This window comes from Pseudomonas sp. TMW22091, assembly GCF_022496705.1.
GTDB lineage: Bacteria > Pseudomonadota > Gammaproteobacteria > Pseudomonadales > Pseudomonadaceae > Aquipseudomonas > Aquipseudomonas saxonica.
The window spans coordinates 173,014-213,506 of the sequence record NZ_SCFI01000009.1 but is presented as its reverse complement, the minus strand read 5'-3'; the positions used below and the strand labels follow the sequence as shown (position 1 = coordinate 213,506).

General features: G+C 55.2%; 35 protein-coding genes (1 of these 35 running past the window's edge). 18 read left to right on the top strand and 17 right to left on the bottom strand.

The genetic code is table 11. The features are described from left to right. Nucleotides 1–211 precede the first annotated feature (211 nt). From msrQ to mrcB, 9 genes are all read right to left on the bottom strand, one after another. On the bottom strand, nt 212–826 hold the full coding sequence (gene msrQ, locus EQV93_RS17520) for a protein-methionine-sulfoxide reductase heme-binding subunit MsrQ (RefSeq protein WP_240892052.1): 615 nt from the start codon (nt 824–826) through the stop codon (nt 212–214). Then, nucleotides 826–1,839, bottom strand: a complete 1,014-nt coding sequence (msrP, locus tag EQV93_RS17515; protein ID WP_122783672.1) for a protein-methionine-sulfoxide reductase catalytic subunit MsrP — start codon at nt 1,837–1,839, stop codon at nt 826–828. The genes msrQ and msrP overlap by 1 nt, the downstream gene beginning before the upstream one ends. 63 nt (nt 1,840–1,902) lie before the next feature. After that, nucleotides 1,903–2,760: a CDP-diacylglycerol--serine O-phosphatidyltransferase gene (gene pssA, locus EQV93_RS17510; RefSeq protein WP_122783673.1), complete on the bottom strand. Its 858-nt coding sequence runs from the start codon at nt 2,758–2,760 to the stop codon at nt 1,903–1,905. Between the two features lie 142 nt (nt 2,761–2,902). Further along, the gene (gene ilvC / locus EQV93_RS17505) at nt 2,903–3,919 is read right to left on the bottom strand and encodes a ketol-acid reductoisomerase (protein WP_122783674.1); all 1,017 of its coding nucleotides are present in this window, start codon (nt 3,917–3,919) and stop codon (nt 2,903–2,905) included. A gap of 51 nt (nt 3,920–3,970) precedes the next feature. Further along, nucleotides 3,971–4,462 (bottom strand): acetolactate synthase small subunit, encoded by a 492-nt coding sequence (ilvN, locus tag EQV93_RS17500; RefSeq protein ID WP_019410366.1) that lies wholly within the window; start codon nt 4,460–4,462, stop codon nt 3,971–3,973. Between the two features lie 2 nt (nt 4,463–4,464). Further along, on the bottom strand, nt 4,465–6,189 hold the full coding sequence (locus EQV93_RS17495) for an acetolactate synthase 3 large subunit (RefSeq protein ID WP_122783804.1): 1,725 nt from the start codon (nt 6,187–6,189) through the stop codon (nt 4,465–4,467). Between the two features lie 432 nt (nt 6,190–6,621). Beyond that, on the bottom strand, nt 6,622–6,951 hold the full coding sequence (locus EQV93_RS17490; protein ID WP_122783675.1) for a YqcC family protein: 330 nt from the start codon (nt 6,949–6,951) through the stop codon (nt 6,622–6,624). Further along, entirely contained in the window at nt 6,951–7,688 is a 738-nt protein-coding gene (locus EQV93_RS17485) for a tetratricopeptide repeat protein (RefSeq protein ID WP_122783676.1), read from the bottom strand. The genes EQV93_RS17490 and EQV93_RS17485 overlap by 1 nt, the downstream gene beginning before the upstream one ends. A 16-nt stretch (nt 7,689–7,704) precedes the next feature. After that, nucleotides 7,705–10,029 (bottom strand): penicillin-binding protein 1B, encoded by a 2,325-nt coding sequence (gene mrcB / locus EQV93_RS17480; protein WP_146387034.1) that lies wholly within the window; start codon nt 10,027–10,029, stop codon nt 7,705–7,707. 117 nt (nt 10,030–10,146) lie between these two features. On the opposite strand from mrcB, the gene EQV93_RS17475 reads away from it, so the two are divergent. From EQV93_RS17475 to EQV93_RS17465, 3 genes are all read left to right on the top strand, one after another. Continuing rightward, nucleotides 10,147–11,703: a bifunctional aminoglycoside phosphotransferase/ATP-binding protein gene (locus EQV93_RS17475; protein WP_240892051.1), complete on the top strand. Its 1,557-nt coding sequence runs from the start codon at nt 10,147–10,149 to the stop codon at nt 11,701–11,703. A 90-nt stretch (nt 11,704–11,793) separates the two neighbouring features. Beyond that, a complete protein-coding gene (locus tag EQV93_RS17470; protein WP_122783679.1) occupies nt 11,794–12,135 on the top strand; it encodes a pentapeptide repeat-containing protein in 342 nt (113 codons plus the stop codon). Nucleotides 12,136–12,387: 252 nt separating this feature from the next. Further along, entirely contained in the window at nt 12,388–12,660 is a 273-nt protein-coding gene (locus tag EQV93_RS17465; protein ID WP_122783680.1) for a TfoX/Sxy family protein, read from the top strand. Between the two features lie 230 nt (nt 12,661–12,890). On the opposite strand, the gene EQV93_RS17460 is transcribed toward EQV93_RS17465, so the two are convergent. From EQV93_RS17460 to EQV93_RS17450, 3 genes are read right to left on the bottom strand one after another with little or no spacing between them, the layout of a single operon-like run. Then, nucleotides 12,891–13,658, bottom strand: a complete 768-nt coding sequence (locus EQV93_RS17460; protein ID WP_122783681.1) for a heme ABC transporter ATP-binding protein — start codon at nt 13,656–13,658, stop codon at nt 12,891–12,893. Continuing rightward, nucleotides 13,658–14,641: a FecCD family ABC transporter permease gene (locus EQV93_RS17455; protein WP_208727529.1), complete on the bottom strand. Its 984-nt coding sequence runs from the start codon at nt 14,639–14,641 to the stop codon at nt 13,658–13,660. Before EQV93_RS17455 ends, EQV93_RS17460 begins: the two co-directional genes overlap by 1 nt. Nucleotides 14,642–14,691: 50 nt before the next feature. After that, entirely contained in the window at nt 14,692–15,567 is an 876-nt protein-coding gene (locus EQV93_RS17450) for a heme/hemin ABC transporter substrate-binding protein (protein WP_240892050.1), read from the bottom strand. Between the two features lie 164 nt (nt 15,568–15,731). Here EQV93_RS17450 and EQV93_RS17445 point away from each other — a divergent pair, with 164 nt between their 5' ends. Next, nucleotides 15,732–16,070, top strand: a complete 339-nt coding sequence (locus tag EQV93_RS17445; protein WP_146426045.1) for a Rieske (2Fe-2S) protein — start codon at nt 15,732–15,734, stop codon at nt 16,068–16,070. Here EQV93_RS17445 and sfsA read toward each other — a convergent pair. Together sfsA and EQV93_RS17435 are read right to left on the bottom strand one after the other, a co-directional pair. Then, entirely contained in the window at nt 16,053–16,760 is a 708-nt protein-coding gene (gene sfsA / locus EQV93_RS17440) for a DNA/RNA nuclease SfsA (RefSeq protein ID WP_122783685.1), read from the bottom strand. The two genes, EQV93_RS17445 and sfsA, sit on opposite strands and share 18 nt — an antisense overlap. Continuing rightward, nucleotides 16,760–17,932, bottom strand: coding sequence for a pyridoxal phosphate-dependent aminotransferase (locus EQV93_RS17435; RefSeq protein WP_146387026.1), 1,173 nt, complete (start codon nt 17,930–17,932; stop codon nt 16,760–16,762). The genes sfsA and EQV93_RS17435 overlap by 1 nt, the downstream gene beginning before the upstream one ends. A gap of 323 nt (nt 17,933–18,255) precedes the next feature. On the opposite strand from EQV93_RS17435, the gene dksA reads away from it, so the two are divergent. The 14 genes from dksA (at nt 18,256) to EQV93_RS17365 (ending at nt 37,191) form a co-directional block, all read left to right on the top strand. Continuing rightward, on the top strand, nt 18,256–18,696 hold the full coding sequence (dksA, locus tag EQV93_RS17430) for an RNA polymerase-binding protein DksA (RefSeq protein WP_122783687.1): 441 nt from the start codon (nt 18,256–18,258) through the stop codon (nt 18,694–18,696). A gap of 173 nt (nt 18,697–18,869) precedes the next feature. Then, on the top strand, nt 18,870–19,766 hold the full coding sequence (gene gluQRS / locus EQV93_RS17425) for a tRNA glutamyl-Q(34) synthetase GluQRS (protein ID WP_122783688.1): 897 nt from the start codon (nt 18,870–18,872) through the stop codon (nt 19,764–19,766). A gap of 77 nt (nt 19,767–19,843) precedes the next feature. Continuing rightward, nucleotides 19,844–20,020, top strand: a complete 177-nt coding sequence (locus EQV93_RS17420) for a hypothetical protein (RefSeq protein ID WP_003176118.1) — start codon at nt 19,844–19,846, stop codon at nt 20,018–20,020. Beyond that, the gene (locus tag EQV93_RS17415; protein ID WP_167654290.1) at nt 20,004–22,958 is read left to right on the top strand and encodes a sensor histidine kinase; all 2,955 of its coding nucleotides are present in this window, start codon (nt 20,004–20,006) and stop codon (nt 22,956–22,958) included. The genes EQV93_RS17420 and EQV93_RS17415 overlap by 17 nt, the downstream gene beginning before the upstream one ends. Before the next feature lie 22 nt (nt 22,959–22,980). Next, complete coding sequence (locus tag EQV93_RS17410) at nt 22,981–24,414, top strand: sigma-54-dependent transcriptional regulator (RefSeq protein WP_122783690.1); 1,434 nt, start codon at nt 22,981–22,983, stop codon at nt 24,412–24,414. 742 nt (nt 24,415–25,156) lie between these two features. After that, nucleotides 25,157–26,548 carry a polynucleotide adenylyltransferase PcnB gene (locus EQV93_RS17405; RefSeq protein ID WP_122783691.1) on the top strand — a complete coding sequence of 464 codons (1,392 nt, stop codon included), beginning with the start codon at nt 25,157–25,159 and terminating at the stop codon, nt 26,546–26,548. Between the two features lie 3 nt (nt 26,549–26,551). Next, entirely contained in the window at nt 26,552–27,061 is a 510-nt protein-coding gene (gene folK / locus EQV93_RS17400; RefSeq protein ID WP_240892049.1) for a 2-amino-4-hydroxy-6-hydroxymethyldihydropteridine diphosphokinase, read from the top strand. 197 nt (nt 27,062–27,258) lie between these two features. Continuing rightward, nucleotides 27,259–28,059 (top strand): 3-methyl-2-oxobutanoate hydroxymethyltransferase, encoded by an 801-nt coding sequence (panB, locus tag EQV93_RS17395; RefSeq protein ID WP_240892048.1) that lies wholly within the window; start codon nt 27,259–27,261, stop codon nt 28,057–28,059. Continuing rightward, nucleotides 28,056–28,916 (top strand): pantoate--beta-alanine ligase, encoded by an 861-nt coding sequence (gene panC, locus EQV93_RS17390; protein ID WP_240892047.1) that lies wholly within the window; start codon nt 28,056–28,058, stop codon nt 28,914–28,916. The genes panB and panC overlap by 4 nt, the downstream gene beginning before the upstream one ends. Nucleotides 28,917–29,176: 260 nt before the next feature. Continuing rightward, on the top strand, nt 29,177–30,841 hold the full coding sequence (pgi, locus tag EQV93_RS17385; protein WP_122783695.1) for a glucose-6-phosphate isomerase: 1,665 nt from the start codon (nt 29,177–29,179) through the stop codon (nt 30,839–30,841). 53 nt (nt 30,842–30,894) lie between these two features. Next, the gene (locus EQV93_RS17380; protein WP_146387015.1) at nt 30,895–31,764 is read left to right on the top strand and encodes an oxygenase MpaB family protein; all 870 of its coding nucleotides are present in this window, start codon (nt 30,895–30,897) and stop codon (nt 31,762–31,764) included. An 80-nt stretch (nt 31,765–31,844) separates the two neighbouring features. Then, nucleotides 31,845–33,026, top strand: a complete 1,182-nt coding sequence (locus EQV93_RS17375) for an acetyl-CoA C-acetyltransferase (RefSeq protein WP_240892046.1) — start codon at nt 31,845–31,847, stop codon at nt 33,024–33,026. Between the two features lie 108 nt (nt 33,027–33,134). Then, on the top strand, nt 33,135–34,148 hold the full coding sequence (locus EQV93_RS17370; RefSeq protein WP_240892045.1) for a class I SAM-dependent rRNA methyltransferase: 1,014 nt from the start codon (nt 33,135–33,137) through the stop codon (nt 34,146–34,148). Between the two features lie 109 nt (nt 34,149–34,257). Beyond that, a complete protein-coding gene (locus EQV93_RS17365) occupies nt 34,258–37,191 on the top strand; it encodes a DUF748 domain-containing protein (RefSeq protein WP_240892044.1) in 2,934 nt (977 codons plus the stop codon). A 226-nt stretch (nt 37,192–37,417) separates the two neighbouring features. On the opposite strand, the gene EQV93_RS17360 is transcribed toward EQV93_RS17365, so the two are convergent. The 3 genes from EQV93_RS17360 to rpsO form a co-directional block, all read right to left on the bottom strand. After that, nucleotides 37,418–37,771 (bottom strand): BON domain-containing protein, encoded by a 354-nt coding sequence (locus EQV93_RS17360; protein ID WP_122783700.1) that lies wholly within the window; start codon nt 37,769–37,771, stop codon nt 37,418–37,420. A gap of 289 nt (nt 37,772–38,060) precedes the next feature. Beyond that, entirely contained in the window at nt 38,061–40,166 is a 2,106-nt protein-coding gene (gene pnp / locus EQV93_RS17355) for a polyribonucleotide nucleotidyltransferase (RefSeq protein WP_122783701.1), read from the bottom strand. Nucleotides 40,167–40,390: 224 nt separating this feature from the next. Beyond that, a protein-coding gene (rpsO, locus tag EQV93_RS17350; protein ID WP_122783702.1) for a 30S ribosomal protein S15 crosses the window boundary here: on the bottom strand, nt 40,391–40,493 show its final stretch. Its footprint extends 167 nt past the window's final position; 103 of the gene's 270 nt are visible here — the last part of the coding sequence; its start codon lies beyond the right edge, outside the window; it ends in the stop codon at nt 40,391–40,393.

Sequence of the window (40,493 nt, the reverse complement as noted above, 5' to 3'; positions counted from 1 at the left end):
ACTTGCGCTTTCGATCTCTCGTTAGCGGGAGGCGAATTCTACAGCGTTACACGCTGCTGTCAACACCTCATTTCCTGCTTCGATGACTTGAAGCTGACACCGCCGAAAACCGTACAACTCATTGAATATCAAGGAGTTTTCCGTTTCGACTGCGCCGGAAGTGGGGCGAATTATAGGCCGTTAGAATTCTGGGTCAAGCGGTAATTGTTAATTAAGACGCTATAAATGGCTTTTTCTTCTGGAGGCGCGGAATACGGCGCTTCACCGCAGGTATTCGTAGGGCTAGAAGACAACCCCCTATACATGCATAGACCGCCCACTCCTTGAGGTCTGCCCGCACAATCCAAAGCATATGCAGCAAGCCCAACCCCAAAACCAGATACACCAAGCGATGCAGCTTTTTCCATCGAACTCCCAAGCGCTTTTGACTGTAACGATTGGATGTTACGGCCAGCGCAAGCAGACAGAGGAAGCCCAAGCTACCGACAATGATGTAGGGACGCTTGCGCAACTCCACACCTAGCTGCGACCAATCCAGCCCAAGAACAAAAAACAGGTAGGCACACAGATGCAGTACAACGTAGGTAAAGCACCACAAGCCAAGTTGTCGCCGTACAGCAATCCACCCTGACCAGCCAGTAAGCTTATGCATGGGTGTCATGCTTAATGTCACCAGCAACAGGATCAGTGTTCCAAGCCCCAGTCGATCTACGAGCACCTTTCCCGGGTCTGGTCCCAAGGCAAAACTCCAAGCCTCGTATAACCAATACAGCGGCCAGATGCACACAGCCATGAAAACGCAAAGTCGCCAAACCAAGAGTCGCATCAATAGTTCTTCCGCAAATCCAACCCACTATATAAAGAAGCGACTTCATCACCGTAACCGTTAAACATTTGTGTATCACGTACGTTGGGACTGAAAAGACTGCTCGGTAAGCGCCGCTCACGCGCCTGCGTCCAGCGCGGGTGGTCGACCTGAGGGTTTACATTGGCATAAAAGCCATACTCATCCGCAGCGATGCTCTGCCAAGTGGTTTTCGGCTGCTCCTCGACCAGACTGATTCGCACAATCGACTTAACGCTTTTAAACCCATACTTCCATGGCACGACTAAACGCAGTGGCGCCCCATTCTGATTGGGCAGCTCTCGCCCATACATCCCCACCGCCAGTATTGCCAACGGGTTCATGGCTTCGTCCAGTCGCAACCCCTCCACATACGGCCAATCGATCAACGCAAAACCAGAGCGCTGTCCTGGCATCACCTTGGGATCCTGCAATGTTTCAAAACGGATGTACTTTGCTTTGGATGTCGGCTCAACCTGTTTGAGCAAGGCCGATAACGGAAAGCCCATCCACGGAATCACCATTGACCAGGCCTCAACACAGCGCAATCGATAAATTCGCTCCTCCAACTGATAGGGTTTCATGAAATCTTCGAGCGCATACCGACCAGGCTTGCCCACCTCTCCATCCACCACCACTGTCCAAGGCTCTGTTTTTAGCGCCCCCGCATTTTGAGCCGGGTCACCCTTGTCGGTGCCGAACTCATAAAAGTTGTTGTAGTGCGTTGCGTCCTTGAAAGGGGTAATCGCCTCATTTTTCACCGTAACGGCTTGCCATTTGGTTTGCGCAAGTTTGTCGACAAACCAGCTCGGCGCCTTACCCGGCTCGACATCGGCATAACGGGCGGCATCGGCGGCACTGGACCAACGCGGAAGCACGCCCACAGCCAAGCCTGCAAGCGAACTGCCCAATAATGCACGACGGGATAGATAGAAGGATTCAGGCGTTACGTCCGACTCTTTACTGTCGGACGCTTTAGGCAGTTTGATGAGCATGACAACTCCGTAGTATTGGAGGACTGATGCACCAATAGACTACGGAGTATGGGAGAAATTACATCACTCGCGGGTTTTGTTACGACGTAGATGCAGCAAATACTGGATAGGGCCCGATGCGGCATACGCCAAAAATGCGATCAGCAGAATACGCGGGGGATCGCTGAACACGACGGCAAACACCAGCACCACAGCAAGGATGGCTACAAACGGAACTCTCCCCTTCAAGTCCAACTCTTTAAAGCTGTTGTACTTGATATTGCTGACCATCAACATACCCGCTGCCGCAACCAGCAGGGCCACCAGGAAGGACATCTTGGAACCCTGGATACCATAATCACTGAATGCCCATACGATGCCCGCAACCACACCCGCAGCGGCCGGACTTGCCAAGCCAATAAAATAGCGCTTATCTGCCGTGCCAACCTGGGTATTGAAACGCGCCAGACGCAAAGCCGCGCCAGCGACGTAGATAAAGGCAACCATCCAGCCGACCTTGCCCATATCACCCAACGCCCAGCCAAAGGCCAGCAATGCAGGAGCGACGCCAAAGGCGACCATATCGGACAAGGAATCATATTCAGCGCCAAAAGCGCTTTCAGTATTAGTCATTCGAGCCACGCGACCATCAAGGCCGTCCAGCACCATCGCGACAAAAATAGCGATGGCAGCAAATGCAAAATACTTGCTTGCACCCGCAGCATCACCAGCACTCATGGCACTTTGTGCGCTCATTGAGTTGATGATGGAGTAAAAGCCAGCGAACAAGTTCGCCGTAGTAAAAAGGTTTGGCAGCAGATAGATACCACGATGCCGGACCTTACGGCCCTCAGCGTCATGCCCTTCTTCGACATGCTCATCGACAGGCAGCAGGCTATCGGCGTCTGAAGCCGCTTTTGGCTCTTCGGGACGTTCGCTCATGGACATTACCTTGCAACGATATGAAAAGTTTCGATAGAGGCTTGCGGCCAAGACTCACCCGCAAACGATCCTGCTTTATACCAGAAGCGGCCGCTGAAACGAAAAAACGCGGCCGAGGCCGCGTTCTTTTTAGGCGTAAAACTTAGTTTTTTGCTTTGTCGACGATCTTGTTCGCGCCGATCCAAGGCATCATCGAGCGCAGTTGCTCGCCGATAACTTCGATACCGTGGGCCGCGTTATTACGACGCTTGGCGGTCATCGATGGGTAGCCGGTAGCACCTTCAGAGATGAACATCTTCGCGTATTCGCCATCTTGAATGCGCTTCAGAGCATTACGCATGGCTTGACGGGATTCAGCGTTGATCACTTCCGGCCCGGTCACGTACTCACCGTACTCCGCGTTGTTGGAGATCGAGTAGTTCATGTTGGCGATACCGCCTTCGTACATGAGGTCAACGATCAACTTCAACTCGTGCAAGCATTCGAAGTAAGCCATTTCTGGCGCGTAACCTGCTTCAACCAGAGTTTCAAAGCCTGCTTTAACCAGCTCGACAGTACCACCACACAGAACAGCCTGCTCACCGAACAAGTCAGTTTCAGTCTCGTCCTTGAAAGTCGTTTCGATAATGCCGGTGCGACCACCACCCACGCCCGAAGCGTAAGACAGGGCAACGTTCTTGGCATTGCCCGACGCATCTTGGTAGATAGCGATCAGATCAGGAATACCGCCGCCTTTTACGAACTCGGAACGAACGGTGTGACCCGGTGCTTTCGGCGCGATCATGATCACGTCCAGGTCAGCGCGCGGTACCACTTGGTTGTAATGGATCGCGAAGCCGTGAGAGAAGGCCAGCGTCGCGCCTTGCTTGATGTTCGGCTCGATTTCATTCTTGTACAGCGAGGACTGGAACTCGTCCGGAGTCAGGATCATCACGATGTCAGCAGCAGCAACGGCGCTGGCAACGTCAGACACTTTCAGACCGTGAGCTTCAGCTTTGGCGACAGTCGGCGAACCTTTACGCAGACCAACAGTAACGTCCACGCCGGAATCTTTCAGGTTGCAGGCTTGAGCGTGACCCTGGGAGCCGTAACCGATGATGGCTACTTTTTTGCCCTGGATGATCGAAAGGTCGCAGTCTTTGTCGTAATAAACTTTCATGATTTTCCCTTATATATCCAGGCCACTCGGCCATGTACTACTTAATTGGAGTTAGATGCTGAGTACTTTGTCGCCACGAGCAATACCGGTGACGCCGCTGCGCACGGTTTCCAGGATCGATGCAGTGCCAATCGACTGAATGAAACTGTCGAGCTTGTCGCTGGTACCTGTCAACTGCACGGTGTAAACACTGGCGCTTACGTCAACGATCTGCCCGCGAAAAATATCCGTGGTGCGTTTAATCTCTGCACGCTGAGCGCCCGTCGCCTTGACCTTGACCAACATCAGTTCTCGCTCGATGTGAGCACTCTCTGACAAGTCCACCAGCTTGACCACTTCAATCAGCTTGTTCAGGTTTTTAGTGATCTGCTCAATAACTTCGTCATGCCCCACCGTAGTCAGCGTCAGACGCGACAAGGTCGGGTCTTCAGTCGGCGCTACGGTCAGGCTTTCGATGTTGTAGTTACGCTGAGAGAACAGCCCGACAACGCGAGACAGAGCACCGGGTTCGTTTTCAAGAAGCAAAGAAATAATGTGCCGCATGATTAAGTACGCTCCGTCTTGCTCAGCCACATGTCGCGCATGGAGCCATCTTTGATCTGCATCGGATAAACGTGCTCACTGGTATCAACCTGAATATCGAGGAACACCAGGCGATCTTTCATGGCGAAGGCTTCTTCCATCTTGGGCTTCAGGTCTTTCAGGTCAGTGATTCTGATACCCACGTGCCCATATGCCTCAGCCAGCTTGACGAAGTCAGGCAGCGATTCCATATAAGAGTGCGAGTGACGACTGCCGTAGTTCATGTCCTGCCACTGACGAACCATGCCAAGCACGCCGTTGTTCAAGCTGATGATTTTTACTGGCAGGTTATATTGCAGACAAGTGGACAGTTCCTGAATGTTCATTTGAATACTGCCCTCCCCCGTCACACACGCAACGTCAGCATCAGGGAAGTTCAGTTTCACACCCATTGCAGCCGGGAAACCAAAGCCCATCGTGCCCAGACCGCCTGAGTTGATCCAGCGATTAGGCTTGTTGAAACGGTAGTATTGGGCCGCAAACATCTGATGCTGGCCTACATCGGAAGTGACGTAAGCATCGCCTTTGGTCACTTCGCAGAGCATTTCGATCACAGCTTGAGGCTTGATCTTGCTGCCGTCACCTTTGTCATAAGGGAACAGACCGCGATCACCGCGCCACTCATCGATCTGCTTCCACCAGCTGGCAACGGCCTCAGAATTGGGTTTTTCACCAATATCCTTAAGGATTGCGACCATTTCGGTCATCACGCTCTCTACAGGCCCAACAATAGGCACATCAGCCTTGATGGTTTTGGAGATGGAAGCCGGGTCGATATCGACATGAATAATCTTGGCATTCGGACAGAATTTGGACGGGCCGTTGATGACACGATCATCAAAGCGCGCACCAACGGCCAAAATGACATCCGCGTTATGCATGGTCATGTTGGCGGTAAAGCTGCCATGCATCCCCAGCATGCCGATGAACTGACGGTCAGTGCCAGGGTAAGCACCCAACCCCATCAGCGTATTAGTCACTGGCACGTTGAGCATTTTGGCCAACTCGGTCAGCGGCTCAGAACCACCACCCAGGATAACGCCGCCGCCCGCGTAGAGAACCGGACGTTTAGCCGCCAAAAGCATCTCAACAGCTTTGCGAATTTGCCCCGAGTGCCCGCGTACTGCCGGACTGTAAGAGCGCAACTTGGCTTTTTTCGGGAAGACGTACTCGAACTTCTCAGCCGGGTTGGTCATGTCTTTAGGGATATCGACAACGACCGGACCGGGCCGACCGGATTGTGCGAGATAGAAAGCTTTTTTCATTACCTCCGGGATTTCAGAGGCATGCTTGATCATAAAGCTGTGCTTCACGATCGGCCGGGAGATACCGATCATGTCGGTTTCTTGAAATGCATCGGTGCCGACCATGGTGCTAGGCACCTGACCTGAAATGACCACCATCGGAATGGAGTCCATATAGGCCGTAGCGATACCGGTAATGGCGTTGGTCGCACCCGGCCCGGACGTAACCAGTACAACACCGGCTTTACCGGTGGCACGGGCATAACCGTCAGCCATATGGGTTGCAGCCTGCTCATGCCGAACCAGGATGTGGGTCACTTCCGGTTCTTTGAACAGCGCATCGTAAACATGAAGGAGAGCACCACCTGGGTACCCGTAGATGTGTTTGACACCTTCGTCGCGCAAAAAGCGGACAAGCATCTCACCGCCAGATAAAAGCTCCACGTTGTTCACCTCTAAAACGCCAGAATACCGTTCACAAAAATACGAACGGGTCTTAATAGGTTTACTTCTCAGCAGAGCATGAGCGACGGTAGTCGCCGACTACGTCAGCACTGACTGAGCAAGCATTGGGAACTCCCCAAGTGTTGCGGGGCTTTCCCACCCAGCGCGAGGTAACGCGTTGCGGGTGTAACAAGTCGGCGCGGGTGTGCGCCTCATGATCTGCTGAGAGGGTCTGCTTCTGGCAGTCCCTGTACAGCGGTCGTTGGATTCTTGTGTTTCAGCCTCTGCAAGTCAAGCAATAATTGCGCTTTTTTCCAACAAAGCGCATGAGAACTCATAATAAGCTGTCTTGATGAGGGATAAAACGCGCGCGAATGGCGCAAAGCGGTAGAAATATGCGCTCGACTGCCGGAAAAACCGGCAGCCAGGCAATTAACGAGCGTCGACGATCAGTTGATCGAACTTTTTCAGCGCCGTACGCAATCCAAGGCTCTCTAGCGGACGGTCGGCATATACCATTTCAGCCATTTCGAGGATCCCGGACGCGTTGGGCAAGGGAAGGTTGCATTCGAGAATCTGCTTCATTCTGGTTAGAAAAACCCACTGCAGCCATTGATGAAAATCCAGCGTATCCACTGAAAATGGCTCAACACTCGCCAAGGCTTCAGCACTGGGAGCTACATCATCCCACCAGCCCTGCACGCGCAATTCGCGCTCAATCAACAATAATTGGTCAGCCAGGGCCGCGATACGATTGTCCATCAGAGGCTTACCTTCGCTTTTTGACGCGCAGATGCAGCGCCGGCGGCATCACCTTGTTTTTCGCGAGCCTGGGCAATCAGCCCCCATAGACTTGCCTGCAAGTCCGGGCGACCACTGGCGAAGGTCAGACCGCGGCGGGCAAATTGCTCCGCCTGTGCAGCATCCCCTTGAGCCAAGCGCACTTGAGCCAAACGATAAAGCACTTGCGGCTCACGAGGTGCTACTCGCTGCGCCCGCTCCAGGCTCGAAGAAGCGCCATTCAAGTCGCCACTGGATTGCTGTTGCTGAGCGGTTGTCAGCAGCGCCAGCACTGGCCCGTCCAATTGCTCATCGGCTGCCAGAGCACCACTGCTGGAAGGGATTCCGCTGGGGCTAACAGGAGCCGGGGCCGTGTAGGTCGTACTCGGTGTGTAGCTCCCCGTGCTGATGGGTGCGGAGGCTGGCCCAGGAGTAATCGGCCCCGGCGTAAAAGGCGCACTGCTTATAGGGGTCGAAACAGCCGCCCCGCCTCCCGGAATCATTACAACGACACCCGAGTCCTGAGGAATCGCCTGCGCCTGGGCTGCACGAGCAGCCGTCGCCTGCGGATAATTACTGGCTGTGCGCTGAGCCGAAACACGCTCGTTATTTGACACAGGCACACCCGAGTCGACCACAGGGATTGAACCCTGCGGCACGCTCGCGCAACCATTAAGCAAAGCAAAGGCTGAAACAGCCGGAATCCACCACTTGTTCACGTCTAATCCTCTTTGCTTAATTCAACCAGCCCTTGACCCAATCCATCACGGCTTCACCCGGCGCAGGTTCCTGCGCACCACAACTGGCACCCGCTGGCGGCTCACTGCCGCGAATATACGGCATCTGCACTGCACCCGGGCAGTTGGCATCGGAACCTTGGCCGGTGTGCGGGTCAATCCAGGCTTGAACAATGTTATCCGGCTGCGGCATATCCAACGGTAATGGGTCCGCTTTTTTCATAAAGCTGGTCCACACCTGCAAGGCACCGGTAGCTCCCGTAAACGGCGTTTTGCCGTTATCGTCGCGGCCCAGCCAGACAACGGCCAGCACATCCTGACTAAACCCGGCGAACCAGCTGTCTCGTGAGTCATTACTGGTACCTGTCTTGCCCGCCACAGCGAGGCTTCTCGGCAACACGTTATAGACCGAGCGCCCAGTACCCTCGCGCATCACATGCTGCATGGCGTTCTGAATCAGAAAGATTGAAGCCGGGTCAAAACGCTGCTGGATCTGGAATGGGTAGCGCTTGAGCGGCTCGCCTTCTGCCGTCAACACACTGCGAATACCGCGCATCGGCGTATTGAAACCGCCGTTGGCCAGCGTCTGATACATAGTCGCCACTTCAATAGGGCTCAATGCGCCAGCACCCAGCAACATGGACGGAAACGCAGGGAACTCACGCTCAACGCCCAATCGTGCAAGGGTTTTAAGCACATTGGGTACGCCGACTTCCTGCCCCAGTCGTACGGTGCCCAAGTTGTAGGAGTTCATCATCGACTGATACAGGAAAACTGTACCGTGCGAGCGGCGATCATAGTTTTGCGGTTTCCAGATCTGGCCATCCGCACCTTTTATCGACAGCGGCTCATCTGACAGCCAACTGGTCAACGTGTACTGGCTCGGACGCTCAAGAGCGGTCAAATAAACCGCGGGTTTGATCAGCGAACCAATTGGACGCACGGCATCCAGTGCGCGGTTGAAACCTGCATACCCCTGCAGACGACTTCCAATCAGTGCCTGAACCTCACCCGTTTCAGGATTGGTCACCACCATTGCAGCCTCAACTTCATCCGAGCCTTTGCGCCCGGACAAACGCTTGAAGGTTTCACCGACGGCAGCTTCTGCCTTCATTTGCAGGATCGGGTCGAAACTGGTGAAGATTCGCAGCCCTTCCTCAGTCAAATCTTCGTCGCGATAATCCTCACGTAACTGGCGCTTGACCAAATCGAGGAACCCCGGGAATGAGCTGTCAGCCAAGCTGCCCCGCTTGGTCACACCCAAAGGCATTTTCTTGGCGGCAGCCACTTGCTCTGCCGTCGCGACACCTTGTTGTTCCAGCAAGTCGAGCACAAGGTTACGACGCTCCAGAGCACGCTCCGGATAGCGACGGGGATTGTAGGCCGAGGGCCCTTTTACCATCCCGACCAATAACGCAACCTGATGCAACTTGAGCTCAGCGAGCGGCTGGCTAAAGAAGAACTGGCTGGCCAGGCCAAAACCATGGACTGCTCGCTGACCGTCTTGACCGACGAACACTTCGTTCAGATACGCTTCAAGAATCTCACGCTTGTCGTAATGCAACTCAAGCAACAACGCCATCATTGCCTCGGTCAACTTGCGACTCAGACTACGCTCGTTAGTCAGGTAGAAGTTTTTGACCAACTGCTGAGTCAAGGTACTGCCGCCCTGGCGCATTTGCCCGGATGACGTATTGACCCACATGGCTCGGATGATCGACTTCGGCGACACGCCAAAGTGATGGTAGAAGTCCCGATCCTCAACCGTTACCAGCGTTTCAAGCAGGAACGGCGGCACTTGATCAATATTGATCAAAATGCGGTCTTCGAGGTTTTTAGGGTAAAGGCCGCCTACCAGCAAAGGTTCAAGGCGGACGACGGGCAATTTTGAACCGTTGGTCGACGAAAGTTCTGCGACGTAATCGCCCGAGAACCGCACCCGTACAGGCTGTGCTTTTTCGGCACCCTCATAAAATTGAAAACCTCGGGTATTGAGGTCAACTGTGTTGCCATTGACTGCTGCAACGCCGGGGCCATTGACTACGCTTTCGCGACGATAGCCGAGCGCATCAAGCTCAGTAAGAAAGTCATTTTTGGCCAGCTTCTGGCCGACGAACAGCTCCAACGGGCGAGCGTACACCTTGGCAGGAATGGTCCAGCGCTTGCCGGAGAACTTTTCCTGAACAATGGCATCGAGGTACATGGCAAAACCTGCCAGTACAACCAGGCCTACCAGACTGAGCTTAAGAGCCCAGCCCAGCCAGCGCCGAGGACCACCGGAAGGACGTTTGGAACGGGTGCGAGAAGATCGGGTTCGAGTCATGGCGCGAGATTATACGCACTTTGTTCATGTTCATCATGCGCAGCCCGGCGGTTTGCAGTACCGCTATCAGCAGCCATAATGGCGACCATTATTTTTCTAAACCTTGAAGGATCAACCGTGAGCCAGAACTTGATTGCCGCCCTGAAAAACCCGGATCTGTACCCACATGAAGTCGATGGATTTCAGGTTATCGAGACGCACATTTCCTGGGTCATCCTCACCGGCTCATATGCCTACAAGATGAAAAAACCGGTTAACTTCGGATTTCTGAACTTTACCGATCTCAGTGCCCGCGAGCACTTCTGCAAAGAAGAGCTGCGCCTGAACCAGCGCTTGACCGAAGGCCTGTACCTTGACGTATTGCCCATCACTGGCACAGCCGAGGCGCCTATTCTGGGTGGTGAAGGAACAGCCATTGAATATGTACTGAAAATGCGTCAATTCCCGCAAAGCCAACTGCTAAGTACGTTGCAAGCCAACGGCGAATTAAATGCCGCTCATATTGATGAGATGGCCCAGCAGATTGCACGCTTCCACGCCCATGCCCCTCATGTTCCTCTGGAACATTACCAAGGCACTCCAGAAGCGGTAATGGATCCCGTAATCCAGAATTTCGAGCAAATTCGCCCGTTTCTTTCGGACAAAGCTGACCTGCAACAACTGGATGCACTCCAGGCTTGGGCACAGGCGAGCTTTGAGCGTCTGAAGCCGTTGCTAATGAAGCGTAAGGCCGAAGGTTTTATCCGCGAATGCCATGGCGATATTCACTTGGGCAACGCGACCCTGATTGATGGCAAGGTGGTTATTTTCGACTGCATTGAATTTAATGAGCCCTTCCGCTTCACCGACGTATATGCCGATGCAGCGTTTCTGGCCATGGACCTTGAGGATCGTGGTTTGAAATCCTTGGCCCGACGTTTCGTCAGCCAGTACCTGGAGCTGACCGAGGACTACGAAGGGCTGGAACTGCTGAACTTCTATAAAGCCTATCGCGCTCTGGTGCGCGCCAAGGTCAGCCTGTTCAGCATGCCTGCAGAAGCCAGCCCTGTTCAACGGGCCGCCACTCTTCGCCAATACAGCAACTATGCCAACCTGGCTGAAAGCTACAGCACCATCCCTTCACGCTTTCTAGCTATTACTCACGGGGTTTCGGCTGTGGGCAAAAGCTCCGTCTCAATGCGTCTCGTCGAGTCGTTGGGAGCGATACGTATACGTTCAGATGTAGTCCGCAAGAAGTTGTTTGGTAATCAACAGTCTGAAAATGCTGTAGGTGCAGGCATTTATAACGCTGAGGCTAGCGATGTTACCTACACCAAACTTCACGAACTGGCTGGAATCGTTCTCCGTGCAGGTTTCCCGGTTGTGCTGGACGCCACCTATCTCAAACGTGCGCAACGTGATGCCGCGGCCAAAGTAGCGGAAGCAACGGGTGTCCCTTGCCTGATTCTGGATTGCACCGCCCCCGATGCCGTCATCGAAGGCTGGCTGGCCCATCGCAGAGCCCTTGGCACTGACCCGTCCGATGCCACACTGGAAGTGGTCAAGGCTCAACAAGCTAGCCGGGAACCGCTTGGGGCTGATGAAATCTTGCACAGCAAGCGTGTTGAAACCCACAACAGCAAAAGTCTCGACACCCTGATTGCTGACATCCGTCAGCGCTTGCCAGGCCTGTAAGTGGACGGGGGCGCCGTTAAACACTGTGATTTAACGGCGCCCCCCACAGCGATACTATAATGCCAGTATCGACCACGCAGGAGCCTCCCCATGAGCCACCCTTCATTACTTGCGTCAGCCCTCTACACACTGCTGCATGAAGACAACATCAACGGGTTTAATCAACAGCGCCCTGATGGGCCCGTCGATATGCGCGGGGGGGATTTTCGAGGTCTGGATCTGCGTGAGCTCAATGCGAACGCCATTGATTTTACTGATGGCTACTTCCGCTCAGCTGATTTGCGCGGCCTGGACTTGCGCACAGCTTGCATCGAAGGCGCCAGCCTGGCTCACGCACAAATTTCGGGTGCGTACTTTCCCGTAGAACTGACAGCCGATGAAATATTGATGTCAGTTAATTTTGGAACACGGTTGCGCTACCGCACCCGGTAATACAAATACGACACTTCGCCGCTTAACCACATTCGGGAGTCAAGCGGGCAGGCATGATCGACGCAAGCGCTCTGCCTTCTGCATCCTCTGAGGTGCTTGCGGCCTCTTCTTTAGCTCAAAATTCATCTTATGGCACGGTTTGCTTGTTCCAAAAACGACTAATGAGCAGCGTTATTCCTACCTGCCGCTACACTTGAGTAAAAATCGTGTCGCCCCGTAAACGCTGAGCTCACGCCGTCGCAAGGAGAGCTGATGAACGATGAACTTCAGCATTTGAAGAATCTTGGTAAAACGTCAGCGCAATGGCTTCACGCTGTGGGCATTCATAGCGCATCGGACCTGAAGCGTCTGGGCGCCGTGGATGCTTACCGGGCAGTCAAAGCTAGAGGCTTCAGAGCCTCCAAGGTATTACTGTATGCCATAGAGGGTGCATTGCTGGATGTGCACTGGAACGATATTCCCGCCGAGCGAAAAGAAGCGCTTAATCGGCAAGTCGATCATTTGTCGACGTCGCGAAAAGGCTGAAACAACCGTTTACACGCTTTTGGATAAAGCTAAAAAACAGTTGTTGACATGGAAATGAGAATTGTTATGATTACGCCATCTGGTCGCGAGACCAGCCGATATTCTGAAAGGCCCTTGGTTCGGACTCTCAGAAAATCTCCTCATCAGGCTAATCACGGTTATTTGACCCGGCTCTTGCCGGGTCTTTTTTTGCCTGTGGAAAGCGCCCGCCAACCACTAAAGATTTTGTTTCAGCGCGCAATAATCAGCGGATGACCCAACTCAGGGTGCGGTTGCACCAGTACATCCAGACCGAAGACGGCTTTGAGCAAGTCGGGTTTCAACACTTCCTGTGGACAACCCAATGCACTGGGGCGCCCCGCTTCCAGCAGCAACAAGCGATCGCAGTAACGTGCAGCCAGGTTCAAGTCATGCAGAATGATCAGCACAGCCGCCCCGCGATCTGCGAATGCTCGAATGGCTTTTAACGTCGTATGTTGGTGCAAAGGATCCAGCATGGAGGTGGGCTCATCCAGCAACAACGTTTGACCATTTTGCCCAGGCCATAATTGCGCCAGCACGCGCGCCAAGTGAACCCGCTGACGTTCACCACCTGATAACGCCAAATAGCTGCGACCCGCTAAATGTCCAACATCCGCAGTCTCCAGCGCCTCATGGATTATTTGTGCATCGCGCACGCGCCCTGTCTGATGAGGCAGGCGTCCCATACCCACCACCTCCTCCACTCGAAACGCAAAATCCAGTGTCGACGTTTGCGGTAAAACGGCCAATCGCTGTGCACGCTCAAGGCCTTTCCATTGATTCAGAGGTTGCTCATCCAGCCACACCAGCCCCTCTGTGGGGGCAAGCTCCCCGCACAATGCGGCCAACAATGTACTTTTACCCGCGCCGTTGGGCCCAAGCACCCCAAGCACTTCACCCGCCCGCACCTCAAGACAGACATCAGCCAACACGATTTTTTCACCGCGTCGGATGTGCAAATTTTCTGTGCGCAGCATCAGTGGCGACCTCGCAGCAGTAAATAGAGGAAAAAGGGCGCACCAAGAAATGCGGTAACAATACCAATCGGCAATTCCGCCGGCGCTAAAGCAAGACGTGCAATCAGGTCTGCAAACAGCAGCAGGGTTGCCCCCGCCAATACAGACGCGGGCAGCAACACCCGATGATCTGGCCCTGCCAGCAGTCGTACCAGATGGGGCACTACCAGCCCGACAAAGCTGATCATTCCAGCCGCAGCTACTGCTGCGCCGACCCCTAGCGCCGTACACATCACCAGTTCGCGCTTGAGACCTTCCACGTTGATGCCAAGATGACTGGCTTCGGATTCGCCCAACAACAACGCATTCAGCGCCTTGGCGCGGCGTGGCAACCACAACGCAACACCCGCGGTGACAACCAGCAACGGCCATAACCGTGCATAGCTGGCACCATTAAGGCTTCCCAAGTTCCAGAATGTCAGCGTTCGCAACGTCGCATCATCAGCCAGATAGGTGAAAAAACCCACAATAGAACCTGCCAGCGCGGTCAGTGCGATCCCCGCCAGTAACATCACGCCTACATGGGTCTGGCCATTACGACGACCGACGCGATACACCAGTGCGGTGACCGCCAGCCCACCAACGAACGCACTAAACGACAATAGATAAGGACCTGAAAATTCAGGCAGCCCGCCCAAGGTAGCGCCTGCCACAATCGCGATCGCCGCGCCCAAAGAAGCACCACTGGACACGCCCACCAATGCCGGGTCTGCCAATGGGTTGCGAAATAGCCCCTGCATGGCCACCCCCGACAGCGCCAGCACGCCGCCAACCGCCAGTCCCAGCAAAGTGCGCGGCAAACGAATCTGCCCCAGTATTAATTCGGCCTGCTCCAGCCCTTGGCCATGAATGGGCACTCCCATCAAGCGTAATGCCGCACGCAAGGTATCAAATAAAGGCAGGCTCACCGGCCCCAAGGCCAGTGACAACCAAATACTCAGCACGCACAACGCGCCCAACCCAATAAACAATGAGCGAGGTTTAACCAATGTCCTCATGGGTTTGCCGGCGCCTTGGGATAAAACTCAGCGGTCAACTGCTTCAAACTGGCCGGTAGACGCGGGCCAAGACCACCTACTAGCAGTGTTGGATCAAGCTCATAAATGCGCCCATCCTTAGCAGCCTGGATCGACGCCAAAATAGGGTTTTCTTTCATCAATGCCTTTCGAGCGGGTTCGCCTGTCAGTGCACGATCGGCAAACACCAACACCTCAGGGTTCAACCCTACCAGCGCCTCAACGGAAAATGGCTTATAACCCGAATGCGTCGCCAGGTTCTGCCCACCCGCCTGGGTCAACAGCCAGTCCGCTGCAGTGTCCTTGCCCGCAATCATCGGCTTACCGCCCGCGTGGCCCAACAGCAACAGCACACCTGGCGCTTTTTGATTGGCCTGAGCCCGCTTGACTTGCTGCAGATGCACTTGCAGTTGCTGCTGGTAATCCGCGAACAATTGCGCGGCCTGCGCCTCATCGCCCAACAGTCGTCCTAAATGCATAAGTGTCGCTTCAAGACTTGCCAGGTCGGGCTGGGCCGAGAACATCTCGACAGCTACCCCGGCCCCACGAATCTGCTCCAACACAGGCGGCGGCCCCATTTCATCAGTGCCTATCAAGACATCGGGTTTCAAGCTCAAGATGCCTTCTGCCGAAAGCTGACGCTGATAACCCACACTGGGTAGAGACTTGAGTGATTCAGGATGCTGGCTGGTAGTATCGACCCCAACCAATTTAGACTCCGCGCCCAACTTACTGACCCACTCCGATAGCGCACCTCCGACACTGACCCAGCGTTGTGGTAACTCGCTGGCCAAACTCGCATGACTGATCACAAGGCCAGTACAAAGGGCAATCAGGTGGGTACTCAAGCGCATACAGAGATGTTCCTTGATAGAGAGGGCACAACGGGCAAGGTTAGTTTTATGCAGCCACACTGAACCTTGCAGAGCGAAACTACATTTGATAATTGTTTGCATTTGCACGTCAACCTATTAACCCGCTCCACTGTAAGCCACGGCTAAACCCAGATGAGACTGCAATGATTTTTTTATGCCCTTCAGAGGCACTGCTTGAAGGTACTGCCCGAGGCTTTGAACACAACGACATGCGCCTGCTGGCAGTGCGCCGCGAGGGCCAGGTGTATGTTTACAAAAATCGCTGCCCGCATCGCGGCGTTCCATTGGAGTGGCAACCGGATCAGTTTCTCGATGCCAGCGCCAGCTTGATCCAGTGCTCGACTCATGCGGCTTTGTTTTTGATTGAAACTGGCGAGTGCGTTGCCGGACCATGCGCTGGACAGTCTCTGTCAGCCCTTGAATGCCGCGAGGATACTAAAGGGATCTGGATCATACCCTCTGTGTCAGAGGAGGACGTCTAAGCGGCGATCCACAACGATTGCTTCCGGCGTCAAGCTGACTCCGTACGCCAATACCTCGACTCCAGAGGCGACTGCCTCTCGCAACGCGGCAGCGTATCCTGGGTCTATTTCTTCAGCCGGGCGCACGGCGTCGATCCCAGTCAGATTGACGCAATACAACTGCACCGCCCGCACACCCTGGCGAGCCAGACTGGCCAGCTCCCGCAAATGCTTGGCGCCGCGCTGCGTTACGGCATCCGGAAATGCGGCTATGCGCGTGCCATCAAATCCTAGCGTCACGCTTTTCACCTCGACATAGGCAAAACCTTGCGGATACTCCAGGCGAAAATCAATCCTGCTATTTTCTTGCCCATAGGCAACTTCACGCTTAAGCGCCGTAAACCCCCTAAGTTCGGTGATAACACCTGCTAGCAACGCCTCCTCAATCAAGCGATTGGCACGCCCGGTGTTGACGCAGGCGAGCCTTCCTTGCGGTGTTTCGCTGATTTCCCACGTGCCTGGGAGCTTACGCTTGGGATCATTAGAACGACTGAACCAGACTTGCCCGCCTTCGACCATGCAATTGAACATCGATCCCGTATTAGGGCAGTGAATGGTCATCAACTCGCCGCTAACTGTCTCAATATCCGCCAAAAAACGCTTATAACGTTTAATCAGGCGCCCCTCTTCCAAGCCCGGAGAAAAGTGCATCAGCCCCTCCAGCTTTTCAAGCCACGGGCGATCCGATCAACCGCCTCCTGAAGGCGATCCAGATTTTGCGTATAGGCAAAACGTACGTGATGCCCAGACTGATAACGACCAAAATCCAGCCCAGGTGTAATGGCTACGTGCTCTGTTTCAAGAAAATGCTGGCAAAAAGCGAAGGCATCGCCACCAAACGCGCTGATATCGGCATACAGATAAAACGCACCTTCGGGCTCGACGGCAATGCCAAAACCCAACTCGCGCAACGCTGGTAACAAAAAGTCACGACGACGACCGAATTCGGCTCGACGGGCTTCCAGAATGGTCAACGTCTGCGGCTCAAAGCAGGCCAGCGCCGCGTACTGCGCCATGCTTGGCGCGCTGATGTAGAGGTTTTGCGCAAGTTTTTCGAGGTCGGCAACCGCCTCGGGTGGCGCGACTAGCCAGCCCAACCTCCAGCCTGTCATACCGAAATACTTGGAGAAACTATTGAGTACAAACGCGCTGTCATCCACCTCAAGCACGCTTGCCGCATCGCAACCGTACGTCAGGCCGTGATAGATCTCATCCACCACCAAGTGCCCGTTACGTGCCTTGATAGCCGTCGACAACGAAGCAAGCTCATCTCGACTCAAAAGGGTGCCGGTAGGGTTGGCCGGTGATGCAACCAATGCCCCAACACTGTCCTGATCCCAATAACGCTCTACCAGATCAGCCGTGAGTTGATAACGCACATCCGGCCCTACAGGAACGAGCTGTGCCGCACCCTCCACAAGACGTAGGAAATGCCTGTTACACGGGTAGCCAGGATCAGCTAGTAGCCAATGTTTACCCGGATCGACCAATAAGCTGCTGGCTAAAAGTAGTGCACCGGAGCCACCCGGAGTGATCAGAATTCGCGAAGCGTCGATATTCAAACCATAACGCTGGTGATAAAACCCCGAAATGGCTTCACGCAGTTCCGGCAGGCCGCGAGCGGCTGTATAGCGCGTCTTGCCTGCCGCCAAAGCAGCCTGGCCGGCGGTAATGATGGGCTCAGCCGTGGTGAAGTCGGGCTCGCCTATTTCGAGGTGAATGACATCGTGCCCCGCCGCTTGCAACTCATTGGCGCGGGCCAACAACGCCATGACATGGAACGGTTCGATCGCGCGACTGCGCGCACTGTAAGACTGAGCCATGAGCCTGCCTTTGTGGGTAAGCAAAAGCCAGATTCTACCCAAGCACTGTCACAAGGGAGAATGAATTAGAGTCTTACACTGCACATGAGTAGAACCAAACGGTGCAAGCACGGGTCACAGCTCGACTAAAATTATTTATTCAGCCACTAATCTCAAGCATCACAGGCTCCAGACACAACCACTGGCGGCAGGCTAGACAACAGGGAGTAGCGCGGCCCGATTTGATCTGGTAAGTTCGCCCGCTTGCAGCCGCAGGGCCGGCAGGTGTCGGTGATGTTGCAATCCTGCGCAATGGATTAGAAGAATGAGAGGCGGTCCATTTCATGCCCACACAAGCTAAGCAACAGAATAGTCAACTCAGCGGCTTCGAACCGTACGTTGAAACGAAGGGTGAAGAGTACATGGGCGAGCGCATGCGCAAGCACTTCACCAAGATTCTGCAAAAGTGGAAACAGGACTTGATGCAGGAAGTTGACCGCACCGTTGATCATATGAAAGACGAAGCGGCGAACTTTCCTGACCCGGCCGACCGCGCTAGCCAGGAAGAGGAATTCAGCCTGGAACTGCGTGCCCGCGATCGCGAGCGCAAGCTGATCAAGAAAATCGACAAGACGCTGCAATTGATCGAAGACGAAGAATACGGCTGGTGTGAATCCTGCGGCGTCGAAATCGGCATTCGTCGACTTGAGGCCCGCCCTACTGCCGACATGTGCGTAGACTGCAAAACCTTGGCTGAAATCAAGGAAAAACAAGTCGGCAAGTAATCGCCGGTTTGACCAAATGGGGCGTGCGAACGCCCCATTTTTGTTTCTGAAATTAAGTCCTGCCGGTTGGTAGCTGTTGTACCGGCTGCGATAAGGACTGTAGGCCCTCTACACTACCGGGACTGCTGTCGCCCCCCATCGCAGCCTTCGGCAGCGGCTACAGGATCTTTGCCATGACGGCTTGTTCAACCCCCGCTTACACCGGGCGCTTTGCCCCAACCCCCAGTGGCCATTTGCACTTTGGCTCATTGGTGGCAGCCCTCGCCTCTTACCTTGATGCCCGATCAGTGGGTGGCCGCTGGCTGCTGCGAATGGAAGACCTCGACCCTCCGCGGGAAATGCCCGGCGCTCAAGCCGCCATCCTCGATGCACTGGAGCGGTACGGCTTCGAGTGGGATGGTGAACTGGTACGTCAAAGCGATCGCCATGACGCCTATGCCCATGTCCTCGACCGTTTGTTCAGCCAGGGGCTGGCTTATGCCTGCACTTGTTCGCGCAAACAACTCGAGGGCTATAACGGTATCTATCCCGGTTTTTGCCGAAATGCCGGCCACTCAATCGAGAACGCCGCCATCCGATTACGTGTGCCTGAACTGCAGTACGCGTTCAAGGACAGGGTTCAAGGGGAATTCCGCCAGCACCTGGGTCGCGAGGTGGGTGATTTCGTGATTCGTCGCCGTGACGGACTTTATGCCTACCAGTTGGCGGTGGTACTCGACGATGCCTGGCAGGGCGTGACTGATATCGTGCGCGGCGCCGACTTGCTGGACTCCACCCCACGCCAGCTCTACATGCAGGAGCTACTGGGGCTGTCACAGCCGCGTTACCTGCACGTGCCATTGATCGTGCAGCCGGATGGCCACAAGCTTGGAAAATCCTACCGCTCGCCGCCCCTGACGGCCGATCAAGCCACACCGTTACTGCTGCGTGCCTTGCGAACATTGGGCCAGAAGACTGACGCAGGTCTTGAGCACGCCAGCCCGCGCGAAATCCTGAACTGGGGCATCCAACACTGGAATGCTGACCTGATCCCGCGCACGCTCACGCTGGCCGAAGCGCAATTACGCTGACACCTGTTGCAGGTTGTCAGCCATCCGTTACCATCGCCGCACGTTTCGAGCATGCGGCCAGTAAAAGAGAGGGCAGGATGTATATCTATAGATTGGTCCTGTTGCTGGTTGTGGGGATCTACCTGTTTTCACCCGCCATCATGGATTGGTGGATCGATGCGACAGGCGCTTGGTACAGGCCTTATCTGCTTTGGCTGATTCTGATTGTTGTGACCTTTATTTTGCAGAGCCAAAAAGATGCCGATGAGCTTTAGCCTCACCCAGATGATTCTCATCAGCGCCGCCTACCTGACGGTTCTGTTTGGCGTAGCCTGGATCAGCGAGCGAGGGATGATCCCGCGATCAATCATTCGCCACCCGCTGACCTACACGTTGTCTTTGGGGGTGTACGCCAGCGCCTGGGCTTTTTACGGCACGGTGGGGCTGGCTTACGAATACGGCTACGGTTTCCTGTCCAGCTACCTGGGCGTCTCTGGGGCGTTTCTTCTGGCGCCCGTGCTCCTGTACCCCATTCTCAAAATTACCCGCACCTATCAACTTTCCTCACTCGCCGACCTTTTTGCCTTCCGCTTTCGCAGCACGTGGGCCGGGGCACTGACCACGATTTTCATGTTGATTGGCGTCCTGCCACTGCTGGCCCTGCAAATTCAAGCTGTCGCCGACTCCATCAGCATCCTGACCCGCGAGCCTGTGCAACACCGCGTGGCACTCAGCTTCTGCGCATTGATCTCACTGTTCACGATTTTCTTCGGCTCAAGGCACATCGCAACTCGGGAAAAGCATGAAGGACTGGTGTTTGCCATCGCCTTTGAGTCAGTCATCAAACTTATAGCAATCGGTGGCGTGGGCCTCTACGCACTGTATGGCGTCTTCGATGGCCCGCAACAGCTCGAAGTGTGGTTACTGCAAAACCAGACTGCCCTCGCAGCTCTGCATACCCCATTACAAGAAGGGCCGTGGCGTACCCTGCTGTTGGTGTTTTTTGCGTCAGCCATCGTGATGCCGCACATGTATCACATGACGTTCACTGAAAACCTCAACCCGCGCGGGCTTGTCAGCGCCAGCTGGGGCTTGCCGCTGTTCCTGCTGCTAATGAGCCTCGCCGTGCCACTGATTCTATGGGCTGGGCTCAAACTGGGCGCCACCACCAATCCCGAATACTTCACCTTGGGTGTGGGTATTGCCGCCAACAGCAAATCACTGGCATTACTCGCTTATGTCGGCGGGCTGTCAGCGTCCAGCGGGTTGATTATCGTCACCACCCTGGCACTGTCAGGCATGGCATTGAACCACCTGGTATTGCCGCTCTATCAGCCACCTGCCGAAGGTAATATCTACCGCTGGCTGAAATGGACCCGACGTGCGTTGATCGTGGCCATCATTATGGCCGGCTTCGGTTTTTACCTGCTGATGGGTGCAGAGCAGGACCTGGCCAACCTCGGCATTGTCGCGTTTGTCGCCACCTTGCAATTCCTGCCGGGCGTACTGTCGGTGCTGTACTGGCCAACGGCGAATCGCCGCGGCTTTATTGCCGGGTTGCTGGCCGGGATTCTGGTGTGGATGGCCAGTATGCTGTTCCCGCTGATCGGCAATTTTCAGGGCTTTTACATCCCGTGGCTGAACATGATCTACGTGCTGGACGATACCAGCTGGCACATGGCAGCCATCGCATCACTCGCTGCCAACGTACTGATGTTTACGCTGATTTCTCTGTTTACCAATGCCAGCCCCGAAGAAGCCAGCGCCGCCGAAGCCTGTGCAGTGGATAACGTTCGACGCCCGCAACGACGCGAATTACACGCAGCTTCGCCACAAGAGTTTGCCACCCAACTCGCCAAACCACTTGGGGCGAAAGCGGCGCAAAAAGAAGTCGAACAAGCCTTGCGAGACTTATTTTTGCCCTTCGACGAGCGTCGCCCTTATGCCTTGCGCCGCCTTCGCGACCGTATCGAAGCCAACCTTTCCGGCTTAATGGGCCCCAGCGTCGCTCAGGACATGGTCGAAACCTTCTTGCCCTACAAATCAAGCGGCGAAAGCTACGTCACTGAAGATATTCACTTCATCGAAAGCCGGCTCGAGGACTACCACTCTCGCCTGACCGGGCTGGCCGCAGAACTGGACGCCCTGCGCCGTTACCACCGTCAAACGCTGCAAGAGTTGCCGATGGGTGTCTGCTCGCTGGCCAAAGACCAGGAAATCCTGATGTGGAATAAAGCCATGGAGGAGCTGACCGGCATCCCCGCACAGCGGGTGGTGGGTTCGCGCATGAGCACTCTGGGCAACCCATGGCGTGAACTGCTGCAGGGGTTTATCGACTTGCCCGACGAGCACTTGCACAAGCAACATTTGGCTCTTGACGGTCAAACCCGCTGGCTGAACCTGCACAAGGCAGCCATTGACGAGCCGTTGGCACCGGGCAACAGCGGTTTGGTGTTACTGGTCGAAGACCTGACCGAGACTCAAATGCTCGAAGACAAACTGGTGCACTCCGAGCGACTGGCCAGCATCGGACGGCTGGCGGCGGGGGTGGCTCATGAAATCGGCAACCCTGTGACCGGCATCGCCTGCCTGGCGCAAAATCTGCGTGAAGAACGCGAAGATGACGAAGAACTGACTGAAATCAGCAGCCAGATACTTGAACAGACCAAGCGCATCTCGCGCATTGTGCAGTCCTTGATGAGCTTCGCCCACGCCGGCAGCCACCAGCACAATGACGAACCCGTCTGTCTGGCTGAAGTGGCACAGGATGCGATTGGTTTGCTGGCGTTGAACCGGCGTAATTTTGAAGTGCAGTTCTACAACCTGTGCGACCCCGACCATTGGGTCGAGGGCGACCCTCAGCGATTAGCGCAAGTGTTGATCAACCTGCTGTCGAACGCCCGGGATGCATCCCCTGCCGGCAGTGCTGTCCGGGTCAAAAGTGAAGCCGGTGAGCACACCATTGATCTGATCGTAGAAGACGAAGGCACGGGCATTCCGAAGAACATCATGGACCGATTATTCGAGCCGTTTTTCACCACCAAGGACCCCGGCGAAGGCACCGGTCTGGGCCTTGCACTGGTCTATTCCATCGTTGAAGAGCATTATGGACAAATCACCATCGACAGCCCGGCTGACATTCAAAGCCAACGCGGAACCCGTATTCGGGTCACCCTGCCGCGTCATGTCGAAGCGACGTCCGCTGTGAACTGAGACCGTCGAGAGAACTGAATCAATGCCGCATATTTTGATCGTCGAAGATGAAACCATCATACGCTCCGCACTGCGCCGCTTGCTGGAGCGCAACCAGTACCAGGTCAGCGAAGCGGGCTCGGTACAGGAAGCGCAAGAGCGTTTCAGCATTCCCTCGTTCGACTTGATTGTCAGCGACCTGCGGCTGCCCGGTGCCCCCGGAACTGAGCTGATCAAGCTTGGCCAAGGCAAGCCAGTGTTGATCATGACCAGCTATGCCAGTCTGCGTTCTGCCGTGGACTCCATGAAAATGGGAGCGGTGGACTACATCGCCAAACCGTTCGACCACGACGAAATGCTGCAAGCCGTGGCGCGTATCCTGCGTGATCGCCAAAGCACTCAAAGCACACCTGTCGAGCGCCCGGCCAAGGCCGGTAATGCGGACAAAAATACGGTCGATAACAGCAACGGCGAGATCGGCATCATCGGCTCTTGCCCGCCCATGCTGGACATGTACAGCAAGATACGCAAAGTCGCACCTACCGACTCCAATGTCCTGATTCAAGGCGAATCGGGAACGGGTAAAGAGTTGGTAGCCCGTGCTTTGCACAACCTGTCGCGACGCGCCAAAGCACCGATGATTTCGGTCAACTGCGCGGCCATCCCTGAGTCCTTGATCGAATCAGAATTGTTCGGCCACGAGAAAGGCGCCTTTACCGGCGCCAGCGCGGGACGTGCAGGCCTCGTTGAAGCGGCCGATGGCGGAACATTGTTCCTCGATGAAATTGGCGAATTGCCCCTTGAAGCACAGGCGCGTTTGCTGCGGGTGCTGCAAGAAGGTGAAATTCGTCGGGTAGGTTCGGTGCAATCACAAAAAGTGGATGTGCGCCTGATCGCTGCAACTCACCGCGACCTCAAGAGCTTGGCAAAGGTGGGTCAGTTCCGCGAAGACTTGTACTACCGATTGCACGTCATCGCCCTCAAGCTTCCCCCCTTGCGCGAACGTGGTTCAGACGTTAATGAAATTGCCCACGCTTTTCTGGCACGCCAAAGCGCGCGCGTTGGCCGTACCGACCTGAAATTTGCCCCGGATGCCGAACGTGCCATTAGCCAGTACTCATGGCCAGGTAACGTTCGAGAACTCGAGAACGCCGTAGAGCGTGCCGTTATTTTGTGCGAAAACCCGGAAATCTCTGCCGATTTGCTAGGTATCGACATTGAGCTGGGCGACCTGCGTGACGATGACTTCATTGGTTTGGGCCCGCAGCACAGCATCAGCAGCGGTAACACCAGCCATGACCCAGCCGAAGACCTCTCTCTTGAAGACTACTTCCAGCACTTTGTGCTTGAGCACCAGGACCACATGACCGAGACCGAGCTGGCACGCAAACTGGGTGTCAGCCGTAAATGCCTGTGGGAGCGCCGTCAGCGCCTGGGTATTCCGCGTAGAAAAACCGGGGTGACCACCGAAGGGTAACGCTCCAGGTAACACACAGAAATGTGAAAAAACTGTTACCGCACCTTAAAGACGTAACAAAAGCCGGGGCTTACGGTAACGAAGCTCCGGTTTTTTTTGGCCCAGAAAAAGGCTAAATCCCCGCAAAGCCCTTATTTTGCTGGCCCACGCAAAAGTTGGCACGCACCCTGCTATATGTATCCGTACAAGAACAATAAGAATCACAGCAGCACACAATAAAAATAAGACGTATCGGCTCACGCATAACAAGAACAACACGGCGGAGGCGCAGCTAACTGATTGTTTTGGAGAGGCGTTGTTATTGGGGCTAGCCCCACAACCCGGCAGAGAAGAACAAAAACTGCACTTAAAGCAGAACCTGAACTGGTTGGATCATTGATCACAGCAACACAGCGACCAAAGCAATCCGTTTGCTCTTATCTCCCGATTGGGAGGGTTACACAGGCAAAACCTTTGTAACCAGGGCACTTAACAAAAACAAAAAGCCCGCAATCAATAATAAAAATAGAGCACGCAATAATTTCTAGGGGAGCTTCGGCTCCCCTTGTGCTTGCTGAGATTTAGAAAAATCTTCCACCTGTCTAGTTCGCACCTCTTGCAGCTGTTTCTACTGGCCGCTTGCAGCTTCGGTCACAAGACCGCCTCAGCTTCCTACACCATCCCCTGACTAAATGCTAGAATCCCCGCCCATCATGCGGTCATTCTTCGTTTTGGCCGAACATTCCTTCAAACAGTGCATCCCATGCTGAAGAAGCTGTTCCAGTCACTCCGTACTCCCAAGCGTCGCACGCAACAACTGCGCAGCACCCCTGAAGTGCTCAATAGCAGCCAGCATTCGCTGCAACGCGCCCAGTTCAGCCGGTACGCGGTCAATATTGTTGAACGCCTGCAGAACGCTGGTTATCAGGCCTATCTGGTCGGCGGCTGCGTACGCGACATGCTGCTCAATATCACGCCTAAAGACTTCGACGTCGCCACCAGTGCAACGCCTGAGCAAGTGCGTGCCGAGTTTCGAAACGCGCGCATCATTGGCCGCCGCTTCAAACTGGTCCATATCCACTTTGGTCGCGAAATCATTGAAGTCGCGACATTCCGCGCCAATCATCCGCAAAACGACGAAGAGGAAGACAGCAATCAATCCTCGCGTAACGAAAGCGGACGCATTTTGCGCGACAACGTTTACGGCACCCTTGAAGAAGACGCCCAGCGTCGTGACTTCACGATCAATGCCCTGTACTACGACCCGGTCAGTGAGCGCATTCTCGATTACGCCAACGGCGTACACGACATTCGCAACCACTTGCTACGTCTGATTGGCGATCCTCAACAGCGCTACCAGGAAGACCCGGTTCGTATGCTGCGAGCCGTGCGCTTTGCCGCCAAGCTCAATTTCGGCATCGAAAAGCACACAGCTGCGCCGATTCGCGAACTGGCACCTATGCTGCGAGAGATCCCTTCTGCACGTTTGTTCGAAGAAGTCCTCAAGCTGTTCCTCTCAGGTAACGCTTCTGACACCTTTGAAATGCTGGTCGACCTTGAGTTGTTCGATCCATTGTTCCCGGCGAGTGCCGAAGCCCTGGAAAACAACCCGACGTACACCCACACCTTGATCAGTGAAGCCTTGCGTAACACTGACCTGCGGATCAAACAGGGCAAGCCTGTTACCCCGGCATTTTTGTTTGCCGCACTGCTGTGGCCTGCCCTGCCGGCTCGGGTTTTACGCTTGCAAGACCAAGGCATGCCGCCTATTCCGGCCATGCAAGAAGCCGCTCACGAGCTGATCAGCGAACAATGCCAGCGCATCGCCATTCCAAAACGCTTCACGATGCCCATCCGCGAGATCTGGGACATGCAGGAGCGGTTGCCACGGCGCAGCGGTAAACGTGCCGATATGCTCCTCGACAATCCGCGTTTCCGCGCCGGTTATGATTTTCTGCTGCTGCGCGAGAGCGCAGGCGAGCAGACTAACGGCCTGGGTGAGTGGTGGACTGACTACCAGGATGCGAACGAAAGCGGACGCCGCGAAATGATTCGCGACCTGAGCAATGCCAAAGACGAAGGGGGCGGTCCTGCACCCCGAAAACGCCGCCGTACCGGGGCTAACAAGCGTAAACGCAGCGCAGCAGACGAGTAAACGATGGAACGTACGTACATTGGAATGGGCAGCAATCTGGCTGACCCGGCTGAGCAATTACGCAGCGCTGTCGAAGCGCTGGCACAATTGCCGGACTCCCGCCTTGTGGATGTATCTGCGTTCTATCAGAGTGATTCACTGCTGGCGGGCCAACCCCGCTATACCAACGCCGTAGCGGCTCTAGATACGGTAATGACTCCCTTGCAACTGCTGGATGCCCTGCAAGCCATCGAACTGGGCCAGGGCCGCGAACGACATGAGCGCTGGGGGCCTCGCACACTGGATCTCGATATCCTGCTGTTCGGTGATCGACTGATCGACGAACCGCGCCTCAAGGTTCCGCACTACCATATGCAGGCACGGGCTTTCGTCCTCTATCCGCTGGCTGAAGTAGCCCCCGCGTCGCTGATTCTGGCCGATGGTCGCCCCCTTTCTCAGCTATTGAGCGAATGCCCATTTGTCGGGCTGGAACGTCTGCCCCCCCACGCTGAATCGAATCAATCACGCCGGTAACACTGACCCGGTAACACCTGTAATTGACTTCCAGTGTGCTCGTCACGACTATAGGCATCCCGCTGCCGTCCAATGGACGGCGCAATGTGAAAAGCAGGCGTTACAAACACCCCTTAGAAGTGGTGCTCCTGCTTATACGATGAATCACACGCGTTACTCGCAGTGATTGTCACACTGCCTGACGAGGATCCTTTTTCATGCCGGCTATCACCCTCACCACCCTGCAAAGCCTTAAGCAAAAAGGTGAAAAAATCACCATGCTGACGTGCTATGACGCCACCTTTTCGCACGCTTGCAATCAAGCCGGTGTGGAAGTGCTACTGGTAGGCGACTCCTTGGGCATGGTTCTGCAAGGGCATGACAGCACACTGCCAGTTACCACCGCCGAAATGGCGTACCACGTGGCCTGCGTCAAACGCGGCAACCAGGACGCAATGATTCTTGCGGACCTGCCATTTATGGCTAATGCCACGCTGGAGCAAACCCTGAACAACAGCGCACAGCTGATGCAAGCCGGGGCCCACATGGTCAAGGTAGAGGGCGCGGTCTGGCTTTCAGATTCCATTCGCTTACTGACCGAGCGCGGTATCCCTGTCTGCGCGCATATGGGTCTGACTCCGCAAACCGTCAATGTACTGGGCGGTTATAAAGTGCAAGGCCGTAACGAAGCCCAGGCTCGCCAAATGCGGGCCGATGCCATTGCATTGGAGCAGGCAGGCGCGGCCATGCTGCTGCTTGAATGCGTGCCGAGCGAGCTTGCCAAAGAAATCACTCATGCGGTCAAGATCCCGGTAATCGGGATTGGCGCCGGCAGCGACACCGACGGTCAGGTTCTGGTGCTGCATGACATGCTCGGTTTGTCCCTTACAGGGCGCGTACCCAAGTTCGTGAAAAACTTCATGGCGGGTCAACCCGATATTCAATCAGCACTCAGCGCTTATGTGACTGAAGTCAAAGCTGTCACTTTCCCTGGCACTGAACACGGATTCTCTGCATGAACACTGTTAAAACCGTTCGCGAATTGCGCGCGGCTGTCGCTCGCGCACGCCGCGAAGGCAAGCAAATCGCCCTTGTCCCCACCATGGGCAACCTGCACAGCGGCCATGCGGCCCTGGTTACCACGGCCGCGCAACAGGCTGACTTCGTGGTAGCGAGCATATTTGTAAACCCGCTGCAATTTGGCGCTAACGAAGACCTGGACACCTATCCACGCACGTTGGCCGCTGACCAGGAAAAACTTCTGCAAGCGGGCTGCCATTTGCTGTTTGCACCCACCGTTGAGGAAATGTACCCGAACGGCATGACTGGACTGACCCGCGTGACTGCCGCCCAACTGAGCAATGAGCTGTGCGGCAGCCGACGCCCAGGGCATTTCGATGGTGTGACTACGGTCGTCAGCAAGCTGTTCAATATGGTTCAGCCCGATCTGGCCATCTTCGGGCAAAAGGACTACCAGCAACTGGCCGTTATTCGCGCCATGGTCCAAGAGCTGAATATGCCCGTTCAGATCATCAGCGAACCCACGGTACGCGCCGAGGACGGTCTGGCCCTGTCGTCTCGCAATGGCTATTTGAGCGAAGAGCAACGCGCTCTCGCGCCTGCGTTGTATCAACACTTGAAGGCAATGAGCCAAGCCATTACCGCAGGCGAACGTAACTATGGCGCGCTGATCAACCAGCATGTGGAGCAGATTCAAGCGCTCGGCTTTCGCCCTGACTACCTGGAAGTCCGCCACGCTCTGACCTTGCTTCCTGCACAAGCCTCGGATCGCGACTTGGTGATTCTGGTGGCTGCGTTCCTGGGCAACACTCGCTTGATCGATAACGTCCATTTGAATCTCGACAGCGGGCTGTAACAGCCAATGTGAGTCCGAGGCCCACTTAATAGCCTTCATCATGAAACACTGAAACGTTTCACCTTGAGTGACACTGCGGTGACAAAAGTTACCGCCAGGTGTCAGACAAAACCGAGACATAAGGTGGCACTAGGTTTACTGTTGTGGCCCGGCTTGTGATCAAGCGTAGAAACAGACTGACCGAACACCTCACCCATGCGTGAAGGTTTCGGGAGTTTCAGTGTCCAAAGGCAGTTCAAGCAAAAAGGATATTCGCAGCGATGGCGTACTACCGCACTCCTCATGACGTTACCGCTCTGCCCGCCTGGCAAGCGTTAAAACTCCACCGTGCCGACATGCAGAATTTCAGCATGCGCGATGCGTTCAACAATAATCCGAAGCGTTTTGAAGACTTCACGCTGAGCAGCTGCGGGTTGTTTCTGGATTACTCGAAAAACCTGATCACTGATGAAACCCGCGACTTGCTGGTTGATCTGGCTAACGAGGTTGATCTTAAAGGGGCAATCAAATCGCTGTTTGAAGGCGAAATCGTTAACGCCTCCGAAGGTCGCCCGGCCTTGCACACCGCACTGCGCCGCCCTGTAGCCGACAAACTGTCGGTGAACGGCGTCAACATCATGCCCCAAGTGCACAAAGTCTTGAACCAAATGACCGAACTGGTCGGGCGGATTCACGATGGCCTGTGGCGCGGCTACACCGAAAAACCCATCACTGACATCGTCAACATCGGCATTGGCGGCTCATTCCTGGGCCCTGAACTGGTGTCTGAAGCCCTGCTGTCCTACGCGCAAAAAGGCGTGCGCTGCCACTATCTCGCGAACATCGACGGCAGTGAGTTTCATGAACTGACCGCAAAACTGCGCGCTGAAACAACACTGTTTATCGTTTCGTCGAAGTCATTCAACACCCTCGAAACATTGAAAAACGCACAGGCTGCCCGCGCTTGGTATCTGGCGCAAGGTGGTTCGGAAGCTGAGCTGCATCGCCACTTTATCGCCGTATCGAGCAACAACGCGGCTGCGGTAGCCTTTGGTATCCGTGAAGAAAATATCTTCCCGATGTGGGACTGGGTAGGCGGTCGCTATTCGCTGTGGTCGGCGATTGGTTTGCCGATCGCACTGGCCATCGGCATGTCCAACTTCAAGGAGCTGCTGTCCGGCGCCTACAGCATGGACCAGCACTTCCAGAACGCCCCGTTCGAGCAAAACATGCCGGTGTTGATGGCCTTGCTCGGTGTTTGGTATGGCAACTTCTGGGGTGCGCAAAGCCACGCCATCCTGCCGTACGATCACTACCTGCGTAACATCACCAAGCACCTGCAGCAGCTGGACATGGAGTCCAACGGCAAGAGCGTACGTCAGGACGGTACCCCGGTGTCGACTGACACAGGCCCGGTGATCTGGGGCGGCGTGGGCTGCAATGGGCAGCATGCGTATCACCAGTTACTGCATCAAGGCACACAGCTGATTCCGGCCGACTTCATCGTGCCGATCGTCAGTTTCAACCCGGTGTCCGACCATCATCAATGGCTGTATGCCAACTGCCTTTCACAAAGCCAGGCACTGATGCTGGGTAAAACCCGCGAAGAAGCCGAGGCCGAGTTGCGCGATAAGGGCATGCTCGAAGAAGACATTCAAAAACTCGCACCGCACAAAGTGATCCCGGGCAATCGTCCGAGCAACACGCTTGTGGTTGAACGTATCAGCCCACGTCGCCTGGGTGCACTGGTGGCCCTGTACGAGCACAAAGTTTTCGTTCAGAGCGTGATCTGGGGCATAAACGCCTTCGATCAGTGGGGCGTGGAACTGGGCAAGGAACTCGGCAAAGGCGTCTACAACCGCCTCACCGGCAGCCTGGAAGAACCTGCCGACGACGCATCGACCCAAGGTCTTATCAACTACTTCCGCGGTCGTCATCGCGGTTGATTGATAGCCAGCCAGCCTCGGCATCCGGGACTGGCTGGCACAACCGAGGCTCCATGGAACTCATTCGCCGCCCCATCGAACGCCAAATCATGAGCCTGACCGGCCTTTCGCTCGGCCAGCTCGACCTTGAAAACCCCAAAGGCGATCCCGGTCTGTTTGGCCCGGACTCTATCAGTTGGCAAGTGCACGGTGACTTCACCAGCATGCTGATAGGCGGCATCAGCGCGTTGATGCTGCAAGCCTTGCACCCACTGGCGTTGGCCGGGGTATGGGACCACTCCAATTTTCGTCAGGACATGCTGGGACGACTGCGTCGTACAGGACAGTTTATTTCAGGCACAACGTTTGGCTCCACCCGGGATGCCGACTGGCTGATTGAAAAAGTACGTACCATTCACTTGCAGGTTACCGGTACGGGTCTTGATGGCAGACCGTATGCCGCCAGCGATCCGCACTTACTGACATGGGTGCATGTGGCCGAAGTCAGCAACTTCCTGGCCGCTCATCTGCGGTATCGCAATCCGCATTTATCCATCGCCGATCAAGATCGTTATTACGACGAAATAGCATTGGTCGCTGAGCGCTTGGGCGCCACTGACGTGCCACGCACACGCCAGCAAATAGCGGAATACCTCAACGATATCCGCCCTCAACTGCTGTGCGATGAACGCAGCAATGAGGTTATTCGCCTGTTGCTGAATGCACCCTCACCCAGCCTTTTGGCCAAACCGTTTGGGGCACTGATGATGCAAGCCGGGATTGATCTACTGCCAGACTGGGCCAGTCATCAATTAGGGCTTTATCAGCGCCCGCTCACTCGCACGCTGGTAAGGGCCGGTGTTAAAAGCACCGCGCCGGTACTGCGCTGGGCCGTACGTAATGGTTCGGTGCAGCGTGCACGGCGGCGGATGGGACTTGACTAAAACCCGAGCGCCATCAATTTATGCCACCATGCGTGCCTGATTCCGAGTACTACACACCAATAAAAATGAGGATTCGCGCGATGCAAGACGTCGTAATAGTTGCCGCCACCCGCACCGCCGTCGGCAGCTTTCAAGGTTCGCTAGCCCATGTTTCTGCTGTTGAGCTGGGGGCAGCCGTCATTCGTCAGCTACTGGAACAAACCGGCCTGGATGGCGCTCAGGTCGATGAAGTGATCATGGGCCAAGTGCTCACCGCGGGTGCCGGGCAAAACCCTGCGCGTCAGGCGGCAATCAAGGCTGGCCTGCCTTTCGCTGTTCCGGCAATGACCCTGAACAAAGTCTGCGGCTCTGGCTTGAAAGCCTTGCACCTCGCTGTGCAGGCCATACGTTGTGGCGATGCCGACGTCATCATTGCTGGCGGCCAGGAAAACATGAGCCTGTCCAACTACATCGTCCCCGGTGCCCGCACGGGCCTGCGCATGGGCCACAGCCAAATCGTCGACACAATGATCAGCGATGGACTGTGGGATGCATTCAATGACTATCACATGGGAATCACCGCGGAAAACCTTGTGGATAAGTTCGGCATCAGCCGCCAGGAGCAGGATGAATTTGCTGCTCAGTCCCAACAAAAAGCCATTGCGGCCATCGAAACCGGCCGTTTTGTCGATGAAATTACGCCGATCGTGATCCCGCAACGTAAAGGCGAACCCGTTTCGTTCGATACCGATGAGCAGCCACGCGCAGGTACAATGGCTGAATCGCTGGCCAAGCTAAAACCGGCGTTCAAAAAGGACGGCTCTGTCACCGCTGGCAACGCCTCCTCGCTCAACGATGGTGCGGCTGCCGTGCTGTTGATGAGTGCGAGCAAAGCCAAGGCCCTGGGCTTACCGGTGCTGGCCAAAGTCGCTGCTTACGCCAACGCTGGAGTCAACCCGGCCATCATGGGCATCGGTCCTGTAGACGCCACCCGGCGGTGTCTGGCCAAGGCGGGCTGGAGTCTTGAACAGCTTGACCTGATCGAAGCCAACGAAGCGTTCGCCGCTCAAGCCCTGTCGGTAGGCAAAGAGCTGAATTGGGACGCGAATAAGGTCAACGTCAACGGCGGGGCCATTGCGATTGGTCACCCGATTGGTGCGTCAGGGTGTCGTATTCTGGTCACCCTGCTCCATGAAATGATCAAGCGCGATGCCAAAAAGGGTCTGGCAACCTTGTGCATCGGCGGCGGCCAAGGTGTAGCCATGGCCATTGAGCGCGATTAAACAAGCACTCTGTAGTCGCTGCCGCAGCCTGCGACAGCGACTACAAAAGCCCGTTTAGACTCTGTTCTGTTAAACTGCCGCGCCTTATCTATTCCCAAGGCGCATCGCATGTCTTCCTTGAATCAGGCGCTGCGCGCCGCCCTCGATAATCGTCACGATCTGCTGGCAGAACTGCATGCCCAAGGCACCGACTGCTATCGCCTGTTCCACGGCAGTCAGGAAGGCGCCGGGGGCCTGACCATCGACCGATACGGCCCACAACTGCTGGTGCAAAGCTTTCATCAACGTTTGGAACGCGATGACTTGCTGCAGTTGCATGACGCGATCAATCGTCATCTGGGGCTCGATTTGTTGCTGGTGTACAACGATCGCTCCCAAGGCAACTCGCGCATTGACCGTGACGACACAGTCTATCGCGCCGATGAAGCGGCGCTTCAAGACATGGTGGGGCATGAATGGGGCCTTAACTATCGCGTCCGCGGCCGCCATGCAGGCCAAGACCCTTTGCTGTTCCTTGACCTGCGCAACGCACGCGGCTGGGTCAAACAACACAGCGCTGGCAAAAGCGTACTGAACCTGTTCGCCTATACCTGCGGGGTGGGCCTGAGCGCCGCGGCCGGAGGTGCCAGTGAAGTGTGCAACCTCGACTTCGCCGAGGGCAATCTTGCCGTGGGCCGTGAAAACGGCCTATTGAATCCTGAGTTGAAAAAAATGAAGTTCGTGCAGTCCGATTACTTTGCTGCCATCCGCCAACTGGCAGGATTGCCCATCGTTCAGCGCCGCCACAAACTCCCCGCCTATCCCCGCCTTGAACAACGCGAATATGATCTTGTGTTGCTCGACCCACCCGCGTGGGCAAAGAGCGCTTTCGGCACCGTTGATCTATTACGCGACTATCAAAGCCTGCTCAAACCCGCGGTGCTGACCACTGCCGCAGATGGCGTACTTATCTGCTGCAACAATCTGGCTAAAGTCAGCATGGACGATTGGCGTGAACAAGTACTGCGCTGCGCCGAAAAAGCCGGTCGCCCGGTGCGTGATTGGCAGGTGCTCAGCCCTGCGGCAGATTTTCCGTCGATGGATCATCAGCCACCCTTGAAAACGCTGATTCTACAGTTCTAGATCTTACTCACGATCTGGACAAATCCTGCAGATCACATGGCATCCGTCTCGGAACCAGAAACGCGTGCCATACTCAAAGGCACTCTGACTGAAATAGACGACACCCCACATGCTCAAAGGATTGATCCGCGCCGTTATTGTTTTGCTATCGGCGACTGCCATTTATAGCCTGCTGGGCTTTTTAATATTGCCCGGCATTGGCCTGCGCATCATCAACCAGCAGTTGGCCAACTACGCCACAGTCCCCGCTAAACTCGATCGGCTCGAGTTCAACCCGTTTACGCTGGAGTTGACCTTGTGGGGATTTCGCGTCGGCGAGCCGGGTAAGGAGCAGGTGGCATTTGAGCGGTTTTACGCCAACCTGCAAACAGACAGCCTGTGGACAAAAGCTTTGCATCTGGCGGATGTACAGCTGGACAAACCCAAGACTGAGGTGCTGTTTAACAAAGACGGTACGCTGAACCTGACCCAACTGTTCAAGTTGCCGGCCAGTGAGCCGACACCCGCCAACCCCGACAGCAAACCTTTCCCGCTGCGCATTGACGCCATCAAACTGGCTGATGGCTACCTCCATTTCACCGATATGCGTCCCAGCGAGCCCATCGAATTTCTCTACGATTCGATGGATCTTGAGCTGAAAAATCTGAGCACCTTGCCCGAAGACAATGCCGACATGACGCTGGTGGCTAACGGCCCCGAAGGCGGTCGCATCGATTGGAGTGGCACGCTGAGCGTGGTGCCGATTGCCTCAAAGGGCACACTCAAGGTGACTGACGGCAAGATGAAAGCCTGGTGGCCTTATGTGCGTGATGAGCTGCCTCTGGTGCTCGAAGATGGCGTCCTGAATTTCAGCACGGATTACACGCTGAACCTGGCTAAAGACACGCAAATGGTGCTCAGCAACGCTACCGCCAGTATTGCGCCCTTCAACATCAATGCTCCAGACGGACGTCCATTGGCAAGACTCGAACGGCTGGATGTCAGCGATACCACCCTGGACCTGGCCAAGCAACACGTCGTGGTTGGCAAGATCAACAGCAAGAATCTGGAAACTTGGGTCACTCGGGAAAAAGATGGCCAGCTCGACTGGCAGAAACTGTTTGCCAGTCATCCATCCAAGGCTTCCAGGGCTTCACACAAAGGGGTTGACCCAGTCACCGTCGAGCCCCCTAAACCTGCTCCTGTGGCCCCGAGCAAGCCATGGCAAGTACTGCTTAAAGACGTGCAACTACGCGACTATCGCGTTCATCTCGCCGATAAAGAACCCAAAACACCTGTGGCCCTGGATATGGGTCCGATCAATGTCGACGTCCATAATTTCGACAGCCTTAACCAGTCACCTTTCACCGTCAAACTCGATGCAGGCATAGGCAAGCAGGGAAAACTGACCGCCAGCGGTGACGTGGATCTCAACCCGGTGAGCGCCAAACTCAAGGTCACCACCCAAGATATCGACCTGCGCGTTGCGCAAGCTTACATCGACCCGTTCATTCGACTTGAATTGCGAAGCGGTATGCTCGACAGCGATCTGACGGTCGACCTCAAAAGCATCGACCCCTTGGCCTTTACCGTCGACGGACGCGTGCAGATCGCCCAGCTGCACACGCTCGACACCCTCAAGAATCGTGACTTCCTGAAATGGCAGCGCCTGGATCTGGAGGGTCTGAAGTACAAGCATGAGGACAGCCTGGCGATTGCCAACGTCAAATTTGCGCAGCCCTACGTGCGCTTTATGATCAACGACGACCGCACCACTAATATCGACGACCTGCTTATCCCGCAACCGGCTAATAGCGGCGCTAAAACAACCGCCAAACCGGCCACCACCAAGAACAAGCCGCTGGGCATCCATATTGGCGGCATTGCGATCAATGATGGCTCTGCCAATTTCGCAGACTTCAGCCTCACGCCTAACTTTGCAACGGCCATCCAACAGCTCAACGGCCAAATTGGCACCATTGATAGTCGCCAAGCTAAACCTGCCAGTGTGAATGTCGCCGGTAAGGTTGACCGATATGCGCCGGTAACTATCAAAGGTAGCGTCAACCCCTTTGATCCAATGGCGAGTCTCGACATTGCCACCAGTTTCAAACGGGTCGAGCTGACGACGCTGACACCCTACTCGGGTAAATTCGCCGGTTACCGCATTCGCAAAGGCCGCCTGAACCTTGACGTGCATTATCTGATCACCAAAGGGCAGCTCAAGGCTCAAAACAAGCTGGTCGTGGAGCAACTGCAATTGGGTGAAAAAGTCGACAGCCCGGATGCGGTCGACCTGCCGATCAAGTTGGCGATTGCCCTGCTCAAAGACACCGATGGAACGATCTCAATTGATTTGCCGCTCACAGGCGACCTCAACAACCCGCAATTCAGTGTGATGCCCATCGTCTGGCAAACTCTGCGCAATCTGGTGCTGCGCGCCGTACAAGCACCTTTCAAGTTTATTGGCGGACTGATCAATGGCGGTGGCTCAGAAGATTTGGGCACGGTGTCCTTTGCCCCCGGGTCGAGCGAGTTGAAACCTGATGCACAAAAAGCGCTCGACACGCTCGCCGAAGCGTTGAAGAAACGCCCGGCCTTGCGCCTGGAGATTGAAGGCACCGCGGCGCAAACCAGCGATGGGCCACTGATCGCCAAGGATCGCCTTGAGCGCGAATATCAGTACACCTACTACAAAATCCTCCAGCGTCGAGGCGAGAAAGTACCCGCTCAAGCATCGCTGCTTAACGTACCAGACGATGAAAAAGCCCCTTTGCTTGAAGGTATTTACCGTGCCCGCATGAAGCAACAACCGCCTGCTGAATGGGCAGATCTGAGCCGTGAAGAGCGTGCCGCTAAAATGCGCGATGCACTGATCGATTTCTGGAGCAAAAGCGAAGTATTGCTACGTCAACTGGGTCAAGACCGAGCCAGCAGCATCAAAGACTATCTGGTGGATAAAGGCGGGCTGGCAGATGACCGCGTCTACTTTATCGATGCCACGCTGGGTGAAGCCGAGAGCGATGGTCGAGTGATTACTCCCCTGCATCTGGACAGTGAGTAGGGGCTCATCGTCCCAGGCTGTGGATCAGGGGCGCCCTCTCATGCTCAACACGCAGCGTTAGTCGGCCAAAGCTACGGTTTATGGGGCCGCACATAGAACAGCCCCCGACGCAGAGCGTCGGGGGCTGTAATGACCACATCCGTGTGGCCGTCGCATGAACCTGATTTGAAAGCCCGCAGGTTGAATCACCTGCTGCGGCTTACTCTGGCTCTACGAGTCAGAACACTTACTCAGCTTTCAGGCCATCAGCCGAAACGGCTTTAACGCCCTTGATTTTCTTGGTGATGTCGACCGCAATCTTTTTCTGTGCGTCAGTGATAGCAACAGTGGACGACAGAGACACAACACCTTTGTTGGTTTCGACTTTGATGTCGCTACCTGGAATGCCTTTTTCGGTCAGCAGATCAGATTTAACTTTGGTCGTGATCCAAGTATCAGAAGTAGCTTCCTTGGCTTTATCAACTTCGCCTGCAGCCACGTTCATTGGTGCTTGGGTGGTTGCTTGAGCAGCAAATGCGGCGTTGGCCATGGTCAGGGTCAGAGCGGTGGCAGTTGCAGCAGCGATAGCAAACTTCTTCATACGAGTAACTCCTGTCTTCTTTAGAATCTGCGCTGTCTTGCAGCAGCAGGGTTATCAGTACTGTTGCAGGGCACGTGCCAACTTTTCGAAAACAATAAAAACCATATAAATCAATGACTTATGAAAAACATGCTTTTACCCGATCGTGCAATTTGCATGGCGCCATAAAAATCTGCATGCAAGTTGCGGCTTTCAACTCATGGCATATGGCCCTTTGGCGCTGGCTTAACTGTAGCCATAAAAAAAGGATCCCGAAGGATCCTTTTTTTAAAGCAGGCGTGGGGAGCGATTAAGCTTCCGATGCCTTGGCAGCAGCTACGTCCTTGATGGACAGCTTGATACGACCGCGGTTGTCCACGTCCAGTACCAGTACTTCCACTTCCTGACCTTCTTTCAGAATGTCAGTCACTTTCTCTACACGAGCATCGCTCAGCATTGAGATGTGAACCAGGCCGTCTTTGCCTGGCAGGATGTTTACGAATGCGCCGAAATCGACGATGCGCTCAACCTTGCCGACATAGATCTTGCCAATCTCTGCTTCTGCAGTGATCCCAAGAACACGCTGACGTGCAGCTTCTGCGGCTTCTTTGGATTCGCCGAAGATCTTGATCGAACCGTCGTCTTCGATATCGATCGAAGCTTTGGTTTCTTCGCAGATCGCACGGATGGTCGCGCCACCTTTACCGATCACATCACGGATTTTGTCGGTGTCGATTTTCATCGCGATCATGGTCGGAGCGTTGGCCGACAGTTCGTTACGCGACTGACCAATGATCTGGTTCATCTGACCCAAGATGTTCAGGCGAGCATCCAGGGCTTGGCCCAGTGCGATCTCCATGATTTCTTCGGTGATGCCTTTGATCTTGATGTCCATCTGCAGCGCGGTAACACCTTTAGCGGTACCGGCTACTTTGAAGTCCATGTCGCCCAAGTGGTCTTCGTCACCCAGGATGTCGGTCAGAACTGCGAATTTCTCGCCTTCTTTAACCAGACCCATGGCGATACCGGCAACGGGTGCCTTCATCGGAACACCAGCGTCCATCAGCGCCAACGAAGCACCGCAAACCGATGCCATCGAGCTGGAACCGTTGGATTCAGTGATTTCCGATACAACACGGATGGTGTACGGGAATACATCAGCAGCAGGCAGCATGGCCTGAACAGAGCGACGAGCCAGACGGCCGTGGCCGATTTCGCGACGACCTGCACCACCCATACGACCACACTCACCTACCGAGAACGGAGGGAAGTTGTAGTGCAGCATGAACGGGTCTTTTTTCTCGCCTTCCAGGGTGTCCAGCAGCTGTGCGTCACGGGCAGTACCCAGAGTGGCAACAACCAGAGCCTGAGTTTCGCCACGGGTGAACAGAGCCGAACCGTGGGTCTTAGGCAGAACACCCACTTCGATGTTCAACGGGCGAACAGTTTTAGTGTCACGGCCATCGATACGCGGCTTGCCATTAACGATGTTTTCGCGAACGGTGCGGTATTCAATTTCGCCGAATGCAGCTTTGACTTCGCTGGACGAAGGCTGGCCTTCTTCACCGGAGAACTTGGCTACAACCTGATCCTTCAACTCGCCCAGACGCGCGTAACGGTCTGCCTTGACGGTGATGGTGTAAGCCTGAGAGATCGCCTCGCCAAACTCGGCACGGATAGCGCCCAACAGTTCGGTGGCTTCTGGAGCAGCAACCCAGTCCCAGGTTGGCTTGGCAGCTTCGGCAGCCAGTTCTTTAACTGCCTGGATAACGACCTGGAACTCGTCGTGAGCAAACAGGACAGCGCCCAGCATTTGGTCTTCGGTCAGCTCTTTAGCTTCCGATTCAACCATCAACACGGCTTCAGATGTACCGGCAACAACCATGTCCAGGCTCGAAGCAGCCAGTTGCTCGTAGGTTGGGTTCAGCAGGTAGCCAGTGCTTTCGTGGTAAGCAACGCGTGCAGCGCCGATTGGGCCATCAAAAGGAATACCGGAGATTGCCAACGCAGCCGAAGTACCGATCATCGCAGCGACGTCCGGATCGGTTTTCTTGCTGGTAGACAGAACGGTGCAGACAACCTGCACTTCGTTCATGAAGCCTTCTGGAAACAGCGGACGGATCGGACGGTCGATCAGGCGCGAGGTCAGGGTTTCTTTCTCGGAAGGGCGACCTTCACGCTTGAAGAAACCACCTGGAATTTTACCGGCAGCGTAGGTTTTTTCTTGGTAGTGAACGGACAGAGGGAAGAAACCCTTGCCTGGATCAGCCTGCTTGGCACCGACTACAGTCACCAACACGCTGACGTCGTCGTCAACGGTGACCAATACTGCGCCGGAGGCCTGACGGGCGATACGGCCAGTCTCGAGAGTAACGGTCGACTGACCGAACTGAAATTTTTTGATAACCGGGTTCACGGTGTCCTACCTTCTTTGTGGCTCTTGGGGAACGGGTTTCTTGCGAAAGTCCTGTGCAACATCGGGTATTGACCCGATTCAAGATGCTTACGAAAACAGCCCGAGCGGCAAGTTTTCGTAAGAATCCGGGTAGCCCAGATAAAACTTGAGGCTGGAAGCCTGCCACGAGTCTGCGGGAAACCCGCAGACACACGACAGACAACCAGCCTCTAGCAACATCGCTATTAGCGACGCAGACCCAGGCGAGCGATCAGCGCTTTGTAACGCTCAACGTTTTTGCCTTTCAGGTAGTCCAGCAGCTTACGACGCTGGTTTACCATGCGGATC

Coding starts and splice junctions, on each gene's coding strand:
- EQV93_RS17370 (WP_240892045.1), top strand. CDS start 33,135: ATGTCTTCCTTGAATCAGGCGCTGCGCGCCGCCCTCGATAATCGTCAC.
- folK (WP_240892049.1), top strand. CDS start 26,552: ATGGAACGTACGTACATTGGAATGGGCAGCAATCTGGCTGACCCGGCT.
- EQV93_RS17375 (WP_240892046.1), top strand. CDS start 31,845: ATGCAAGACGTCGTAATAGTTGCCGCCACCCGCACCGCCGTCGGCAGC.
- panC (WP_240892047.1), top strand. CDS start 28,056: ATGAACACTGTTAAAACCGTTCGCGAATTGCGCGCGGCTGTCGCTCGC.
- EQV93_RS17420 (WP_003176118.1), top strand. CDS start 19,844: ATGTATATCTATAGATTGGTCCTGTTGCTGGTTGTGGGGATCTACCTG.
- ilvC (WP_122783674.1), bottom strand. CDS start 3,919: ATGAAAGTTTATTACGACAAAGACTGCGACCTTTCGATCATCCAGGGC.
- dksA (WP_122783687.1), top strand. CDS start 18,256: ATGCCCACACAAGCTAAGCAACAGAATAGTCAACTCAGCGGCTTCGAA.
- EQV93_RS17435 (WP_146387026.1), bottom strand. CDS start 17,932: ATGGCTCAGTCTTACAGTGCGCGCAGTCGCGCGATCGAACCGTTCCAT.
- msrQ (WP_240892052.1), bottom strand. CDS start 826: ATGCGACTCTTGGTTTGGCGACTTTGCGTTTTCATGGCTGTGTGCATC.
- EQV93_RS17380 (WP_146387015.1), top strand. CDS start 30,895: ATGGAACTCATTCGCCGCCCCATCGAACGCCAAATCATGAGCCTGACC.
- panB (WP_240892048.1), top strand. CDS start 27,259: ATGCCGGCTATCACCCTCACCACCCTGCAAAGCCTTAAGCAAAAAGGT.
- mrcB (WP_146387034.1), bottom strand. CDS start 10,029: ATGACTCGAACCCGATCTTCTCGCACCCGTTCCAAACGTCCTTCCGGT.
- EQV93_RS17360 (WP_122783700.1), bottom strand. CDS start 37,771: ATGAAGAAGTTTGCTATCGCTGCTGCAACTGCCACCGCTCTGACCCTG.
- EQV93_RS17450 (WP_240892050.1), bottom strand. CDS start 15,567: ATGCGCTTGAGTACCCACCTGATTGCCCTTTGTACTGGCCTTGTGATC.
- EQV93_RS17365 (WP_240892044.1), top strand. CDS start 34,258: ATGCTCAAAGGATTGATCCGCGCCGTTATTGTTTTGCTATCGGCGACT.
- EQV93_RS17405 (WP_122783691.1), top strand. CDS start 25,157: ATGCTGAAGAAGCTGTTCCAGTCACTCCGTACTCCCAAGCGTCGCACG.
- EQV93_RS17470 (WP_122783679.1), top strand. CDS start 11,794: ATGAGCCACCCTTCATTACTTGCGTCAGCCCTCTACACACTGCTGCAT.
- EQV93_RS17445 (WP_146426045.1), top strand. CDS start 15,732: ATGATTTTTTTATGCCCTTCAGAGGCACTGCTTGAAGGTACTGCCCGA.
- pssA (WP_122783673.1), bottom strand. CDS start 2,760: ATGAGCGAACGTCCCGAAGAGCCAAAAGCGGCTTCAGACGCCGATAGC.
- pgi (WP_122783695.1), top strand. CDS start 29,177: ATGGCGTACTACCGCACTCCTCATGACGTTACCGCTCTGCCCGCCTGG.
- EQV93_RS17410 (WP_122783690.1), top strand. CDS start 22,981: ATGCCGCATATTTTGATCGTCGAAGATGAAACCATCATACGCTCCGCA.
- EQV93_RS17490 (WP_122783675.1), bottom strand. CDS start 6,951: ATGGACAATCGTATCGCGGCCCTGGCTGACCAATTATTGTTGATTGAG.
- ilvN (WP_019410366.1), bottom strand. CDS start 4,462: ATGCGGCACATTATTTCTTTGCTTCTTGAAAACGAACCCGGTGCTCTG.
- EQV93_RS17465 (WP_122783680.1), top strand. CDS start 12,388: ATGAACGATGAACTTCAGCATTTGAAGAATCTTGGTAAAACGTCAGCG.
- msrP (WP_122783672.1), bottom strand. CDS start 1,839: ATGCTCATCAAACTGCCTAAAGCGTCCGACAGTAAAGAGTCGGACGTA.
- EQV93_RS17460 (WP_122783681.1), bottom strand. CDS start 13,658: ATGCTGCGCACAGAAAATTTGCACATCCGACGCGGTGAAAAAATCGTG.
- sfsA (WP_122783685.1), bottom strand. CDS start 16,760: ATGCACTTTTCTCCGGGCTTGGAAGAGGGGCGCCTGATTAAACGTTAT.
- gluQRS (WP_122783688.1), top strand. CDS start 18,870: ATGACGGCTTGTTCAACCCCCGCTTACACCGGGCGCTTTGCCCCAACC.
- EQV93_RS17415 (WP_167654290.1), top strand. CDS start 20,004: ATGCCGATGAGCTTTAGCCTCACCCAGATGATTCTCATCAGCGCCGCC.